We start from the raw sequence: 55,961 nt of genomic DNA on the forward strand, positions 1-55,961 counted from the left end.
GACCAGGTGATCCATGATGTGGCCATTCAGCAGCTGCCGGTGCTGTTTGCTATCGACCGCGGCGGTATTGTCGGGGCGGATGGTCAGACGCATCAGGGGGCGTTTGATATCGCCTATCTGCGCTGCGTGCCTGGCATGGTGATCATGACACCAAGCGACGAGAACGAATGTCGCCTGATGCTCTACACCGGTTATCACTATCAGGCGGGCCCGAGCGCGGTGCGCTATCCGCGCGGTACCGGTACCGGTGCCACGCTTGAGCCACTCACCAGTCTGCCGCTGGGTAAAGGGGTTGTAAAGCGTCAGGGTGAAAAACTGGCGATCCTCAACTTCGGCACACTGCTGCCGGATGCGCAGGCCGCAGCGGAGGCACTGAACGCTACGCTGGTGGATATGCGCTTTGTGAAGCCGCTGGATGAAACCCTGATCCGCGAGCTGGCACAGAGCCATGAGGCGCTGGTGACGCTGGAAGAAGGTGCCATCATGGGGGGTGCCGGCAGCGGCGTAAATGAGTTTGTGATGGCGAAACGCCTGGCAGTACCGGTGCTCAACCTTGGCCTGCCGGATGAGTTTATTCCGCAGGGTACTCAGGAAGAGGTACGTCACGACTACCAGCTGGATGCCGCTGGCATTCAGCAGCAAATCGCGGCCTGGCTCGCGCAGTAACTCTCCTCTTCGCTCCTGCTGCTATGCTTACGGAATCCTTTTCCCACGCATAAGAGCAGGAGCTCTCAATGAAAACCGTTCGTTTAGGCCAGACCGATCTCCAGGTATCCCGACTCTGCTTAGGCTGTATGACCTATGGCGATCCGATGCGCGGCAACCACGCCTGGACGCTGCCGGAAGAGAGCAGCCGTCCGCTGATCAAACAGGCGCTGGACGCGGGCATTAACTTTTTCGATACCGCCAACAGCTATTCTGACGGCAGCAGCGAAGAGATCCTCGGACGCGCGCTGAAAGATTTCGCGCGGCGCGAGGACGTGGTGGTGGCGACCAAAGTTTATTTTCCGCTCAGCAACCTGCCACAGGGCCTGTCGCGGCAGAATATTCTGCAGTCGATCGATGACAGCCTGATGCGACTCGGCATGGAGCATGTGGATCTGCTGCAGATCCACCGCTGGGATTATGCAACGCCGATTGAAGAGACGCTGCAGGCGCTGGATGAGGTGGTGAAAGCGGGCAAGGCGCGCTATATCGGTGCCTCTTCCATGCATGCGTCTCAGTTTGCTGAGGCGCTGCAGCTGCAGCAAACGCATGGCTGGGCACGCTTTGTCAGCATGCAGGATCAGTACAATCTGATCCAGCGTGAAGAGGAAAAGGAGATGCACCCGCTTTGTCAGCGTGAGGGTATCGCCGTGCTGCCGTGGAGTCCACTGGCGCGCGGCAAGCTGACGCGTCCCTGGGGTGAAACCACCGCGCGCTCGGTCTCTGATAATGTAATGGAGAAGCTTTATACCGGTACAGAAGAGAACGACGCCGCGATTGCGGAGCGGCTGGCTACCATTGCCGCTGAGAAAAAGGTCACGCGCGCGCAGGTCGCGCTGGCATGGCTGCTGCATAAACCGGCCGTGACGGCACCTATTATTGGCGCGTCACGTGAACAGCAGTTTGCCGAGCTGGTCAAAGCGGTTGACGTTGAGTTAAGCGCAGAAGATATTGCCGAGCTGGAAATGGTTTATCAGCCGCATCCGGCTGTGGGGTATGAATAAGCAATTGATATCCGCATAAACCAGGGCGGCATAAATGCCGCCCCTACGGTAATTCCGGCGTAGGGGGCGCATTTATGCGCCCCTGGCCAAATCATGCACCTGAAACCAGGGCGGCATAAATGCCGCCCCTACGGTAATAATTACGCGGCGGAATACCTGTAGGGGGCGCATTCATGCGCCCCTGGCCAAATCATGCACCTGAACCAGGGCGGCATAAATGCCGCCCCTGCGGTAATAATTACGCGGCGGGACACCTGTAGGGGGCGCATTCATGCGCCTCTGGCCGAGCCATATACCGCGGTTATACGCATTAATGCGCCCCTGGCCGAGCCCTATACCGTGGTTATACACATTCATGCGCCCCTGGCCGCCTCTACAGCAGCAGGCCGGCGCCGTACAGCACGGCGGCGGAGACCACGCCGGCGATGATATCGTCGACCATAATGCCCATTCCGCCATGTACGTTTTTATCGAACCAGCGAATAGGCCACGGTTTCCAGATATCAAAGATCCGGAAGATAACAAAGCCTGCCAGCACCCACCAGCCGTTAAGCACCGGGATGGCCATCAGCGTGATCCACATGCCGATGAACTCGTCCCAGACAATGCTACCGTGATCGTGTACGCCCATATCACGCGCGGTGCGATGACAGAGATAAACGCCCACGCTGATACCCACCAGCACCACCAGCGAATAAAGCTGCAGCGGCAGAAACGTCATCAGCCACCAGAACGGAATGGCAGCCACCGAGCCTACTGTGCCGGGCATAAATGGGCTTAACCCGCTGCCAAAACCGGTTGCCAGCAGATGCCAGGGATTACGCATCCGCAGGCGACTTTTTGCTACATCTTTATCGCGCGTCAAAATGGTCAAATCCTTTGTGATTGTAGCGGCGCGGCTTGCCGTGCTCCAGCAGCGTCAACCCTTCGGCTTCCGGGGCAATCTGTCCGATGCAGGTATAAGGTGCGCCAAGCCGGCCCAGCGCCACATCCAGCGCGCCGCGGTTTACTTCAGGTACCGTGAAGCAGAGTTCATAATCCTCGCCGCCGCTCAGCGCCCAGCGCAGCACCTGCTCCGGCGCAAAATGATCGCGCAGCGTAGCGGAGAGCGGCAGCGCGTCGAGATTCAGGCGTGCGCCAACCCGGCTGGCCGTGAGAATATGACCAAGATCGGAAATCAGACCATCAGAGATATCGATCGCCGACGTAGCGAGACTGCGCAGCGCCTGGCCCTGCAGCACGCGCGGCATCGGACGCAGATGACGCTTGATCAGCACCTCATGCACCGCCGGATCGTCGAGACGATGGTGATGCTGCAGCAGCGATAGTCCCGCCGCGCTGTCACCCAGCGTGCCGGTAACGTAGATCCAGTCACCCGGCTTTGCGCCGGAGCGCTTCAGCGCGCGCCCGGCAGGCACCAGCCCATGAATACCCAGCGTCAGGCTGAGCGGACCGCGCGTGGTGTCGCCACCAATCAGCTGCATATCGTAGTAGTCGAGCAGCTCAAACAGGCTGTCGCTGAAGCCTGCCAGCCAGGTCTCATCGACCTCAGGCAGCGTCAGCGCCAGCGTCAGCCATGCCGGATCGGCGCCCATCGCAGCTAAGTCACTGAGGTTGACCGCCAGCGCCTTATAGCCGAGATCGGCCGGATGGATATCGCGTAAGAAATGGACGCCCGCCACCAGCGTGTCGGTGCTGATAGCGAGGGTCTGTTTGTCAGGAACGTTCAGTAACGCACAGTCATCACCAATGCCCTTCTCCACGTCGCGACGGGAGCTGGTTACACGGTTGAAATAGCGTGCGATCAGTTCAAATTCACCACAGGACATAAATCAGGTCTCAATGAAAAAAGGCCGGTCACCCGGCCTTCTGCACTACTTTCTGTTTGGTCGTATTTGCGGAGCAGCTTTATCCAGCACGCCGTTGACAAACTTATGGCTGTCTTCAGCGCCGAACACTTTTGCCAGCTCAATACCTTCGTTGATGGCGACTTTATACGGCACATCCGCACGCTTGCTCAGCTCATAGAGCGAGAGGCGCAGGATCGCTTTTTCTACCTGACCCAGCTCTTCAAGCTGGCGCGACAGGTACGGTTTCATCAGGCCATCCAGGTACGCGCTGTTGGTCGCCACACCGGCCAGCAGTTCGCGGAAATAGCTAATATCGACGTCTTTGACGTCTTGTTCCGCCAGAAACTGGTATTCCACATCGGCAATGTCGTTGTTAGACAACTGCCAGGAGTAGAGCGCCTGGACAGCGCACTCACGGGCGCGACGACGAGCAGCAGGTTTCACAAAATTCCCCTTACAAAAATCAGGCTTTAATGGCTTTCAATACGTTGATCATTTCAAGTGCGGTCAGCGCGGCTTCCGCGCCTTTGTTACCCGCTTTCGTGCCGGCGCGTTCAATCGCCTGCTCGATATTTTCGGTGGTCAGAACGCCGAAGGTGACCGGGATTTCGCAGCTCATTGCCACGTTGGCAATACCGGAGCTCGCTTCGCCCGCCACATATTCGAAGTGGGCAGTGCCACCGCGGATCACCGTGCCCAGCGCAACAATCGCGTCGTGCTTACCGGTATTCGCCAGCGCACGCGCGGCCAGCGGCAGCTCATAGGCGCCCGGTACCCAGACCACGGTAATGTTTTCAGCTTTAACCTGACCGATACGCTTCAGCGCATCGACCGCGCCATCCAGCAGACTGTCATTGATAAAGTTGTTAAAACGCGCAATTACAATGGCAATTTTGGCATCAGGCGTGGCAACAGCAGCTTCGATAACGTTCATACATATCCTTTGGGTGTGTGTTTTATAGCCCCCGCAGAAGGGGGCGGATTCTATCATACTCTTTAGCCGTGCGCTCAGGCTTTTCCGTGCATGCTTAACGCAGGGTCAGGGTAAGACGCAGATCGTCACCCACTTTGCGCACATCGCGAAAATCGAGGCGCGGCGCGGCGCTCAACGCCTCCAGCCCGGGCAGCGTACAGAGCCCGCGCCCGGCGTCGCCAAGCAGCACCGGTGCCATATAAACAATCAGCTCATCCACCAGCCCGGCCTGAATCAGCGCGCCCGCCAGACCCGCCCCCGCCTCGACCCAGACGCTGTTGATCTGGCGCTGTCCGAGCAGCATCATCATCGCCACCAGATCAAGCTGTTCGCCGCGCGGCGGCACCGCAATCTGCGTCACGCTCTCCGGCCACGCTGCGTTATCGGGCGCGGTGCGCATCAGCCAGCTCTCACCCGGCTGATGAATCAACCGGTGCTGCGGCGTCACGCGCTGCTGGCTGTCAACCACCACCCGCACCGGCTGCCGCAGCGTCTGCGCATCCAGCTGCTGGCGGAGGCTATCGCTGAGTTCCTCGGGGCGCACCGTGAGTGACGGATCGTCGGCCAGCACGGTGGCGCTGCTGGTGAGAATCGCGGAACTCTGTGCGCGGAACTGCTGCACATCCCGGCGGGCGGCCGCCGAGGTGATCCACTTGCTCTCACCGCTCGCCATTGCTGTGCGACCATCCAGCGACGCGCCAAGCTTGAGCTGTATCCAGGGAAAACCGGTGCGCATACGCTTGAGGAACCCGCGATTGAGCGCTTCCGCTTCCGCCATCATCAGCCCGTGACTGACCTCGATTCCCGCCTGCTGCAGGCGCCAGAGGCCGCGCCCGGCGACCTGCGGATTAGGATCCTGCATGGCCACCACCACGCGACTGACGCCAGCGGCAATCAGCGCATCGCAGCAGGGTGGCGTCCGGCCATGATGGCTGCACGGCTCCAGCGTGACGTAGGCCGTTGCGCCGCGCGCCTGCTCCCCTGCCATGCGCAGCGCATGCACTTCAGCATGGGGTTCACCTGCACGCTGATGCCAGCCTTCGCCGACCAGTGTGCCGTCACGCACGATCACGCAGCCGACATTGGGGTTCGGCATCGTAGTAAAGCGACCGCGTCGCGCCAGTTCCAGCGCGCGCGCCATATAGCGAGCATCGGTCATGATTCAGTCCTGTAAGCGGGCGATCTCTTCGCCGAAGTCGCGGATATCTTCAAAGCTGCGGTAGACCGAGGCGAAGCGGATATAGGCGACCTTATCCAGTTTTTTTAGCTCTTCCATCACCAGATTGCCAATCAGCTTGCTGGCAATCTCACGTTCGCCGGTCGCACGCAGCTGCGTTTTGATGTGATTTACTGCGCTATCAACCGCATCAGCACTGACGGGACGCTTCTCCAGCGCTTTCATCATGCCGCTGGTCAGCTTATCTTCGTTAAAAGGCTCACGCACGTCGTTGCTTTTCACCACGCGCGGCATCACCAGCTCCGCCATCTCAAACGTGGTAAAGCGCTCATGGCACACCAGACACTGACGGCGGCGGCGCACCGAGGAACCTTCACTGACCAGGCGTGAGTCGATCACTTTGGTATCCACAGCGGAACAGAATGGGCAATGCATGACGTTTCCTGTCGCGAGATTTTGGGCCACACAGTGTAACGCGAACTCACATTTAACAAAACAGAGGCTGCCTGTCCGGCGCTTTTTTCAGCAGTCATCACCTCTTCTGCCAGCAAACCCTAAAAACGCACTACGCTTAAAAGGCCAATCCGGCACAATCACAGGAGGAACTATGGGTCTGTTTAACTTTGTCAAAGAGGCAGGAGAGAAACTGTGGGATACCGTGACGGGCAGTGATGACTCCAGCAAAAAGCTGCAGGATCACATCAACAAGCTCGGCCTGCCAGACAGCGATAAAGTCAATGTCAATGTACAGGGCGATACCGTGACCGTCAGCGGCGATGGCATTTCACAGGAGCTGAAAGAGAAGATTCTGGTGGCGGCCGGTAACGTTGCGGGCATCACTAAAGTCGATGATAAAGTCACCGTCAGCGACACCGCACGTGAAGCCAACCTCTATACAGTGAAGAAAGGCGATACCCTGAGCGCTATCTCTAAACAGGTTTACGGCGATCCTAATCAGTACAACAAGATTTTTGAAGCTAACAAACCGATGCTGAGCCATCCGGACAAAATCTATCCGGGTCAGGTACTGCGTATTCCTGAATAAGAGACCGGAGAGAGCATGAGACTCAGGAGCTTACCGGTTCCGTTGGCGCTGCTGTTGCTGCTTAGCGGTTGCAGTACCCCGCCCCCTGCCCCGCAGGTCAGAGAACTGCATCAGGAGGTGAGCCAGCTCAATCAGCAGATGCGTCACCTTACCCGCCGTGCCAGCGCGCTGGAACTACAGGGGCAGCTTAACCGCCAGTCCACTCAGGGCGCATGGCTGGTGCCGCATTCCGCGACGCCGGTAGATCTGGAGACGCAGCTGGGTACGTTGCGCCTGTCACTGCTGAACTTAAGTGCAGAGGCTAACGGAAGCCGGGCCAGCCTGGTCATCCGGTCTGCTGATAACAAGCCGGTACCGGCGCTGAGTGCGACCGTAGTCTGGGGTGAAAGCGATCCGGTCAGCGGTCAGCCGCTGACCGCTGGCAGCCTGAGTCAGCGTATCAGCGTGCCCGCCAGCCTGATGCCGCGCAGTTCTTTGACGGTGCCGCTACGCCTGAGTGGCCTGACACCGGGCCAGCTGGGCTATGTGCGCGTACATGAGGTGACGGCAGACGCCGCGCCATAAAAAAAGGCCCTTCCGGAGAAGGGCCTTTTTACATCGGTCAGCGCCGGGCTTACGGCAGAATAGAAGGCTGATCGGCGCCCTCTTTTTCCACTTTCTGCACCAGCATGTGCTCACGCTTCATCCCCAGCTTCAGCGCCAGCGCTGAAGAGACATAGATGGATGAGATCGTACCGATAGTCACACCAATCAGCATCGTGAGCGAGAAGCCTTTCAGCAGCGCGCCGCCAAAGATGAACAGGATCAGGATCATCGCCAGCGTGGTGATAGAGGTGATCAGGGTACGGCTCAGCGTCTGGGTCAGCGACACGTTGGTGATATCGTAAGAGGAACCGCGACGGATCTTACGGAAGTTCTCACGAATACGGTCAGAAACCACAATCTTATCGTTAAGCGAGTAACCAATCACCGACATCAGCGAGGCAACGATGGTCAGATCGATTTCAATGCTGAACAGCGCCAGCAGGCCGCAGGTAATGATAACGTCATGCGCCAGCGCCAGCACGGTACCCAGTGCCAGACGCCACTCAAAGCGAAACCCGATGTAGATCAGAATAGCGATTAACGCAGAGAGCAGCGCCATCGCCCCCGCCTGCGCCAGATCGCTGCCCACGCTTGGCCCGACAAACTCAATGCGTTTTACCGTCGCGTTCTGCTGCGTGGTCTGATTGATAGAGGACAACACCTTGTTGCCCAGCTCCTGACCCGCATTGCCGGTCGCAGGTGGCATCCGCACCATCACGTCGCGGCTGCTGCCGAAGTTCTGCACCAGCGGCTCGTCAAAGCCCGCTTTTACCAGCCCTTCGCGCAACGCATCCAGGTCCGCAGGTTTCTCCAGGTTAATCTCAATCACCGTACCGCCGGTGAAATCGAGTCCCCAGTTGAACCCGCGCACGCCGATAATGGCGATGGACGCCACGATCAGCAGACCCGAGATGATAAACGCCAGCGTATCCCAGCGCATAAAGTCAACGACCTTACGCCCGTGGTTCAGCTGTTCAATACTATATTCCTGTGCCACAACGCACTCCTCAGATAGACAGCTTGTTGATGCGTTTGCCGCCGTACACCAGGTTAACGATGGCACGGGTGCCGACGATAGCGGTAAACATCGAGGTTGCAATACCGATAGCCGTCGTGATTGCAAAGCCTTTGATAGAGCCGGTACCGACCGCATAAAGAATGATGACTTTAATCAGCGTAGTAACGTTGGCGTCGACGATACTGGAGAAGGCACCTTTGTAGCCTTCATGGATCGCCTGCTGGACCGAACGTCCGTTACGCAGCTCTTCTTTAATACGTTCGTTAATCAACACATTGGCATCTACGGCAACCGCCAGCGTCAGCACGATACCGGCAATGCCCGGCATGGTGAGCGTGGCACCCGGCAGCAGCGACATGATGCCGACAATCAGCACCAGGTTACACAGCAGCGCGCTGGTCGCGATCAGACCAAATTTTTTGTAGAACACCACCATAAAGATAATCGAGGCGATCAGACCCCACAGGCAGGCTTCCAGACCCTGCGTGATGTTCTGCTGACCCATGGTCGGGCCAATAGTACGCTCTTCGACAATCTGAATCGGTGCAATCAGCGCACCGGCACGCAGCAGCAGCGAGAGCTGGCGCGCTTCATTCGGGTTGCTGATACCGGTGATGCGGAAGCTGTTACCCAGACGCGACTGAATATTCGCCACGTTGATCACTTCTTCCTGTTTCGCCAGAATCGCTCTGCCGTTGGCATCTTTCTTGCCGCTGTCCTTGTACTCCACAAACAGGGTCGCCATCGGCTTGCCGATATTGTCCTTGGTGAAGTTCGACATGATGTTACCGCCCGCGCCATCCAGTGAAATATTCACCTGCGGCTGGTTGTACTCATCCATGCTGGACGTGGAATCAGTGATGTGGTCGCCAGTGAGAATGACACGCTTATAGAGCACAACCGGCTGCCCTTCACGCGTTTTCTTCACTTCTGAGTCACCCGGCACGCGTCCATTCGCCGCAGCACCCGGATCCACGCTGGTGTTAACCAGACGGAACTCCAGCGTCGCGGTGGCACCCAGAATCTCTTTCGCACGCGCGGTATCCTGGATACCTGGCAGCTCAACCACAATGCGATCGGCACCCTGACGCTGCACCAGCGGTTCGGCAACGCCCAGCTGGTTAACGCGGTTACGCAGGATAGTAATATTCTGCTGCACTGCGTATTCCCGCGCTTCACTCAGGCGCGCATCGGTCATCATCGCGCGCATTGCATCGCTGCCCGCGCTGGTGAATACCATATCGCGGTGGCGTGGCGTTAAGTAGCTGATCGCGTCATCGCGGCTTTTGCCGTCGCGGAAACGGACTTCCACACCGTAGTTAGCGAGTTTGTTAACGTTAGTGTAAGGGATATTTTTTTCACGCAGATCGCTGCGCAGGCCGTCTGCATTCTGCTCCTGCAGCTTGCCCAGCGCGGTATCCATATCCACTTCCATCAGGAAGTGCACCCCGCCCCGCAGGTCGAGACCGAGCTTCATCGGTTCCGCCGCCAGCAGAGTGAGCCAGCGCGGCGTGGCCGGCGCAAGGTTGAGGGCTACCACAAAATCGTCACCCAGCGCAGTCGTGAGCGCTTCGCGCGCGCGCAGCTGCACATCGGTGTTATCGAAACGCGCCAGAATAGCGCCATTTTCCAGTGCGAGGGATTTGCTCTGAATGTTGTCTTGTTTGAGTACGTTCTGGATCTGATCCAACGTCTGCTCACTGGCGGCGCTTCCGCGCGCACCAGTGATCTGAACGGCCGGATCCTCACCATAAAGGTTAGGAAGCGCATACAGCAGGCCGATGAGAATAACGGCGACCAGCATGATGTACTTCCACAAAGGATAACGGTTTAACACGGCAGTTCCCTTCGGGAGATAAAATTACAGCGCCTTCATCGACCCTTTCGGCAGGACGGCGGCCACGAAATCACGTTTGATTACTACTTCAGTGGTGTCGTTCAGGGCGATAGCGATATAACCGGTATCAGCAACTTTAGTGACACGACCCACCAGGCCGCCGTTGGTCAGCACTTCATCTCCTTTCGAGATAGAGTCCATCAGCTTCTTATGATCTTTAGCGCGCTTCTGCTGCGGACGCAGGATCATGAAGTAGAAAATCAGACCAAAAACCACCAGCATGATCACCAGAGAATACGGACTTCCCTGTGACGGAGCGCCCGCTGCTGCGACGGCGTCAGAAATGAAAAAGCTCATTTAATTTCCCTCATTGATAGAATAATCAGACGTTTAACGGTGGAACCGCTTTGCCCGTCCGTAGGTAGAACTCGCTAACAAAGTGCTCTAATTTACCCTCTTCGATGGCCTGGCGTAAACCCGCCATCAGACGCTGGTAGTAGCGCAGATTGTGAATCGTATTCAGGCGTGCGCCCAGTATTTCGTTACAGCGATCAAGATGATGCAAGTAGGCGCGGCTGTAATTGCGACAGGTGTAACAATCACACTCTGCATCCAGCGGTGCGGTGTCATCTTTATACTTCGCGTTGCGGATTTTCACCACGCCGTCGGTAACAAACAGATGACCGTTGCGCGCGTTGCGGGTAGGCATAACGCAGTCAAACATATCGATACCGCGACGTACGCCTTCCACCAGATCTTCCGGTTTCCCGACGCCCATCAGGTAGCGCGGTTTATCCTGCGGAATTTGCGGGCAGACATGTTCCAGAATACGGTGCATATCCTCTTTCGGCTCGCCCACCGCGAGGCCGCCCACAGCGTACCCATCAAAGCCAATCTCTACCAGACCTTTGACGGAGACATCTCGTAAATCTTCGTAAACACCGCCCTGGATAATCCCGAACAGCGCATTTTTATTGCCGAGCGAATCAAAGCGATCGCGGCTGCGCTGCGCCCAGCGCAGCGACATTTCCATTGAGCGTTTCGCGTAATCCCAGTCAGCCGGATATGGCGTGCACTCATCGAAAATCATCACGATATCGGAGCCGAGATCGTACTGGATCTCCATTGATTTCTCCGGATCGAGGAAGATCGGATCGCCGTTGATCGGGTTGCGGAAATGCACGCCCGCTTCCGTGATCTTACGGATATCACCCAGGCTGAATACCTGGAAACCGCCCGAGTCGGTAAGAATCGGCCCCTGCCAGTTCATAAAGTCATGCAGATCGCCATGCAGCTTCATGATCTCCTGACCCGGACGCAGCCAGAGGTGGAAGGTGTTGCCCAGCAGGATCTGCGCGCCGGTCTCTTTCACCTCTTCCGGCGTCATGCCTTTAACGGTGCCGTACGTGCCCACAGGCATAAATGCCGGGGTTTCGACAACGCCACGATCGAAAACCAGACGACCACGACGCGCGCGTCCGTCTGTTGTATCTAATTCAAATTTCACATTAACCTCATCAGAGAAACAGTCTGATTTACCCGACTGAACCCGCGCCACCCGCAGGCGGCACCGGGACATTAAGGGTGTGTGCTTCCGACAGGTTCGTCAGGAGCGTGCGGATTACGGGTGATGTACATCGCATCCCCGTAGCTAAAGAAACGGTACTGTTCGGCAACCGCGCTCTGGTACGCCGCCATGGTGTTTTTATACCCGGCAAACGCAGAAACCAGCATAATCAGCGTCGATTCCGGCAGATGGAAGTTGGTAATGAGCGCATCGATAATCTGATAGCGATAGCCGGGATAGATAAAGATCTGCGTGTCATCAAAGAAAGGCGCCAGCGGCGCATCCTGACTCGCCTGTGCGGCACTCTCCAGCGAACGCACCGAGGTGGTTCCCACCGCCACAACTTTATTACCGCGTGCTTTGCAGGCCAGCACCGCGTCAACCACATCCTGCGGCACCTCTGCATATTCCGAGTGCATGATGTGGTCATTGATATTCTCAACGCGCACCGGCTGGAAGGTCCCTGCCCCGACGTGCAGCGTCACAAAGGCCATCTCCACCCCTTTGGCTTTCAGCGCCTCCAGCAGCGGTTCATCGAAGTGCAGGCCTGCGGTCGGCGCAGCCACCGCACCGGGACGTGCGCTGTATACCGTCTGGTAAAGCTCACGATCGGCCTCTTCATCCGGGCGATCGATATAGGGCGGCAGCGGCATATGGCCTACGCTGTTGAGGATATCAAGCACCGCGCGTTCATCGCTAAACGCGATCTCAAACAGCGTATCATGCCGCGCTACCATGGTCGCTTTTACGCTCTCATCATCGCCCAGCAGCAGCTCAGCGCCCGGCTTTGGCGCCTTTGAAGCGCGCACGTGCGCCAGCACCCGCTTGTCATCCAGCATACGCTCTACCAGCATTTCAATCCGGCCGCCGCTGGCTTTACGTCCATAAACGCGCGCCGGGATCACGCGCGTATTATTGAACACCAGCAGATCGCCGGGATTGAGCTTTTCCAGCACATCGGTAAAGACACCGTGCGTCAGGGCACCGCTCGGGCCATCCAGCGACAGCAGACGGCATCCGCTGCGCTGCGCCTGGGGATAGTGGGCAATCAGGGATTCGGGCAACTCAAAGCTAAAATCGGCGACACGCATGTATAACTTTTCCGGACTCAAAAACAGGCGGCATAGTTTAGCGGAAAAGTGGGAAATTCTGAACAACTGGCTGCAGAGACGCGATTCTGCCTATAATAGCGCATGAATTTTCTTGCTCACCTTCATCTTGCCACGCTGGCAGACAGCTCACTGCTGGGCAACCTGCTGGCTGACTTTGTGCGCGGCAACGTTCAGGCGCAGTGGCCGGCACCGGTCGCTGCGGGGATCGCCCTGCACCGCCGTATCGACGTGCTGACGGATAATCTGCCTGAAGTGCGCACCGCCCGGCAGTGGTTTCGTCCGGAAACGCGGCGTGTTGCCCCGATCACGCTTGATGTTATCTGGGATCATTTTCTTGCGCGCCACTGGGAGCAGTTTCAGCCCGACATCTCCCTGGCCGCATTTAGTGCGGCCGCGCAGCAGCATATCGTGCCCCAGCTGGCGGGAACGCCGGAAAGCTTTATTGAGCTGAACGCGGTGATGTGGCGCGAACGCTGGTTTGAGCACTACGCTGACCCGGCACGGCTGGAGCGGGTGCTGAGCGGAATGGCGCATCGGCGTCCCCGTCTTGCGGCACTGCGCGACTCCTATCAGGATTTTGTTGACCACTATGATGCGCTGGAAGCGCTGTTTTTTGCTTTCTATCCGCGTCTGATGGCGGATGCACGCGCGCAGCGCCTCTGAATCCACTATCCGCGCCAATACCGCTTTTCCCCTCTTGCCAGCCGCATATATCTGCGGCTTAATGAAGCCTTTCTTAACTTTACCAGACCCGGCTACACCACCATTCCGCCTGTTCAGGCACGTCTGGTTACTACACCAGCCAGAAAATGATAAGAGGGAAACATGTCATCAGCTACGTTAACTGAATTAGAGGCGCGCTATCATTTTGCCTGCGAGGTCGCCAGAGCCGCCGGCAGTCGCGCCATGTCGTGGTATCAGCAGCGTAACCAGCTGGTTGCAGAATATAAGAAGGATTTACAGGATCTGGTCAGTGAAGCCGACCGCAACGTTGAAGAGCTGATCAGGCACCTTATTCTTGAACGCTTTCCTGAAGATGCGGTTATCGGCGAGGAGAGCGGCGGAGACGCCGGAGAGGCACGCTTTATCTGGGTAGTCGATCCGATTGATGGCACCAGCAACTTTCTCAGCGGGCTGCACAACTGGTGTGTAGCGCTGGCGATTGTGTGTGAGGGCGAACCCGTCATTAGTGTGGTATGCGATCCTAATCATCAGGAGACTTTTCACGCCTGCCGGGGCAAAGGCGCCTGGATGAACGAGCAGCGGATCCAGGCACACAGCGCCGGGCAGCTGAGCCAGGGCGTGTTTGGCCTGGGCTGTTCAACCAGTCAGCCTGCGGCTCCGCTGCTCGACTTTATCAGCGCGCTGCTGCAGCAGGGCGGCATGTTTATCCGCAACGGTTCCGGCGTACTGATGAGCGCGTGGGCGGCCGCTGGCCGGCTGACCGGCTACTATGAAGCGCGCATGCAGCCGTGGGATGGCCTGCCCGGCATTGTGCTGATGCGGGAAGCGGGCGGAGAGACTAACTGCTATGAACACAATAACGGCCTGACGCAGGGCAATCCGGTACTGCTGGCTAACGCCACGCTCTGGCCGCAGATCAATGCGCTGCTGGCGGAGCCGCTGACGTGAAATCGCTGCTGCTATTGCTGCTGCTGCCGCTGCTGGCCACCGCAGCCGATCCCTGGCAGCTGGAAAAGGTCGTGGAGATCAGCCGGCACGGCGTGCGTCCTCCGACCGCAGCTAACCGGGCAGAAATTGAAGCGGCCACGCAGCGTCCCTGGCCGCGCTGGAGCACGCCAGATGGCGAACTTACCGGTCACGGCTACAGCGCGGTAGTGAATAAAGGGCGCTGGCAGGGTGACTATTACCGTCAGGCGGGTCTGCTTCGTGCAGGCTGCCCTGACAGCCGGCAAATCTACGTGCGCGCCAGTCCGCTGCAGCGCACGCGGGCTACGGCCCAGGCGCTGACCGACGGTGCGTTTCCCGGCTGTGGTGTGCCGGTGCACGCTGTCGCCGATGCGCCGGATCCTCTGTTTCAGAGCGAAACGTTTCCATTTGCCCGGACCGATGCTGCCCGCGAGCAGGCGGCTATCGCCGAACGAGCCGGCGATCTTGCTGCACTGCAGCAGCGGCTGCAGCCGGTGATCCGGCAGCTGAATGCGGCGGTCTGCGATGGCGAATGCCGCTTTTTTTCGCGTCCATGGCAGCTAAAGCAGACCCGAAACGGCCACAGCTATGTTCAGGGATTAAGCGTGATGGCAAGCATGGTGGAAACGCTGCGGCTGGGCTGGAGTGAAAACCTGCCGCCAGAGGCACTGGCGCAGGGTCGCCTGACTTCAGCACAGCATATTACGGCACTGCTGCCGCTGCTCACTGCCAATTACGATCTGAGTAACGATGTCCCCTATCTGGCACAAAAACGCGGTTCTCTATTGCTGGATGCGGCGATCGCGGCGCTGGAAGATCGGCCCGGTTCGCCCGATACCCGCTGGCTGCTGCTGGTGGCCCATGACACTAATATCGCCATGGTACGCACCCTGATGCATTTCAGCTGGCAGCTGCCGGGCTACGCACGCGGGAATATTCCGCCAGGCAGCAGCCTGGTGTTTGAGCGCTGGCGCGATACGCGCGATAACAGCCGCCAGCTGCGTATTTACTTTCAGGCTCAGAGTCTGGATGCGCTGCGCCAGCTCACGCCGGTAGATCGGCTGCATCCTTTACTGCAGGCAGAGTGGCATCAGCCAGATTGTCACAACAGCGCCGTCGGCACGCTCTGTCCTTATCAATCAACGCTGGCTCAGCTCAGACAGGGAGTTGACAGCAGCGCCCTCGCCCCCGTCACGTGGGCACCCTGAGCCAGTTGCACCTTTGTTCAGCCCGCCATGGGGGCTTATTAATTTTTTACCTGCCTTTTAATTCTGCTGAAGCGTTTTTGTCGCTGAATTGCGATAATTCTATATTTGCCTGCATTGACGTAACACTATGAAAATTAGGGTATTCTGAGGGCGTCAATCATCCCTTAGTTTTGACCTATTTTTCCGTTTTTGTTCTATTTTTCGGCGACAGGATGCGCCGAATACTTTTTTTCCATAAAAAAAGTCGCCACACAGGGCGACTCTTTTCTTTTCAGCTCAGCGTAACGCTCAGCGTTTCTGTCTTTTTACCAGCGGCCACGCCAGCAGCAGCAGCACAATCCATGCAAAGCCCACATAGAGTGAAATTCGCGTATCCGGGAAGTAGCCAATCAGCGCAATGATAAAGGCAAGAAACAGCACGCCTGCCCAGGTCGTGGCACTGCCGCCTGGCACGGCAAACTGCAGCTGTGCCGCCTGCGCCTTACCAATTTTGCGCCGGAATGCAATCTGCGACAGCAGGATCATGATCCACACCCACACCGTGGCAAAGGTCGCCAGCGAGGCGATCACCAAAAAGACTTTTTCCGGCATCAGATAGTTAAGATAAACGGCGATGAGCATCGCGAACATCATCACCACCACCGTGACCCACGGGATACCGCGCGAAGAGACTTTCTGAAACACTTTAGGCGCGTGACCCTGCTGCGCCATACCGTGCAGCATACGTCCCACACCAAACACATCGCTGTTGATGGCAGACAGCGAAGCGGTCAGCACGACAAAGTTAAGAATTGACGCCGCCGCAGCAATCCCCAGATGCTGGAACGTCAGCACAAACGGGCTGCCCTCGGTACCCACCTGATTCCAGGGGTAGATGGACATGATGACAAACAGCGTGCCGACATAAAACACCAGGATACGCAGCGGCACTGAATTGATCGCGCGCGGAATGGATTTGGCGGGCTCATCCGCTTCACCGGCAGTAATACCGATGATCTCTATGCCCCCATAGGCAAACATCACCATCTGCAGAGAGAGCAGCATACCCACAATACCGTGGGCGAAGAAACCGCCGTTGCTCCAGAGATTATGGATCCCGGTTGGCTGGCCGCCGTTGCCGATGCCCCAGAAAATCATGCCAAAACCCGCCACAATCATGATGATAATGGTGGCGACCTTGAAGAAGGAGAACCAGAACTCTACCTCGCCAAATACCTTCACGCTCATCAGGTTGATGGCACCAATAATCAGCACCACTGACAGCACCCAGATCCAGTGCGGCACCTCCGGAAACCAGACACCCATATAAATGCCAAAGGCAGTGACGTCCGCAATCGCCACAATCAGGATCTCAAAGCAGTAGGTCCAGCCGGTGATGTAGCCCGCCAGCGGACCGAGATAATCCTGCGCATAGCGGGAAAAGGAGCTGGATTGCGGGTTGTTAACCGACATCTCTCCCAGCGCACGCATAATGATATAGGCCACTGCGCCGCCGATAATATAGGCCAGCAAAACGCTGGGGCCCGCCATCCTGATAGCATCCGCCGAGCCGTAAAACAGCCCGGTGCCGATTGCCGATCCCAGCGCCATAAAGCGAATATGGCGCGTGCTCAGTCCGCGTTTGAGCGTGTTGGTTTCTTGCATAACAAACAGGTCCTGTGAAAATGAAAAAACCACGGGCAAGCCCGTGGTCGGAGTGAACAGCCGTGTCGTTTACTGCCGGACCGCTACCTGCTGCGATCCTTTAACGCGATCTACAACGGCAGCAATCACCATCATTGCCAGCGAAGGCGGCAGCCAGGCGAGTCCCTGATCGGCCAGCGGCAGATGCTGACTGAACAGCGGCAGTATCTCTTTAAAGCTGGTGGTTTTGATTGCATCCACAATGCCAAACAGCAGGCTGACCAGCATGGTTGGCGCAATAATACGCGCGCTGCGGTTCCACCAGTTGAGGGTGAAGCTTAGCACTATCAGCACGATACAGGGCGGATAAATTGCTGTCAGCACCGGGATAGAGATCTGAATCAGATGGCTCAGGCCCAGATTCGACACCACCATTGAGAACAGGCCCAGAATAAACACCAGCGCTTTATACGACAGCGGCAGATATTGTGCAAAAAATTCAGCGCAGGCGCAGGTCAGGCCAACGGCCGTTACCATGCAGGCGATAAAGATCAGCGCAGCCAGGAAGAAGCTGCCCATGCTGCCAAACGTCTGCTGTACGTACGCATGCAGGATCGCGGCGCCGTTAGCATTCTGGTCAACCAGACCGGCGCTGCCGGAGCCGAGCTTAAACAGGCTCAGGTAAACCAGCGTCAGTCCGACACCGGCGATAAGGCCAGCCAGCATGGTGTAGCGCGTCAGCAGTTTCGCATCTTCAACGCCGCGTGAACGCGCCGCATTCACAATCACAATACCAAACACCAGTGCGCCCAGCGTATCCATGGTGAGATAGCCATTCACAAAACCGGTAGAGAACGCAGCGCGCTGATAGTCTGCCGTCGCAGGTGCAATACCGCCTGCCGGCCAGACCAGCGCCGCTACGCCGAGTATGGTCAGCGCCACAATTTTCAGCGGTGCCAGCACGTGCCCTACGGTATCCAGCAGTTTGCCCGGATAGAGAGAGATGCCGATCACCAGCGCAAAGTAGATCAGGCTGTAGATAAACAGCGGCAGCGCGCCGTCACCGGTCAGCGGAGCGATACCGACTTCAAACGACACTGTTGCGGTACGGGGTGTTGCGAACAGCGGGCCCACGGCCAGATAGCAGACCGTCGCCAGCAGCAGACCCGCCGCTTTACCGATTGGCGAGCTGAGCGCATCGATGCCGCCGCCAACGCGCGCCAGCGCAATCACGGTCATAACCGGCAGGCCAACCGCGGTAGCGAGGAAACCGAATGCAGCAACCCAGACGTGTTCACCAGACTGAATGCCCACCATAGGTGGAAAGATAATGTTGCCTGCGCCAACAAACAGGGCAAAGGTCATAAAGCCCAGCGCAAGGATGTCCTTCGGGGTTAAACGGTATGTCATAACGTCTGTCGTGCCTGTAGCTGATGTTGCGGTGGAAGTTGAGTTTGTGTTGTCCCCTGATTGCGCAGTAACAATGGCTTAGCTGGATTAACCAGTGCGAAATGCGGGCCGAATCGAGACAGCGCAGGTGATTTAATCTGCTTTTCTTCTGTTCACAGAGGGATGAATCGACAACGGCGCAAATTAAAACGTTTATAGCGGAGAAAGACAATACAGGATCGAAAAACCAGAAGGATATCGCGCATAAGCGCATGCAGGCAGTGATTATGGGCGAAATAGCCGCTAAACGCCCCAGATGATTTGTTTAAAATTCAGACAAACCAAAAGTTGTTCTTGCATAAGTGCGGTTCCGGATGCACAAAAGGCGCGATTTACGCGCCTGTCTGCACAACTTTACACTCTCACCACACCTGTTTAGCAATATCCACGACCAGGCGGATCTTCTGCCACTGTTCCGCTTCGCTCAGGCTGTTGCCCTCTTCGGTAGAGGCAAAACCGCACTGCGGACTGAGGCAGATCTGATCGAGGCTGATATACTGCGCCGCTTCCTGCAGCCGCGCTTTGACCTGTTCAGGATCTTCCAGCGCGCCGGTTTTCGTCGTGATAAGACCGAGTACCGCTTTCTGATGGCCTGGCTTAATGAAGCGCAGCGGCTCAAATCCGCCGGAGCGCTCATTGTCATACTCCAGGAAAAAGGCGTCGATATTCACGCTGCCGAACAGGATTTCCGCTACCGGCTCATAGCCGCCTTCCGATATCCAGGTAGAACGGAAGTTGCCGCGGCACACGTGCAGCCCGACGGTGAGATCGGCCGGTTTATCTGCCAGCGCCGCATTCAGCACCTGGGCATAAGTGCGGGCCAGCGCCTGCGGATCGTCGCCGCGTGCGCGGATCTGTTCCTGCTGCTCCCCGGAGCAGAGATAGGCCCAGACGGTGTCGTCCAGCTGCAGATAGCGGCAGCCGGCAGCATAAAACGCGGCAATAGCGTCTTTATAGGTCTGCGCCAGATCGGCAAAGTAGGCGTCCAGATCGGGATAAACCGTGGCGTCGATAACCTTGCGGCCGCCGCGGAAATGCAGCACGCTCGGGCTGGGAATCGTCATTTTAGCGACCGCGTCGCCGGCGATACTCTTCAGAAAGCGGAAGTGATCCAGCATCGGATGCGCCGGATTAAACGAGACTTTACCGGTGACTTTTACACCGTGCGCTTTGGTCTGCACGCCGTTGAACTGGATACCCTGCTCCGCTTCGAACAGCTCCACGCCGTTCAGATCGCCAAAGAAATCAAAATGCCACCACGCGCGACGGAACTCGCCGTCGGTGACAACCTGCAGGCCATTGGCACGCTGCTGCTCTACCACATGACGGATAGACTGATCTTCCACTTCGCGCAGCTGCTCAGCGCTAATTTCACCACGGGCGTGCTGCTCGCGTGCCTGTTTGATCGCAGCAGGACGCAGAAAACTGCCGACGGTATCGGCGCGGAACGGGGCATGCAGAGCGGACATAGATTCTCCTTGCAGACCGGTAGTTGCGGTCAGGTATAATTTCTCATGGTTATTTTAGCCGTCTGGATGGCTATATGTCCAAAGAGTGCCACGCTTCAGCGCGCAGGGCAACGGAAGAATTTTCAGCAGACATGAGGAAAATTCACTTTCCTGTGTCCGTTCTTCATATTTATTCAATGGCCGCCCGCGCAGCGGAGATTTGCGTGTCTGAGAGAGGTAAATAGCCCGCTTCCGCCACCCGGCGCTGCCCCTGCGACGACAGCACCTGATGCAGAAATGCAGCCACCAGCGGTGGCAGCGGCTTGCCGGGCGGTTTGTTCACATAAATATAGAGTGGCCGCGACCAGGGATAGCGGCCACTGCGGATCGACCCGGCATCAGGCATGATGCTTTCACCGGTTCGGGTCACTATCGGCAGCATCCTGACGCCGCTGAGATGAAAGCCAAAGCTGGCGTAGCCGATACTCTCTGGCGTGGCCGCTACCGCCTGCACCACGGCAGCCGAGCCGGGGAACTCCGCCACGTCAGCGCGAAAATCGCCGCGACAGAGCGCCTGCTGTTTGAAGAAGCCCCAGGTGCCGGAGGCGGAGTTGCGGCCAAAGCGCTGGATACGCCGCTGCGCCCATTTACCGTCTGCAACGCCTGTATCGCCCCAGCGCTGCGGCACCTGCGTGCCGCCGCAGAGGCGGGTGACGGAATAGATCGCATCAAGCTGCGGCTGACTGATACTCCGTAACGGATTAGCCTGATTCACCACCACCACCAGCGCATCCATCGCGACCGGGACAGCGAGCGGTGCGTAGCCGTAACGGGCAATGAAGAGCTGACGTTCATCATTTTGCATCGGCCGGCTCATTGCGCCCAGCTGTGCGGCACCTGCCGCCAGCGCCGTTGGCGCGGTCGAAGAGCCCGCAGCCTGAACCTGAACGTTAACGCCGGGCGCCTGCAGGCTGAAATCTTCTCCCCACAGCGTCATCAGGTAGCCCAGCGTGTCGGACCCCACGCTACTGAGATTGCCGGTCAGCATCGCTTTTTGCGCCTGCGCCAGAACCGGGGAGAGCAGCAACAACGTGAAGAGCAGAGATTTCAGCATGGTGCCGCCGTCAGAGAAAAGAGAAATGCTATTGTGGCGCGCCGGCGAAAGCGGCGCAATGCTGATTACCCTGCCCGTTCCTGCGCGGCCTCTTCCACAATCAGACGCGACGGCAGCAGAAAGCGAAAGCAGGTCTCCTGATGCGGCTGGCTGGTGATCTCCAGCCGGGCGTTGTGATGGCTCAGCGCATGCTTGACGATCGCCAGCCCCAGTCCGCTGCCCCCTGTTGCCCGGGAACGCGCTTTATCAACGCGGTAAAAGCGCTCCGTCAGGCGCGGCAGATGCTCTTCGCTGATGCCGGGGCCGTTATCGCAAACTTTAAACTCTGCCCCCTGTCGCGTGCGCAGCCAGCTGACAGTGATATGGGTGCCTTCCGGCGTGTGATTAACCGCGTTATAGACCAGGTTAGAGATAGCGCTGCGCAGCTGCTCGTCGTTACCCAGTACGCGCAGATGAGGATCGGTTTGAAAGTGAATAACGTGACGCCCCTGGCTCAGCGTTTCCGCTTCGCGCTGCAGCAGATGCAGCATGGCCGGCACGTCGACCCGCTCTTTGAGATCGAGCGCCGGCGCCGCCTCAATGCGTGACAGCGTCAGCAGCTGCCTGACCAGACTGTCCATGCGCCGGGTCTGCTCCTGCATCGTACCCAGCGCTTTGCTGCGCGTGCGCGCATTCATCGCCTCATCGTCCATCATCTCCAGATAGCCCTGCAGCACCGTGAGCGGCGTGCGCAGTTCATGACTGACGTTGGCAAAAAAGTTGCGGCGGGCGCCCTCCAGCTGATGCATCTGGGTCACGTCGCGCGCCACCATCAGCCACTGCCCTTCACTGTAAGGCATCACGCGGAACTCCATGTGCCGCTGATTGTTCAGCACCACCGTCAGCGGCCGGTCAAAATCGCGCTGGCGGATATAGCGGGAGAATTCCGGATAGCGCAGCAGGTTGAGAATATTCTGGCCGTTATCCTCCGGCCAGCGCAGCCCCAGATGCTGCTGAGCGAGGCCGTTACACCAGAAAATGGTTCCCTCTTCGGTGGTCAGCACCACGGCATCCGGCAGCGACTCCGCGCCGCTGCGAAAGCGTTTGATCAGGTTTCCCAGTTCGCGACGGCGGCGGCGGTTACGCAGCTGCATCTGATAAAGGCCATAAAACAGCGGCTCCCAGCTGCCGCGCCCGGTGGGTGGTGTCATTGAGCGGTCGACCCACAGCCAGTGGGAGAGACGCATCAGGTTAGCGAAATGCCAGAGCAGAACGCCTGAAACAGCAGCCAGCAGCCACCACGGCAGATAGCCAGACAGCAGGCCGAGCAGCAGCGCAGGCAGACAGGCCAGCGCCAGCTCGGTCAGTAATCGCTTCCAGGAGAGGCGTTCCAGCACGGTAGCAGGCTCCGTTTAGTAGCGGGCAGAGAAACGGTACCCTGTTCCGCGTACGGTTTGTACCATGCGGTCATGGCCGGAGGTTTCCAGTGCTTTACGCAGGCGACGGATATGGACATCCACGGTGCGATCTTCGACATACACATTGGTGCCCCAGACGTGGTTCAGCAGCTGTTCACGACTGTAGACCCGCTCAGGATGCGTCATAAAAAAATGCAGCAGTTTATATTCAGTCGGCCCCATCTCCAGCGGCGTGGTTTCCGACATCACGCGATGTGAGGAGGGATCGAGACTCAGTCCCTGCATCTCAATCACCTCTTCGACCGCCATCGGGGAGATACGCCGCATCACGGCTTTGATGCGCGCCATCAGCTCTTTTGGTGAGAACGGCTTGGTGATGTAATCGTCGGCACCCACTTCCAGCCCGCGCACGCGATCTTCTTCTTCACCGCGCGCGGTCAGCATCATGACCGGGATATCGCGCGTCATGGCTTCACGCTTCAGATGCTTAATAAACTGAATGCCGCTGCCGCCGGGTAACATCCAGTCCAGCAGGATCAGATCGGGCCAGGGCTCAATCAGCCGGCTAATCGCGCTGTCATAATCGTCCGCTTCGATTGGCTGGTAGTCATTCTGTTCCAGCACAAAACATAACATCTCCCGGATGGGTGCTTCATCTTCCACAACCAAAATGCGCTTGGCCATTATTGCTCCTGCGAGTGTGACGGGATGTCACTGGGATATGCGGCGTCATTATGCGTCAGTTTTATGACACTTTTATGAAAAACCCTGCCCGTAAGCAAGAGATAAAAACGGCAGCATCACCGGCAAAAACGTGTTTTTTCCTTTACGGCCGAAGCCGTTATACTGGCCGCCAGCTTTCAGGCAGGACACCCCATGCGCATTATTCACACCGCAGACTGGCATCTCGGTCAGTTTTTTTACAGCAAGAGTCGCGCCGCAGAACATCAGGCTTTTCTCGACTGGCTGCTCCGGCAAATTGCTGAGCATCAGGTTGATGCACTGATCGTGGCAGGCGATCTGTTTGATACCGGCTCGCCCCCCAGTTATGCCCGTGAAATGTTTAACCGGTTCGTCGTCGCGCTACAGCCCAGCGGCTGTCAGCTGATTGTGCTGGCGGGCAATCACGATTCGGTTGCCACGCTGAATGAGTCGCGTGAACTGCTGGCCTGCCTCAATACCCGGGTGATCACCAGCGCCACGCCCGGCGGCGAACAGCAGGTGCTGGCGCTGATGCGCCGTGACGGATCGCCGGGCGCACTGCTGTGCGCCATACCCTATCTGCGCCCGCGCGATATTCTGCGCAGCCGGGCCGGTCAGTCCGGTCGCGACAAACAGCTGTCGCTGCTGCAGGCGATTGAACAGCACTATCAGCACTGCTACAACGCTGCCGTGGCAGAACGAGACCGGCTGGATCAGCCGCTGCCGATCATCGCCACCGGCCACCTCACTACCGTGGGCGTGACCAAAAGCGACGCGGTACGCGATATCTATATCGGCACGCTGGATGCGTTTCCGGCGCAGGCGTTTCCGCCCGCAGACTATATTGCGCTCGGCCATATTCACCGCGCGCAGCGGATTGGCGGCACGGATCATATTCGCTACAGCGGCTCCCCTATCCCGCTCAGCTTTGATGAAACCGGACGAGATAAAAGCGTCTTTCTGCTCGATTTTAGCAGCACGCTGGAGCGCGTCACTGCGCTGCCTGTACCCGCCTTTCAGCCTATGCAGATGCTAAAAGGATCGATGGCAGACATTGAGGCACAGCTGGCACAGTTTGCGCGCTATGACGAGCCGCTGCCGGTATGGCTGGATATTGAGATCACCACGCAGGAGTATCTCACCGATCTGCAGCGGCGTATTGAACAGCTCACAGCCACCCTGCCGGTAGAGGTGCTGCTGGTGCGCCGCAGTCGTACGCTGCGTCAGCGCAGCCTGGAGCAGCTCACTAATGAAACACTGAGCGAGTTAAAGGTAGAAGAGGTGTTTGCCCGTCGTCTGGCGCAGGAGTCAGAGCTGGACGCGCAGCAGAGTGACGGGCTGACCCGCCTGTTTCGCACCGCGCTGGCTGCGCTGGAGGATCCATCCGCATGAAAATTCTGACGTTACGTTTTAAAAATCTCAACGCGCTGCGCGGCGAATGGCTGATCGACTTCCGTCAGGAGCCGTTTGCCAGCAACGGCCTGTTTGCCATCACGGGTGCCACCGGCGCCGGGAAAACCACGCTGCTCGATGCCATCTGTCTGGCGCTCTATCACCAGACGCCGCGCCTTGGCGGACTGTCGCAGAGTGAAAATCAGCTGATGACGCGCGACACCGCCGAGTGTCTGGCCGAAGTGGAGTTTGAAGTTAAAGGTGAGGCCTGGCGCGCTTTCTGGAGCCAGAACCGCGCACGCGGTCAGGCTGACGGCAAGCTGCAGGCGCCACGCGTTGAGCTGGCGCGGGTCGCCGATAACCAGATCGTGGCGGATAAAGTCGGCGATAAGCTGAAAGCCATAGAGTCGCTCTCCGGGCTTGATTTTGCCCGCTTCACCCGTTCAATGATGCTGTCGCAGGGTCAGTTTGCGGCATTTCTGAACGCCCGGCCCGGCGAGCGCGCCGAACTGCTGGAGGAGCTGACCGGGACCGAAATTTATGGCGATATCTCCATCCATATCTTTGAACGCTGGCGCGCGGCGCGCGCGGCGCTTGAAACGCTGCGCGCCCGTGCCGGCGGCATGACGCTACTGGATGAGGCGCAGCGTGCGGCGCTCACACAGCAGCTGAACACATTAAGCGCTGAAGAAGTCGCGCTGAATACCCAGCTCACGCAGGCGCAGGAACAGCAGCAGTGGCTGACGCAGGCGCAGCAGCTGACGCAGGAGCAGCAGATCGCTGCCGCAGCGCGTCAGGCTGCCGAACAGGCGTGGCAGCAGGCGCATACAGATCGCCAGCGACTGGCGCGCGCCGAACCGGCAGAGAAGCTGCGTGCCGGGCTGCAGCTGCGCGGGCAGCTGCAGCAGGACAGCGATGCACAGCAGCAGCTGATCCGCCAGCTGCAGCAGCAGCAACAGCAGGCTGAAGCGACGCTGCAGCAGGCAGAACACGGCTATCAGCAGGCGCTGCAGATGCGCGATGATGCGGCCGGGGCGGGACAGCAGCTTGAAACGCTGCTGACGGAGCAGGTGCTGCCGCTCGATCAGCAGATAGCGCGCACCGCACAACAGCTGAGTGAACAGCAGCAGCTGCTGACACAGCAACAGCAGGCGGTCGTGCAGAGCGAACAGGCGCTGCAGCAGCAGCAGCAGGCGAGTGAACGCTTACAGCAACAGCTGGCGGAACAGCAGGCGTGGCGCACGCGCGAAGCGGCTACCGCGGGCTGGGGGCCAGAGCTGGCGCGCTGGCAGGCGGATATCGATCATCTTGAGGGGCGTGAACAGGCGGCGACGCAGCTTGCCGGACAGCGGCAGCGGCAGCGACAGCAGCTGGCGCAGCAGCAGCAGGCGCTGGCGGCGCGCGAACAGGCGGCTCAGCCATTAGCGCAGGCGGAAGCGGAGAGCCGCCAGCAGCGCGAACAGGCTGAGCAGGCGCTAACCTCTCTGGAAAATCAGCAGCGCAGCGCCGATCTGCGTGACGCCCTCGCCCGCTATCAGCAGCAGCGTGCCCCGCGTCAGCAGCTGACGCTGCTGGCCGCGCAGTGGCAATCGCTGCAGCCGCAGCGCATACAGCGCGCTACCCGGCTGAAGCAGCTGCAGCAGAGTTACCGGGAGGATGAAGCGACGCTGCAGACGCTGCGCGACAGCTGGAAGCGCGAGCAGCAGGCGCTGCTCGATCTGCGTCGCCTGTGTGAACTGGAACGGACCATCGCCCGGCTGGCTGATGAGCGCGCCAGGTTACAGCCTGACACCCCCTGCCCGCTGTGTGGTTCCTGTCAGCATCCGGCGATAGCGGAATATCAGCAGGTCAGACCGGATGACAATCAGCAGCGACTTGCCGCGCTGGAGACGGCCGTCGCACAGCTAAAAGAGTCAGGTACGGCACAGGGCGAACAGCAAAAACTCTCCCTGCAGCAGCAGCAGGCGCTTGAAGAGGAGCTGGCTGAACTGGATCGCCAGCTGGCGGCACTGGATAGCGAGTGGCAGGCGCTGTGCGCTACTCTGGGGCTGCACTATACGCCTGCACAGCATGCGGAATTCACCGCCTGGCAGCAGCTGCTGGAGGCGCAGGCGCTGACGGAGCAACAGCAGCTGCAGGCGCGCGAGCAGGCGGCGGCAGCGCTGCAGCAGGCCAAAGATGCGCATCTGCAGCAGCAGCAGCAGTGGCAGCAGCACCAGCAGCAGCAGCAGCTTGCGCAGCAGCAGCTGGAGAGCGCACAGCAGCAGCTGGCCGATCTGGAACAGCGCCTCCGGGATGAGCAGCAGGCGCTGCAGCAGTATACGACGCGGCTGACAGAGCAGCTCAGTGCCCATCAGCTTATTCTGCCGGACGCCGCCGGACGCGCCAGTTGGCTCGCTGCACAGCAGCAGCGCTGGCAGCGCTGGCAGGAAAGTGAGCAGTTACTGACTTCTCTGCAGCCGCAGCTCGCCAGAGCCGGAAGCGAGCAGCACAGCCTGCAGCAGACGCTGCAGCGTGAACAGCAGCAGCAGGAGAGCCTGCAGCGCGCTCTGACGCTGATGCAGCAGCAGCAGCAGGAGCAACAGCAGCAGCGCAACCAGCTGTTTGGGTCGCGCAGCGTGACGGAGGCGCGCCAGCAGCAGCACGCGCGACTGCAGCAGCAGGAACAGGCGCTGGCACAGGCGCTGCAGCAGCGGCAGCAGGCGCACAGCGGGCTGCACAGCCTGCAGGGGCAGCTGGCGCAAACGCACAGCCAGCAGAAAGCTCTGACAGAGCGTCTGCAGCAGGCTGAGCAGCAGTTCTGCCAGGCGCTGCAGCAGAGCGCGTTTGCGGATGAAGCGGCGCTACGCGCGGCGCTGCTGCCGGAGGAGACGCTGCAGCAGTTGCGCACACAGCTGCAGCAGCTGGAGCAGCAGCGTTTGCAACAGATCGCCCGCGATGAGCAGCTGGAGCAGCGACTGACGCAGCATCAGCAGCAGCGTCCGGCTGGCCTCAGCGATGAGCAGGCTGCCACGCTCAGCCAGCAGCTTGAGACGTTACGTCTGACGCTGCGTGATAACGCGCGCCAGCAGGGAGAAGCGCAGCAGCAGCTGCAGAGTGATGCGGCCCTGCGTCAGCAGCAGCAGACGCTGCTGGCAGAGATCGCTGCCGATGAAGCTGAGCTGGTGCAGCTAAGCCGCCTCAACGATCTGATTGGTTCAGCCAAAGGGGATAAGTTCCGGCGTTTTGCTCAGGGGTTAACGCTGGATCATCTGGTATGGCTGGCAAATCGTCAGCTCGATCGCCTGCATGGCCGCTATCTGCTGCAGCGACGCCTCAGCGATGAGCTGGAGCTGGAGGTGGTGGATACCTGGCAGGCGGACGCCACCCGCGATACCCGGACGCTTTCGGGTGGTGAAAGTTTTCTGGTGAGTCTGGCGCTGGCGCTGGCGCTTTCCGACCTGGTCAGCCATAAAACCCGCATTGAATCCCTGTTTCTCGATGAAGGGTTTGGCACGCTTGATGCGGAAACGCTGGATACCGCGCTCGACGCGCTGGATGCGCTTAACGCCAGCGGGAAAACCATTGGCGTGATCAGCCACGTTGAGGCGATGAAAGAGCGTATTCCGGTTCAGATCCGGGTACGAAAAATGAATGGTCTGGGATACAGCAAGCTGCTGCTGCCGGGTGAGTAACCTGCGACTGATTCTGGTTCTGCAGAGAGTCAGAGGAATGCCATAGCTTTCCGCCCGGCGCGCGGTAGACTCAGCGGCTGACTTCCGTTTATCAGGCTCTGTTATGAAAATACCGTTTATTGCCGCCGCAGCGGGCCTGCTGCTGACAACGCTGATGCTGAATGGCTGCGCCCGTTCGCCTGCCGTTCAGCCCGTCGCATCAGCCAACCTGTGTGAGCCGGATGCGGCGCTGGAAAGCTCTTCCTGCCACTGGACGCGCAGCGTTCAGCATCAGCTTAACCAGCAGTTCCGCGATGCGGCACGCTATGCCGGACAGCAGTGCTGGCTGCGACTGGAGTGGCAGGCCAGCGGGCGCTTTGCCGTCACCCAGACGCAGGGTGACGAGGCGCTGTGCCTGCGCGCCTGGCAGCTGGTTGCCCGGTCCGGCGCGCTGCCCCCGCCGCCCGATCGCACGCAGCCGGCGTGGTTTGGTTTTGCGCCGCATACGTCATAACGTTGCCTGCCCTTCCAGCGGCCAGAGCCAGGCTGCACCGCGCACGCCGCTGGAATCGCCGTGCAGCGCTTTACGTACCGGCGTTTCACACTCGCGGCCAAACACCCAGGGTTTCATCAGGACGGGCAGCGTCTGATACAGGCGATCCACATTACTCATACCGCCGCCCAGCACAATCACGTCGGGATCGAGCAGATTCACTACCTGCGCCAGCGCTTTCGCCAGCCGCTGTTCGTAGCGGCGCATCGCCTGCTCCGCCAGCGGATCCTGCTGCGCGATCAGCTGCATAATCTCCGCGCCTTTCAGCGCCTGTCCGCTCAGCCGCTGGTAGTCAGTGGCAAAACCGGTGCCGGAGACAAAGGTTTCAATACATCCCCGTAAGCCGCAGTAGCACGGTACTTCCTGCTGAAAGCGCTGCTCGTCGGCATCCATCCACGGCAGCGGATTGTGCCCCCACTCGCCGGCGTTGCCATTTAGCCCGATGCGCGACACGCCGTTCATGGCGATCCCCGCGCCGGATCCGGTGCCGATGATCACCGCAAACACCAGCGGCTGACCGGCGCCGGCGCCGTCCGTGGCTTCAGAGACCGCCAGACAGTTTGCATCATTGGCAATACGCACCTCCCGGCTCAGCGCCTGCGCCAGATCTTTGTCCAGCGGCTGACCGTTCAGCCAGGTGGAGTTGGCATTTTTAACCCGCTGCGCATAAGGCGAAATCGAGCCGGGAATACCGACCCCGACGCTGCCCCGTTCTCCGGTCTGCGCCTCGGCCAGACGGACCAAATCCGCCATCGCCCCGACCGTGGCAGCGTAGTCGTTGCGCGGGGTATTCACGCGATGGCGGAACAGCTGCAGGCCGTCATCAGATAAAGCAATAACCTCTGTCTTGGTGCCGCCTAAATCGATACCGATACGCACGGGTTATTCCTCATTATTCACATGGGGTGGAGATACAGTAGAGGGGCCATTCGGGAAAGGCAATGAAACCCGGCGCAGGTTTCGCTATCATGCGCGCTCCCTGTTTGAGACTTGTGCGCCCGATCGCACCCACGGTAAGGAATCCCGATGTTGTGGTTTAAAAATATGATGGTTTATCGTCTGAATCGTGACCTTCCGCTGTCCGCAGACGATCTGGAAAAACAGCTTGATGCATTTACGTTCTCACCGTGCGGAAGTCAGGATATGGCCCAGACTGGCTGGGTATCGCCGATGGGTAACCGCGGGGAAGCGCTGGCCCACGAGGTTAACGGACAGATAGTGATCTGCGCCCGCACCGAGCAGAAAATTCTGCCGTCACCGGTCGTGAAGCAGGCGCTGGATGCCAAAATTGAGAAGCTGGAGGCAGAGCAGAGCCGCAAGCTGAAAAAAACCGAAAAAGATTCGCTCAAAGATGAAGTACTGCATAGCCTGCTGCCGCGCGCTTTCAGTCGTTTCAGTCAGACCTTTATGTGGATCGATACGGTTAATAATCTGATCGCTGTCGACTGCGCCAGCGCTAAAAAAGCGGAAGATACGCTGGCGCTGCTGCGCAAGAGCCTCGGCTCGCTGCCGGTCGTGCCGCTGACCATGGAGAAGCCAATTGAGCTGACGCTGACGGAGTGGGTGCGCGGCGGCGAACTGCCTGCAGGCTACGATCTGATGGATGAAGCGGAGCTGAAAGCGCTGCTGGAAGATGGTGGCGTGATCCGCTGCAAGAAGCAGGATCTGATCTCCGATGAGATTGCCAACCACATTGAAGCGGGCAAAGTGGTGACCAGACTGGCGCTCGACTGGCAGGAACGAATTCAGTTTGTGATCGCTGATGATGGTTCAGTAAAACGCCTGAAATTCAGCGATACGCTGCGTGAACAGAATGATGATATCGATCGCGATGATTTCGCTCAGCGCTTTGACGCTGACTTTACGCTGATGACCGGCGAACTCGCCGCGCTGATTGCCAGCCTGACCGATGCGCTCGGCGGCGAAGCCCCGCGTTAATAAGGCATAAAAAAAGCTGCAGCCTGAAGGTTGCAGCTCTGTCTCTCTTTTACCGTTTACAGGTAGCGGCAGAGATAGGAGGTAGGCTCAGCTACCTGCAGGTGAAACTCACTGTGGCCCGGGACATTAAATGTGCTGCCCGCCTCATACCATTTCCACTCCGCCTCGCCTGGCAGCAGCACTTTCAGTGCGCCGCTCACCACCGTCATCTCTTCCGGCTGGCCGGTGCCAAAAGTGTACTCGCCTTCAGCCATAACGCCTACGCTGGCGCGGCCAATGGTCACGCTGTCGAACCCGATCGATTTCACTTTTCCGTCGAAATAATCACTGACATTGAGCATGCTTTTTCCTCGCAGCACATGAAGGTTATCAGCAGATTACAAGGGAAACCGTCAGAGTGTCACGTAAATAAATTGCTGCTGACGCAGCAGCAGCGCAATTCAGGAGAGTCCGGAGAATTCACTGGCGTCCCTGCCAGAGAGGTTTATTCTTTTTCCACGTCTTCGTAGCGATCTTTCGCATCCTGCGCTTCCTGCTCTGATTCATGCTCGCTGATCAGGGAGTTCTCTTTGGGATGATCGGCACGCAATTCATACCAGGTAACTTTGTTACCTTCAGGCCCTTTTTCGACGGCGACGACACGGGCTTCACGCGGATAGGGTGGTCTGGATGGCATCGTTTTCCCTCTCTTATCAGTGTTCCACACGGCAGGGGCAATCCGCTGCCTGTTACTGAGTATAGACCAGCATACATTGATGCCAGTAAAGCGGGAGTTTTCTGATGACGATCAGCTGGCGCGGGCCAGAGCGAGTGAACGTATAATCTCTTCTGCAACCTGCTCAGGCGGCTGCATGGCATCGACCCGATAGTGCGCTGCCTGCTGATAAAGCGGCGCGCGCAGGCGCAGAACTTCATCCATCTCTTCTGCAATCGGCTGGCCGGTCAGGGTGGGCCGCTGCGCGGTTTCAGGCTGCTGCTGCAGCCGGTTCGCCAGCGCTTCCGCCGGCGCGCTGAGCCAGATGACATGTCCCCGCTCACGCATAAAGTGGCGATTTACCTCTGCCAGAACCATTCCGCCGCCGGTGGCAATCACCGTTGCCGGTGCGGTGACGGCGCGCAGCGCCTCAGTTTCACGCGTGCGAAAGCTCTCCCAGCCTTCACGGGCAACAATCTCAGCTACGCTGCACTCTGCTGTCTGCTGCAGATAGTGGTCGGTATCACAGAAGGTATATCCCAGCGTGCGCGCCAGCACCTGGCCGATAGTCGTTTTGCCGCATCCGCGTGCGCCAATCAGATAGATGGGTAATGACATCCGGGCTCATTCTCCGCCGTGCTCTGCCACGCCGGCAGGCCATCAGGTCAATAATGCGTCGCATAATATCCGGATTTTATTTTAGCAGCCAGTTTCAGAGCACAAATTACGCGCATTTTAGCGCGTACTATAATTAGCACACTGAATTGATTGAGAAAAAGCATGCGCGTTTCGTGCATGCTCTGACTTATGAACGCGGGCAACATTTGCTTACCACGTCAGCGATTTACTTTCGCCGCCCCTGCCCGCATATAGATAACCTTAACGCCAACGGAGGTTCACCCATGCAAAATCAGGAACAGCAGCTCATTGAAAATCTCTTCAGCCGGTTAAAGCAGGCCGGTGAGCAGAGTGGTCCGCGCGATGCGGGTGCTGAACAGCTTATCCGTCAGCATCTGCAGAGCCAGCCTGACGCGCCTTACTATATGGCCCAGGCGATTCTGATTCAGGAAGCTGCGCTGAAAAAGCTGAATGCCCGGATTACCGAACTGGAAAAAAACATGCAGGCACAGCAGCAGGCTCCGCAGCAGAGCGGCGGCTTTCTGTCCGGTTTGTTTGGCAGCGGGTCGCGTCCGCAGCCACAGCAGCAGCAGCAGCAGTCAGGCTGGAACAATGCGGCCCCGCAGCAGCCAGCCGTGCCGGCCCGCGGCACCGGCTTTCTCGGCGGCGCGCTGCAGACGGCAGTGGGCGTGGCGGGCGGCGTGGTGATGGCAGATATGCTCACCAGCCTGTTTCATCATTCGCAGCCGGAAGAGATCGTCAATATCATCAACGAACCGGCGCTGCCGCAGGTGGACGATAACCTGGATACGTTTAACGGCAACGACAGCAGCAATGCATTTCTCAATGACAACAGCAGCTGGAATGACAATAGTTTTGCCGACAACAGCGATCTGAATGATTTTGATAGCGGCGGCTTTGATGATGATGACAGTTTTGTCTGATCAGCGCTGACGCAGCCACTTGTCCAGCTCGTTGGCAAACAGCTGGCGGTCGCGCGGACTCAGCGCCGCCGGACCGCCGCTCTGAATGCCACTGGCACGCATTGTCTCCATAAAATCGCGCATGGTGAGGCGCTGCCGGATGGTATCAGGCGAGTAGCGCTCACCGCGCGGATTCAGCGCGGCGGCCCCTTTTTCCAGTACTTCCGCCGCCAGCGGAATGTCGCCGGTGATCACCAGCTCTCCTGGCTGTACGCGCTTCACAATTTCATTGTCTGCCACATCAAAGCCGGCCGCGACCTGCAGCGTCTTCAGCCAGGGCGAAGGCGGCACGCGCAGCGGCTGGTTAGCGACAAAGGTCACCGTCACGTTTGTGCGTTCAGCCGCGCGATAAAGCACCTCTTTAATGACGACCGGACAGGCGTCAGCATCGACCCAGATTGACATAATGGTTTCCTGATAACGAATAACAGGCGCGATCTTGCCGTGCTCGCCAGGAAAGGCAAACGATATTTTGCCGGTACTTGTTATTCACCGCCGCTGACGTAAGCTAACCCGCAGCGAAATCAACACGATTAAGGAGAGAGCGATGCTGGAGAAAAAAATCGGCTTCATCGGCTGCGGTAACATGGCGCAGGCGATCATCAGCGGCCTGACCGGCAGCGGGCTTATCGCCCCGGCCAATATTCTGGTATGGGACCGTAAAGCGGAGACCAACCAGCAGATGGCACAGCAGCACGGGATCAGCGCAGCAGAGAGCGCAGAAGCCCTGGCGCGCGAGGCGGATATCCTGTTTGGCGCGGTCAAACCTAATGTGATCCTGAAAGTGCTCAGCGATCTGGCGGGGGTGATGAAAAAGGATGCGCTGGTGGTCTCGATTGCCGCGGGCGTAACGCTGGATTCACTGGCCGGCGTACTGGGCCACGATCGTAAAATTGTGCGGGTGATGCCCAATACGCCGGCACTGGTCAATCAGGGCATGACCTCGGTGACCCCCAACGTGCTGGTGGAGCCGCAGGAAGTGGACGAGATCGTGGCTATCTTTGAAAGCTTCGGGAAAGCCGCGGTGGTCAATGAGTATCTGATCCATGCGGTCGTGGGCGTCAGCGGCTCTGCTCCGGCATATGTGTTTATGTTTATTGAAGCCATGGCCGACGCCGCCGTGCTGGGCGGCATGCCGCGCGCGCAGGCGTATGAGTTTGCTGCGCAGGCGGTAAAAGGCGCCGCACAAATGGTCATTGAGACGGGCAAACATCCCGCTGAGCTGAAAGATCAGGTCTGCTCGCCCGGCGGTACGACGATTGAGGCCGTAAAAGCACTGGAAGAGAATGGCTTTCGCGCGGCGGTAATGAACGCCATGCAGCGCTGCATGGCTAAGTCAGAAGCGCTGAGTAAAGGCTAACCCCTGCCCGCGCCTGCCGGCAATCCGGTCCTCTTTTCTGCACAGAGGACCGGCATCAGGCAGGGTATTACGCTGTATACTGCTCATACAGCGCCATGCCCTGCGCCAGCGTCAGCGGCTGCTGCATCGCGTCGATCAGCGCGGCAGTGAGCGTGTACAATCCTGCTGAACAGACCGCCGCAATATGGCCCTGCTGGCAGTAGAACGCGATAAACGTCTGTTCATCCAGCGAACCAAGCAGACGATAGTCATCCCACTCCTCCGCATGCCCGAGATATTCGTAACGGGTGCCGTAGTGCGCCGTCCAGAAAAAAGGCACGCGATCGTACTCAATCTGCTTATCCAGCATATTCAGCGCGGCAATCCGCCCCTGCTGGTGAGCCACGCGATAGTGCTCAATACGCTGCGTGCCGTCAGCGGTGGGATAGGTGGCGATATCACCGGCAACCCAGACGGTATCCGTCACCCGCAGCTGGCGATCGGTCAGCAGGCTGCCATCCTCCTGCAGCGTTAAGTCATGCACAAACCCGGTCGCAGGCGTGACGCCGGTGCCGAACAGCACCCGTCGTGCGGGCAGCCTTTTTCCCCCTTTGAGACGAACTGCGGCGATCTCACTCTCCCCCTCCAGCGCCTCCGGCTCACCCTGCTCAAACGTGACACCGTTGCTGCGGTGCAGCGCATAAAAGTGTTCAGCTATCTCTTCGCCAAACTGTTTGACAAACGGCAGACGCTGGCGGGCAACCACGGTGACCTTTACGCCGCGACTGCGCAGCGCTCCGGCCACTTCCATGCCGATAAAGCTGTTACCGACGATCACCAGCTCCTGCGTTTCATCGACCTCTTTCAGCAGCGCCGCAGCCTGATCGCGCGAACGCAGCAGGTGAACGCCGGCCAAATCTCTGCCAGGCATATCCGGCGCCTGTGGTACGCCACCGGTGGCTACCAGCAGCCGGTCAAACCTCACCTGCTGCCCGCTTTTCAGCGTTAACGTTTGTGCACGCGCCTGCAGCTGTACCACCTCATCCTGCAGCAGCGTGACCGGTTCCAGCACATCCTCCTGCAGCAGCGTGGGCACGTCATCAATAGCCATTTTGCCCGCCGGCACAAACTTGCTCAGCGCGGTACGGTCGTATGGGGCCGCAGCCTCCCGATCAATACGAATGATGTGTCCCTTAAATCCCTCATCGCGCAGCGTCCAGATCGCCGCGGCACCCGCCGCTCCGCTGCCAAGAATGACATAGACCGGCGCGTTATCTGTCGTAGCGGGTGCGGATGCTTCAGAGAGTGGCTGCTCACTGACAAACACGTTGCCCTGCTCAATCCGCACCGGATAACGCGTCAGGTTGGCAAGCGCCAGCGGTTCACACATTTTGCCATCCTGCAGCTGAAATACCGCTTTGTGCCACGGGCAAATCAGCCTGCCATCACAGACGGCCCCTTCAGCCAGCGGCGCGCCAGCGTGCGGGCATTTGGCCTGAAATGCCTGCACCTGCGCGCCATCACGGATCAAAATTATTTCGGTCTCGCCCACGCTAAACGGGACCGGCTTCTGCTGCGCCAGCGCGTCAAGCTCTGTGACAAATTGATAGCTCACACTTTGCTCCTTTATTATTGTCGGATGCGGGATGACAAACCCCTGCAAAGAGTAAGTGTGGCAAAGCCTGGGAAACTGGCAGGAAAAATAAAGCAAGCGGCAGCTAAGGCGTTAATCAGCCACCGCTTTTATCATCAGGCGCTTTTTTTCAGGCAGGTACTCATGAAGGTTTTGCGCGCGTCACCCGAGAGATCTTTTTCTCCGGCTGCACTGTTACAGCTTTTCATTTTCAGCTGCTGCGGCGTCATATTGCCGAGCTTGCTCTCTTTTTTCAGGCAATCGCTCATAAAGGTTTTACGCTCATCGCCTTTCAGATTTTGCGTGGCGGCCAGCTGATTACAGCGCGTCATCTTTTCCTGCTGCGGCGTTTTTTCAGCGGCGCCTGCACTGCCGACGGTAAACAGCAGGGCAGCGCCAGTCAGAGCCAGTAAAGAACGTTTCATTGCCAGGATCTCCGTGTAGGGGGGCTTTATCAGCCTGGCACGAAAATCGGTAAAACAGCGGTAAATCACTCAGGCACGCTCAGTAACGCGGGTGCTTGAGCAATTTTTCGATATAGTTGCGTAATAGCGCAGCATCCGCGCTCTCTGCAATCGGTGCGGCGGGCGGCATCGCATTTTCAATCGCGCTGGCGATTTGATGATGCTGTTCTGCATTCAGCTGGCGCAGCATGGCAGTCAGCACTATCTCCAGCGCCTCGATCTGCACCACCAGATCTTTGGATGCCTCTTCTTTCTCCGCCAGCCTGAGCAGGAGTTCTGCAATCAGATTTTTCATGCAATGAACTCGATAAGGAAAGGAGTGCTGACGGTAGCACTGAGCCGAAGAAAACAACAAGCGCTTTTCCTCACTTTTGTGAATAAATAGCCCTTAAAAAAGCGTAACAATTCAACGCCTAATGGCGAAACGTTTTGCTGACGCAGACAGCCTGCTGCACATCCGGCTTTTTTGTCACGATTTCAGCAACGAATGCTTTACAGCTGATGCTATTTGCATCAATGTGAGCGCATTACAATTACAGAGATATCATCATGACTTCTGCACTCTCCTTAGCGGCTATTCTGGCCCGTCGCGACTGGGAAAACCCGGTGATTACCAGCCTGCAACGTCTGAACAGCCATCCGCCGTTTGCCAGCTGGCGCGACGAACAGGCTGCCCGCGACGATCGCCCGTCACCTTCAGTGCAGTCACTGAATGGCGAGTGGCAGTTTAGCTACTTTACTCACCCCGAAGCGGTGCCGGAGAGCTGGCTGTGGCAGGATCTGCCGGATGCTGCGACTCTGCCGGTGCCATCTAACTGGCAGCTGCACGGCTACGATGCGCCAGTTTATACCAACGTACAGTACCCTATTCCGGTTAATCCGCCGTTTGTGCCGCAGGCTAACCCAACAGGATGCTATTCGCTCACATTCAGCGTTGATGAGCAGTGGCTGCAGCAGGGCCAGACGCGCGTTATTTTTGACGGTGTAAATTCAGCCTGCTTTGTATGGTGCAACGGACTGTGGCTGGGCTACTCCCAGGACAGCCGTCTGCCGGCAGAGTTTGATCTCAGCGCCACCCTGCAGCCGGGCGAAAATCGCCTGGCCGTAATGGTGCTGCGCTGGTGCGACGGCAGCTATCTGGAGGATCAGGATATGTGGCGCATGAGCGGCATTTTCCGCGATGTGACGCTGCTGCATAAACCTGACACCCGCTTTGCAGATATCCAGCTTGAAACCGCGCTCAGCCCGGAGTATTCGCAGGGCGATTTACGCGTCAGCGTCAAGCTTGATGCCAGTGAAACCGCCCTGGCAGGCTGCCACATTCGCGTCAGCCTGTGGCTGGGTGAGACCTGCGTCGGCACGCAGGAGCAGATGTCCGGCAGCGCCATTATTGATGAGCGCGGACGCTATCCGGAACGGGCCACGCTGCGGCTGCCGGTAAACCAGCCACGGCTCTGGAGTGCGGAGACGCCTCACCTTTACCGCGCAGTGGTCACACTGCTGGATGCGCAGCATCAGGTGCTGGAAGCGGAAGCGTATGACGTCGGGTTCCGGCGCGTCAGCATTGAGCAGGGACAGCTCTGCCTGAACGGCAAGCCGCTGCTGATCCGCGGCGTTAACCGCCATGAACACCATCCGGAACGCGGTCAGGTGGTGGATGAGGCCAGCATGCGCCGTGATATTGAGCTGATGAAGCGCCATAACTTCAACGCGGTGCGTTGCGCCCACTACCCTAATCATCCGCTCTGGTATCGGCTTTGCGATCGTTACGGTCTGTATGTAGTGGATGAGGCGAATATTGAAACGCACGGTATGCAGCCGATGAACCGGCTCTCTGACGATCCGCGCTGGTTTGCCGCCTTCAGCGAGCGGGTTACGCGCATGGTACAGCGCGACCGCAATCACGCCTGTATCATTATCTGGTCGCTGGGCAATGAGTCCGGGCACGGCAGCACGCATGATGCGCTTTACCGCTGGGTCAAAAGCAGCGACACAACGCGCCCGGTGCAGTATGAGGGAGGCGGCGCAGACAGCGCCGCAACCGATATTATCTGCCCGATGTACGCGCGGGTCGATCAGGATCAGCCCTTCCCTGCCGTACCCAAGTGGTCGCTGAAAAAGTGGATTGGTTTGCCGGGCGAACAGCGTCCGCTGATCCTGTGTGAATACGCGCACGCCATGGGGAACAGCTTTGGCGGTTTTGCGAAGTACTGGCAGGCGTTTCGTGCGTTTCCGCGTCTGCAGGGCGGCTTTGTCTGGGACTGGGCCGATCAGAGCCTGACGCGCTATGACAGCAACGGAAACGCCTGGCAGGCGTACGGCGGCGATTTTGGCGATACCCCTAACGACCGCCAGTTCTGCATGAATGGCCTGGTCTATGCTGACCGCTCGCCGCATCCGGCCCTGTATGAAGCGCAGCGCGCGCAGCAGTTTTTCCGCTTTGAGCATGACGCCACGCAGCCAGGGCGCATCACGGTCACCAGCGAATATCTGTTCCGGCACAGCGATAACGAGCAGCTGCGCTGGGGTATTGAGCAGGACGGAGTGCCGGTGGCGACCGGCACGGTACCGCTCGATATTGCGCCACAGGGCAGCCAGCAGATTGAGATTGCGCTGCCATCAGGCCTGCAGGGTGCCGCATGGCTGAATGTCGCAGTGCATCAGCCGGAAGCCACCGCCTGGTCCGAAGCTGATGCGCGCGTCGCGTGGGATCAGTGGCAGCTGCCTGCCGCGCTGCCGCTGCGTCTGCCGGTATCCGGCAACAGTGCGCCGCAGCTGCTCATGCAGCCGGAGGAGATTGACGTGGCGATCGCGCAGCAGCGCTGGCGCTTCTCACGCCTGAGCGGTGAGCTGGTACAGTGGCAGGTGGATGAGCGGCAGACCCTGCTGACGCCGCTGCAGCCCTGCTTTATCCGCGCCCCCATCGACAACGACATTGGCACCAGTGAAGCGGCCAGCGTAGATCCCAATGCCTGGATTGAGCGCTGGCGGCGCGCCGGCTACGGGCAGCTCGAACCGGTGCTGCTGGCGATGCAGGCTGACAGCCTGGCGCACGGGGTACAGATTGAAACCTGGCATCAGTGGCGCACGCAGGAGCAGGTCTGTTTTACCACGCACCAGCGCTACTTTATCAACGCCCGGGGTGAGGTTACGCTGTCCCTGACGGTTGAGCAGGCTGCCGGGTTACCGCCGCCGGCACGTATCGGCTGGCGCTGCCAGCTGGCACACTCACCGGAGCAGGTGAGCTGGCTGGGTCTGGGCCCTCACGAAAATTATCCGGATCGCCAGCTGGCAGCGCAGTTCTCCCGCTGGCAGCTGCCGCTTGCCGATCTCTCCACCGACTATGTTTTCCCCGGTGAAAACGGCTTGCGCTGCGGTACCCGGCAGCTCGACAGCGGCAGCTGGCAAATCAGCGGTGATTTCGCCTTTTCACTCAGTCGCTACAGTCTTGAGCAGCTGCGCGATACGTCACATCGTCATCTGCTGCAACCGGAAACAGGCTGCTGGCTGCATCTCGATGGTTTTCATATGGGAGTTGGCGGCGATGACTCCTGGAGCCCGAGCGTCAGCCCGGAATTTCTGCTGACGCAGCAGCGCTGGCAGATGACGCTGACGCTGCATCAGGACGATCGGCAAATGTGAAAAAATATGACGAAACGTTGCTGACAAGCTTACGGCGCGCAACTATGTTTAAAAAATAACCAGACGCGCAGCCCTTTTGCGGGCACGCCGTTCGGGTTCTGTTGCTGCCGCCTGCTGGCGGCACGCCGTGTTGTCTCTGCGGAGGTCAGCCATGAGAACCTATCCTGACAGCGCCAGTCGGGCGATTACCGACTACTTCAACACGCCTGCCTGGCACGTGCCGCATGAGAGCGATCTGCTGGCGGCTATTATGCGGGAACTGATGGCCGAGGGGCAGCCTGCGACCAGTAAAGCGGTTATTGCGCGGGTCATTGAAAAGCTGGAGTTTGAGGGCGATGAGCAGCGTCTGCAGAGCTACCGGACGCTGCTGGCACAATTACTGGGCAGCGAGCCGGGAGCCTGAGGGATGATTTATTTTGCGACCCGCAGCTGATCGGCTTCGCTGACGACGGCTTTGCCGCTCTGACGATGGTAGAGGCAGAGTTCACGTCCGGTGCGGTTTTTCATGTGCTTTTGCGGATAGCGTCCCTGCAGCAGCAGCGCATCATAACCGGTGCGGTCGTCAAACTGCACCGGCTTACCCACAATTTTCGCCTGCGCCAGCGTACTGGCCAGCAGGCACGCCTGACGGCTCTGCTGCTCATTTTCCTGCCAGGCAGCTTCGCCGGATGCATGCGCCAGCGGGGCCAGCAGCGTTAACAGCAGAAAGCCTGAAAATCTTTTCATCATTACCTCTTGTTGCAGTAGCGCGTTCGCCGGTTAAAAAAATTCCCGCCGCAGCGGGAAGAAACAAGACGAACAGTGCATGTCTGAGATGACGAGGCGATCTCTGTTTGTCAGAGTATCCTCACCGCCGGGCATGACAACCCGATGACAGTCGTGTGTCCGTCTGGTGTCAGCCGCAGTAGACGCGGGTGATGTTGCCCTCTTTATCGCCCATGAAATTCAGCCGGTGCAGATTAAAGTCCATGGTGACGGCACCGTTCCAGGGGATCGCGCGTACCGGACCGGCAAATTTCTGACTGCCGATCGCTGTCAGTGGCTGGCCAATAACGTTCTGATACTGCGATGCGCGACACTGGTCGGTTTCCGGATCCACGCTGGCCGTAGCCTGGGTACTGGTTTTGCCGGCAGACTGACAGGCGCTTAAGGCCATGGCAGCGGTTAGCAACAGGACTTTTCCACAATGCGTCACAACTCTCTCCTTCTGAACAGATAACTACGTCGCCTCTGAGAGTAGCAAAGCCCGGCGCGTAAACGAACTTCGCTGGCCGAAAAATGCCGGTTTCCGCTCCGGAAACTGCGCGGTTACGCGGAAAATTTAAGATTAATCGCACTAAGTGACTCACTGACTCGCCAGAAAAAAACTATTCTTTCTAAGAATCATCCGAGGAGGCTTACTATGGAACTCATGATTTTTATCGGCTGCGTCATACTGATGACGTTCGTGGCCGTACGCGTTCGCTAACGCGCCGGCCGGTGACTGCCAGGCACATCTGCCGGGCACCTGCCCGCCGTGCCTGGCTTTTTACTGTAACGCTGAAGTGGTACTGAAATCTGAGATCGCGCACCTCGACAGCACTCTGCGCCATTGCTACTATGCCCTTCCCCCTGCCCGCTGAGTCGCCTATGGATACTCAATCCGACAAAGTTACCTTAACCCTGTTTTACGCGGGCTGCTTTGTTGTCTATTACCTCATAACGATGCTGATTACGCTCTTTCCTAACTACAGCGCGTTACGTAATGATGGGTTGCTGGTACCGGTTCTCTGCCTGTTTGAGTTCGCCGTGATCTATCCGCTCTACCGCTTTTATTGTCAGCGTCGCAGCGATATCCCGCTGGGTGCACTGCGCCCTCTGCAGACGCTGCTGTTTATCGGTGCGCTGTTTCTGCTGATGATGGCTCAGACCCGGTTTTTGCAGCCGGAAGGCTGGCTGATTGAGCAGAGCCAGCAGGGGCGCAACTCGATGCTGATCCTGCTGCTGACGGCGGTACTGCTGGCGCCGGTATTTGAGGAAGTGCTGTTTCGCGGTTTTCTGCTGCAGGCGTTTCTGCTCTGGGCACCCCGCAGCCGCTTCGCCTGCATGCTGCTGACTTCCCTGCTGTTTGCGGCGCTGCACACGCAATATGTGCACTGGGAAACGCTGGTGGCGCTGACGCTCTTTTCACTGCTGCTCTGCTATGCGCGCCTGCGCAGTAATAACCTGGCCCTGCCTATCTTTCTGCATACGCTGAATAATCTGATTGCAATACTGCCCGCCTGGTTCTTTGCCTGATCGGCTTCACTGTTTACCTGTGCTCTCCTCTGTCGCCGCGCATTTTCAGTTACTATCACGCTTACACATGAAGGGATGACGGGACGGAAAAATGATTACAATGCTGGATGTGGCCCGGAAGGCTGGCGTCTCCAAAGCCACCGTATCGCGCGTGCTGGCGGGTACGCGCTACGTCAGTAAAGCGACGCAGCAGAAAGTGTTTCAGGCGATTGAAGAGACCGGTTATCGTCCTAACCTGCTGGCACGCAGTCTGGCAACCCAAAAGTCACAGAATATTGGTCTGATTGTCACCCACTCCCTGTTCAACGGCCCCTATTTCAGCGAACTGCTTTATCAGACTGCCACCCTGACCAATAACTACGGGCGCCAGCTGATCCTGGCTGACGGCAAAACCAGTGCCGACGATGAACGGGCGGCGATTGAATTTCTGCTCGATCTGCGCTGTGACGCCATCATTATCTATCCGCGCTTTCTGGATACGGCCGCGCTGGAAGCGCTGATTGAGCAGCACGCCATTCCGATTATGGTGGTCAACCGGCAGCTGACGCAGCATGCAGAACACTGCGTCTGGGCGACCCATCAGCAAAACACCTTTGATGCCGTGTGTTATCTGATCCAGCGCGGACATCAGGATATCGCGTTCATTACTGGCCTGCCGGGCTCGCCCACCGCTGCCGCGCGGCTGGCTGGCTATCAGCAGGCGCTGGCTGCTCATCAGCTGCCCTTTGAGCCTGCCCGGGTCGTCCAGGGCGCCTGGACCTCGCTCAGCGGCCAGCTGGCCACGCAGCAGCTGCTGGCATCAAAGGTCACGTTCAGCGCACTGATGGCGAGCAATGACGATATGGTAATGGGCGCGGCGCTGGCGCTGCATGCGGCCGGCAGACGACTGCCGCAGGATGTCTCACTGATGGGTTTTGATGACATTAATATGGCCGCTTTTTTTCTGCCGCCGCTGACCACGGTACATGTCCCGGTCGCCGAAATGATCCAGCACACGCTGGCGCAGCTGGTCGCAATGCTGGAGGGGAAGCCGGTGACGGTGTTGCCGCCCTTTAGCGGGCGGCTGATTGAGCGCGCGTCGGTCGCTGACGGACCGGCGCGGCGTAACGCGATCAGTAGCTGACCGCGTCGTCGAGCGTGGCGCCGTTGCTGGCAATCAGCTGCTGATACCAGAAAAAGCTCTTTTTACGATAGCGCGCCAGATCTTTCAGGTCATGCTCATCGCGGTTCACATAGATAAACCCGTAGCGTTTACTGATCCCCTGATGCGTACTGACCAGATCGATCGCTGACCACGGACAGTAGCCAAACAGCGCCACGCCGTCCGCAATTGCCAGCCGCAGCTGCCGCAGATGATCGCGCAGGTAGGCGATACGGTAATCATCGTGTACTTTGTTGCCCGCCTCCAGCGTATCAAAAGCACCCAGACCATTCTCCGTTACAATCAGCGGCAGCGCATAGCGCGCGTAGATCTCACGGGCGGTAATGCGAAAGCCAACCGGATCGATATACCAGCCAAACTGATTCTGCGGCAGATGCGGATTATTGCAGCCGACATACACCGTGCTGTCGATCCCCGCCATCTGCTGATCCGCTTTTTGCTTACTGTTCAGTTCACCACGGGCGGCATCCGGCAGGTCAGCGCTGACGGTAGCGGAGGCATAATAGTTGAAGGCGATAAAATCAGGTTTGCCCGCTGCGATGGTCTCCATATCGCCCGCTTCAATCTCCGGCAGCCAGCCACGCTGCTGCAAGAACGCCCAGACCACCGCGTTGTAGCGTCCGTGTACCGCCAGATCGAGATAGAGCCAGTTGCGGATCGCTGAAAAGTTGTCGGCGGCCAGCACATCTTCCGGCCGTGAGCTGGCGGCGTAGACGCAGGAGATATTGGGCGCCGGACCAATTTTTGCGTCCGGCAAACGCTGATGGCAGGCGATCATCGCCCGCGCCTGTGCCAGCATCATATGGTGATTCTGCTGATAAAGGCTGCGCTGCACATCTTCTGTGCCTTCTGCCAGCGTGCCGATGACCTCCCCCTTGAGGATCATCATGTTCTGTTCATTGATGGTCAGCCAGTATTTTACCTGTTTGCCATAGTGTTCAAAGCAGGTCACGGCAAAGCGCTCGAAGGCCGCTACGGTGCGCCGGTTGGACCAGCCGCCTGTCTGCTGCAGCGCCCACGGCAGGTCAAAATGATAGAGCGTGACCAGCGGTTCAATGCCGTGCCGGCAGATTTCATCAATCAGCTGCTGATAAAACGCCACGCCCGCCGGATTCAGCTCGCCGTCGCCGTCGGGGTAGAGGCGGCTCCATGCGATGGAGAACCGGTAGGTTTTCAGCCCCATTTCGGCCAGCAGCGCAATATCCTCTTTAAAGCGGTGATAGTGATCGCTGCAAACGGTAAAGTCAGTGACGTTATCACTGAAACGCGCATGGTCAATGACTGACGGTCCTTTGCCATCCGCATTCCATGCGCCCTCAACCTGATACGCTGAGGTTGATGCGCCCCAGAGAAACCCCTCCGGAAACGCACCGGGATTGTGATGCTGCATAGCTGCTCCTTACTGTTGTGCCGCCAGTTCACGACGTAGCTGAATGATCTCTTCTGCCAGTTCGCGGCAGAGCATGGCGTTCATCAGGTGATCCTGGGCATGCACCATAATCAGGTTAACCGGAATTTTCCCGCAGCCTTCATCAGCCCCAATCAGTTCCGTCTGGATACGATGCGCCGCTTTCGCTGCCTGCGTGGCGGCCGTGAGCTGTGCGTCTGCGTCACTCCACGCCTGATTACGCGCCGCGCGCAGCGCCTGCATGGCGCAGGAGCGCGCCTCGCCCGCCTGAATAATCAGTTCCATTACCGTGCTTTCATCAATTTCCATCATGACTCCTTAGCCAGTTGTGCCGCTGCGGCCTGCTCCTGCTCCTGTTGCAGCAGCTGTCGCTCATACATTTTGAAAAACGGGTAGTAGATAAGCGTGGCAATCGCCACCAGCACGGCGATCAGCACAATCACGCGCCAGTCCCAGCCGGTTGACCAGGCTGCGCCAATCGGGGCGGGCGTGGTCCACGGCGCCAGCGACACCACGTGATTGATCAGGTTAGTTTTGGTGGCGGTCCAGGCGATCACGGCGTTAACCAGCGGCGCAAGCAGAAACGGAATAAACAGAATGGGGTTCATCACCACCGGTGAGCCAAAAATTACCGGCTCGTTGATGTTAAACATGCTGGGCACAATACTCAGCTTGCCAATTGAACGCAGATGCGCTGACCGGCTGCGCAGATAAAGCAGCACCAGTCCCATGGTGGAACCGGAGCCGCCTATCACGATAAAAAACTGCCAGAAGGGTTCAATAAACACGTGCATGACCGGCTCTCCGGCGTTCAGCGCCTGCTGATTTAGCCCGAGATTGGTCAGCCAGAACGCCTGCAGGATCCCTCCTACGATCACCGCACCATGAATGCCGGCAAACCACAGCATATGGCACAAAAGCACTGCAATCAGTACCGCAGGCAGTGAGTCCGACGCGGAGATGACCGGCGCGAAGATGGCCATAATCGCCTGAGGCAGCAGCATGCCAAACTGCGCCTGCACCCACAGGCTGAGCGGAAACAGCGTCAGGAAAATGGCGACAATCGGGATCAGCAGATCAAACGACTGACGAATTTTCGGCGGAACCTGCTCGGGCAGCTTAAAGCCGATATGGTGTTTCTGCAGGAAATGCATCATTTCCGTGGCGAACAGCGCGACCAGAATCGCCGTGAAGATCCCTTCACCACCCAGCGAGCCCACCGGCAGCGTCTTATCGCTCTGGGGAGCGGCCACCACCAGGAAAGCCATCAGCGACAGGCTGGCCGCCATAAAACCATTCATTTTGTAGCTGCTGGCAAGGTTATAGGCGATAGCACTGGCGATATAGAGCGCCATAATGCCCATCGTCATGTTGTAGGGCATCATGATCTGGGCTTCGTGCGCCCGCACCATACCCAGCCACCACTGTGCGAAGGCCCATGAACTGTCGGCAGAAAACGGCGGATGGGCAAACAACAGCATAAAGGAGCCGACAATCAGAAACGGCATAGAGGCGATGAAACCATCGCGAATTGCGATCACGTGACGCTGGCTGGAGAGGCGTCCGGCAAATGGACTGATCCGGTTTTCAATGACGCCAAATAAAGATTCGCTGATGCTGCTCATGGGCAAGCTCCTTGCAACAGGCAACAAGAGAATTAACCTGCACAGCGGCTGTGCAGGCGGAAGAATTATTTGAGTGCAGGCGTTATTTTCAGGCGTGAATCAGCTTTAAGGAATCCGCTAATATTTTCTCGCCATTCATCATGCCGTAATCCATGCTATTTATCACGGCAATAGGCTTATTAAGCTGCTGAGCTATCGGAGCAAAATCAGCCAGTTTATATTTGATTTGCGGCCCAAGCAGACAGCAATCAACATCCTGAATTTCATCGTTAAACTCTTCTATTCCCACCGCTTTTATCTCGACATCAACACCCTGCTCTTTTGCCGCTTTTTCCATTTTCTGCACCACCATGCTGGTGGACATTCCGGCGGCACAGCACAGTAAAATTTTTGGCATGATCGTTTCCTCTGAATGGCGTTTAATTAACGAATACACAGCCAGCAGATTTTCTGCAACCGGTTTCAGATCTGGATACAGAAAGTGTGAGAAATATCAAAACTCAATCCGGATAAATTAAGTGGCAAAGAAATAATGCAGGATGGTGATTATATAATGGCAGGTGCGTAATCGCATGAGAAAGCCGTCTGGCAGACGCCGCAGTTCAGTTAACGGCTGCGGCGCTTACCGGACGGCTGACGCTATCAGGAGATAGCAGACTCTTTGTGTTTATCTGCTTCGAAGTGACTCTTGAACTGCTCGTAAATGGAAATCATATTTGACGCATCGCCATGCAGGGGGCTCAGTTTTCCGGCACGGACCAGCTCAATAACCAGCTGCAGGGCAGCCTGTTTTGGACTGCTGGCAGGATGGGCAATATCAGACATGCTTTTCTCACTCATTTAAAGGGGTCAGCTGCACAGTTTAGCCTGGATTATGCCGGGTTTGGATGCGCAGCGCGCTGCTATCAGACCGTTCGGATAAAAAAGCCGCTCAGGGTGTTCATTGACCTGTGAGGCAATTGTCTATACTGGATCAAAAAAGGGAACACACAGCCACACATTCCGTACCAGCGCGAAGGTGTTAAAGGAGCCGGTTATGCTGATTGGTTTTGTTTTATTAGTGAGTGCCTGCGGGCATGATGCCTGTGACGCGTTACCGGTGTCAGAGCGTATTTATCCGACGAAAACGGCCTGTGAAACCATGGCCAATCGTATCTATAAAGTGCGCCCTAATGTGGTCTTACTGTGTGGCGAAGTACATCGCTGAATTGAGACCAGGATTTGCTGCATTGCGCACATTTTAGCCAGCTGCCATTGCAAGCACTGGCAATAAGGTTCAAAATATAAGCTGTTTTACACTATCATCGTTGTGAATCCCATGAAGAAATCGCGCCCCCGCCGTCCTGCCGGACGCTGGGTTTATTACATTTTGTATGACGGTATCCTCTGGCCCTGCCCGGTACGCTGGGAGTGGGAAAATGGCTTTGATGGCTGGCTACCCTTCTACTATTCACCCACGTTTGAGTTTGTGGCGGGCGATCCGCGCAAGGCGTATCGTATTGCGCGCAGCAGCCTGCGCAACGTGCGCGAAGCACTGCATGATGCAGAGTATGCCTGAGGGCAGAAACAACGATGCGCCCGCAGGCGCATCGTTAAAGCATTGACCGTTACGCGTTGCGCAATCAGTTATTCAGCGTGTAATCCAGCGTAATTTCCGCATTCAGCAGCTGCGATACCGGGCAGCCTGCTTTCGCTTTCTGAATAATCTCGTCAAACGCGTCTTTATCCACACCTGGCAGCGAAATCGTGCTGGTGAGTGCCACTTTGGTAATAGCAAAGCCTTCGCCTTTTTTATCCAGCGAGACATCAGCGGTGGTGTCGATACTTTCCGCTTTGTGGCCGGCATTGCCCAGCATCAGCGACAGCGCCATAGAGAAACAGGCAGCGTGTGCAGCACCAATCAGCTCTTCCGGGTTCGTGCCTTTCTGGCCTTCAAAGCGCGTATTAAAACCATACGGCTGCTGATTCAGTACGCCACTCTCTGTGCTGACGGTACCTTTACCTTTGATATCACCTTCCCAGTGGGCCGATCCTTTCTTGTGAATGGTCATGTCATTCCTCCTGTTAGTGGACAGCACTCAGTATAGACAATCCACTCTGTTTTGCCTGGCTCAGCGTACCGCGCGCGGACGTGCGGGCTGTAAACCCGCTTCGCTCAGCAGTGCATTAGCCTGCACCAGCGACTCCTGCGTAATATCGGCGATCGATTTTGCACCGGTCAGCGTCATCGCTACCCGCATCTCTTTTTCAATCAGCGTCAGCAGATTCTCCACGCCGCGCTGGCCGTGTGTGGCGAGCGCATAGATAAAGGCGCGCCCCAGCAGTACGCTGTCGGCACCCAGCGCCAGCATGCGCACCACATCCAGACCGCTGCGAATGCCGCTGTCTGCCAGAATGGTGATATCGCCTTTAACCGCATCGGCGATGGCCGGCAGCGCCCGCGCGGAGGAGAGTACGCCATCCAGCTGCCGTCCGCCGTGGTTAGAGACCACGATGCCGTCAGCGCCGAAACGCACCGCGTCGCGCGCATCTTCCGCATCCAGGATCCCTTTAATCACCATCGGCCCCTCCCAGAAGTCGCGGATCCACTCCAGATCCTGCCAGGAGATCGAGGGATCGAAGTTGTTTGCCAGCCAGCCAATATAGTCCTCCAGCCCGGTGGGCTTGCCGAGATAGGCCGAAATATTGCCCAGATCGTGAGGCCTTCCGTGTAGCCCGACGTCCCATGCCCACTGCGGATGCGTTGCCGCCTGCCAGTAACGACGCAGCGCGGCGTGCGGCCCGCTCATGCCGGAGTGCGCATCACGGTAGCGTGCGCCCGGCGTGGGCATATCGACCGTAAACACCAGCGTTGAACAGCCGGCGGCTTTGGCGCGCTCCAGCGCGTTACGCATAAATCCGCGATCGCGCAGCACATAGAGCTGAAACCACATCGGCCGGTTAATGGCCGGCGCCACCTCTTCAATTGGACAGAGCGAGACGGTAGAGAGCGTAAAGGGGATCCCCTTCTGCGCGGCTGCCCGCGCCGCCTGCACCTCTCCCCGGCGCGCATACATTCCGCATAACCCCACCGGCGCCAGCGCTACCGGCATCGCCAGCGTCTCGTTAAACAACCGGGTTTCCAGACTCAGCGCAGACATATTTTTCAGCACCCGCTGACGGAGCGCGACGTCAGAGAGGTCAGCCACGTTTCGCCGCAGGGTATGTTCGGCATAGGCACCGCCGTCAAGATAGTGAAACAGGAACGGGGGCAATATGCGTTGCGCTGCGGCGCGATAGTCACTGGCAGCAGAAATAATCATCAGGTGTTCTCCTTACGGGTCGCTGCCGTTTCACCCGGCAGGCGGGTAATGCGCGCCTGCCGCGCTTCATCTTCATGCAGCGTTTTCATCGTGGTATGGACAAAGCCGAGGTGATCCATCGCCGCCTGACGCGCGGCGGCGGCGTCCCCCGCCATCACCGCATCAAACATCGCCTGATGCTGCTCATTAAGGCGGTTAAATATTACCGGCTGGGTATACATGCGCTGACGGCTGTGCAGGACCGAGGACTGCAGCAAATCGAAAAAGCCGCGCATGGTCTGCAGTAAGACCAGGTTGTGCGACGCCTCTGCGATAGCGAGATGAAAACGCAGATCGGCCTGCGCCGCGAGATCGGGATCGCCGCAGTCGTTCAGTCGCAGCAGCGCATCAAAGGCGTAGCGCAGTTTTTCTTTATCCGCTTCCGTTGCGCGCAGCGCGGCGTGCCACGCGGTGCTGGCCTCAATGGCGTGGCGCGCCTCCAGAATATCCCAGCGGTAGTCGGGATCGGCCGCCAGCAGCTGACGCATCGGTTCAACGATACGCTGTTCTGACCAGGGCTCCGGCGGCTGGCACAGCCATGTGCCGCCGCCGCGTTTGCTGATCAGGACGCCGCTGTTGATCAGCTGCTGAATCGCCTCGCGCAGGGAAGAGCGCGAGACGCCCAGCAGCGCCGCCAGCTGGCGTTCGCCCGGCAGCCGCATACCGGGCGTCAGCTGCTGCGCGCTGATCCAGGCGCTGAGACGCTCGCGCAGCGGCGTGCTCACGGGATCATCCACGTCAGCACGTAGGCCTGCAGCGTGGTGATCACCCCGACCATGCAGGTAAAAATCAGGCTGTGTTTTACAGTGAAGCGGAACAGATCGGACTCTTTCCCCACCAGCCCGACCGCCGCACAGGCGATGGCAATCGACTGCGGCGATATCATCTTGCCGGTCACGCCGCCGGTGGTATTGGCGGCCACCAGCAGAATATCGGACACGCCGATTTGCTGAGCCGTGGTGGCCTGCAGCGCAGCAAACAGCGCGTTGGAGGAGGTGTCCGATCCGGTCAGGAACACGCCCAGCCAGCCGAGAAACGGCGAGAAAAAGGTAAACGCCTGCCCGGTGTGCGCCAGCGCCAGCGCCAGCGTGGCGGAAAGCCCGGAGTAGTTAGAGATAAAGGCAAACGCCAGCACCATGCCGATAGAGTAGATCGGCAGCGCCAGCTCTTTCAGCGTCTCTGCGAACGTCTGCAGCGCCGCGCGCGGTTTCATCCGCAGCCAGAGGATCGACAGCAGCGCCGCAACCAGAATCGCCGTGCCGGTGGCGGAAACCACATCGAATTTAAACAGTGCAGCGTACGGCGTGGCCTGACTCACTACCGGCGGCATCCGCGCCACCAGTTCATGCAGCAGCGGTACCGGCACGGTAAAGACCCAGTCATAGAGCACGCCGCCTTTGGCGAACAGCGCCTTGAACGGGGGGATGCTCCACAGCGTCACCGTTGCCGTCAGAAACAGAAACGGCATCCATGCGCGCACAATTTGCGCCAGCGTGTAGCGCTGCGCGTCCGGCGCGGCGTCAGCGGTATCGCGCTCTTCAAAACGGAAAATGCGTACCGGCTGCCAGCGACGTAAAAACAGCGTCAGACAGATCAATGAGGCGAGCGAGGAGATAATATCCGGCAGCTCCGGCCCGAGAAAGTTGGAACTCAGGAACTGGGCAATGGCAAACGATCCTCCCGCCACGATCACCGCCGGCCAGGTCTCTTTCACCCCGCGCCAGCCATCCATAATCGCCATGATCCAGAACAGCACAATCAGCGTCAGAAACGGCAGCTGCCGCCCGGCCATCTGGCCAATCTGAAAGCTGTCCAGCCCGGTGACCTGCCCGGCCACAATAATCGGAATACCCATCGCGCCGAACGCTACCGGGGCCGTATTGACAATTAAACAGAGGCCCGCCGCATAAAGCGGTTTAAAGCCCAGCCCGACCAGCAGCGCAGCGGTAATGGCCACCGGCGCACCAAAGCCTGCAGCGCCCTCCAGAAAGGCACCGAACGCAAACCCGACGATCAGCATCTGCAGGCGCTGATCCGGCGTGATCGACAGGATCGACGCACGGATAATGTCAAACTGCCCGGTTTTAACTGAGATTTTATACACAAACACGGCGGCAATGATGATCCAGGCGATCGGCCACAGACCATAGAAAAACCCGTACACCGCCGATGCCAGCGCCTGCCCCACTGGCATGCCATACAGCAGCAGCGCCACCAGCAGCGCCAGCACAACGGTAGCCGTGCCCGCCTGATAGCCTTTAAGCTTGAGTTTAATCAGCGCGAAAAAGAAAAAAACAATCGGGATCACTGCGACTAAGCTGGAAAGCCACAGATTATTAAGCGGATCATAATTTTGCTGCCATACCTGCATGCCATTATCTCCGGAGGAGTCAGACCGGCACGGTGCAGCAGAACATACACCGTGCAACAGTGCCCGTAACGCGCTGAAAGTGGTCGGACCGCTTTCAGAAAACCGGGCTTATGGCGTCAGATAGTTAATGCGTTGTTAACTGAAAGCAACGCATTGCGGGAGAATTTTGCAGCAGTGTGACCAGACAAAAAGGTTTTACCGGCTTTGGTAGGACCAATCAGCGCGACGGGTGAGTAAATGCCCTCGCATAGCTGTGTGGATGAAAGCGCAGGTTCAGCACAATCAGGCCCAGCGTGATCGCGCCCTGCATCAGCCAGATGCCGGAGAAGCTGCCGCTGAACGCCTGCAGCTGGCCAGCGATAAACGGCATGCAGCCGGCAATGATAAAACCGGCCCCCTGCATAAATGCCACCAGCCGTGCGCCCGCCTGCGGGTGCGGCAGATGATCGAGTGCCAGCACCATCGCCAGCGGAAACGCAGCGCCAAGACCAAACCCGGCCACCGCAGCCCAGCACCACGGGGCGAACAGCGGCGCAATCAGCAGGCCTGCCATACCGGCCAGCTGACAGAGCAGGCTGAAAATCAGCTGCGGGCGCCGGTCAGCACGGCGTGCCAGCAGCGGCATCAGCAGCGCCCCGATAACCTGACACAGAATCATTACGCCAAGCAGTGAACCGCCCGCCTGCTCACTCCAGCCGGACTGCCGGTACGCGTCCGGAAGCCACGCCACGCAGGTGGCGTAGCCGCCGTTAACCAGTCCAAAGCTCAGCGCCAGCGACCAGGCGCGCGGCGTGCGCCACAGCGGGGGCAGCGCCGGTGCCGGCTGCGCCGCCGTCGCCGGCAGCCTGACCCGCAGCCAGAGCAGCAGTGCCAGCAGCGCAGGTAATGCCCAGCTGCCCAGCGCCAGCGACCAGCCAGTTCTGGCGCTGATCCAGGGCGTCAGCGCTGCTGCCACCCCGCCACCGCCCATCAGCGCGCCCGCCCACAGCCCGGTTACGGCTGCGCTGCGCTGTGCAAAACGCTGGCGAATGATGCCCGGCATCGCCATCTGCACCACGCCGGCACCAAGACCCGCAACCAGTGCGCTGGCAACCAGCACGCTGCCGCTGCCGGTAACCGTCCGCGCCAGCAGCGCCAGCAGCAGCAGCAGCAACCCCGCCTGCAGCAGACGCTGCAGCGCGATACGTTGCAAAAAAGACACACTCAGCAGCGCCACCACGCCCATCATGATCATTGGCACCGCCGGCAACAGCGATGCCACCAGCGGGGACAGGCTTATCTCCTGACGCAGCTGACCGAGCAGCGGACTGACTGACGTCAGCAGCGGACGCATATTCAGTCCGGCCAGGATCAGAGCGGCCAGCGTCAGCGAAACGGAATGTCTGTTCATAAACACTCTCACAGTGAAAAGGTTGCCAGCATCGCAGCAGCGTTTACTATTGGGAAATAAAATAATGTCATAGCCAGCAGTGGAAAAATGAATCGTCAGCCTATGTTCACGCCTCAGCAGCTGCTGAGCTTTGTTGCCGTCTGCGAAACCGCCAGCTTTACCCGCGCCGCCGGGCGGGTGCACCTCTCGCAGTCCACCGTCAGCCAGCAGGTGCGCCGGCTGGAGGAGATGATCGGCAGAGCGCTGCTGGTGCGTACCTCACATCAGGTCATGCTGACCGAAGAGGGTGAAAAGATGCTGGCCTATGCGCGTCGCATCATTGCACTTAACAGCGAAGCGTGGGATGTCATGGGCGATACCTGGCGTGACGGCATTCTGCGGCTTGGCGTACCGGAAGATTTTGCGGCGCCTACCGCCGATCTGCTGGCGGATTTCAGCCGGACGCATCCGCAGCTGCGCCTCGATGTCATGAGCGGCATGTATGTTGATCTGCACCGTGCATGGCAGCGCGAAGAGCTGGATATCATGCTCATTAAGCAACCCGGCGGCGAGCGCCCCCTCGCCTCGCGTCCTGAGCCGCTGCTCTGGCTCGACAGCCAGGCTCACCCCTGCTTTACCCGCTCGCCGGTGCCGCTGGTGGTATTTCCGCAGCAGGGACTCTACCGGGAGGAGATGTGCCAGGCGCTGGACCAGCTGGCACGCAGCTGGCGCATCAGCTACAGCAGCGCCAGCCTGGCAGCGCTCGCCAGCGCCAGCGCCGCCGGACTGGGCCTGACGCTGCTGCCCGCCAGCTGCCGTCTCCCCGGCCACCGCGTACTGGGCATCGCCGACGGCCTGCCGCCGGTTACACACTTTGAGCTGGCGCTGTTCTGTCGTCTGCCGCAGGATACGCTGCAGCAGACGCTGGCGCAGGCGCTGGCTGATTTCTGCCATCTGCAGTGGCAGTGATTTTTCCACTGCCGGGCAGTGGCAAATATCGCAGCGGCGGGGCGACAGATTTGTCAGATTAAGGTTTTCCCTGCTATCCGGAGCCCGCTATGCCCGTTACCTCTGCCAGCCGTCGTTCTTTTCTCAGCCAGGGCGTACGTCTGACCGCCGCCGGCAGCCTGCTGGCGGCCGGTATCAGCCGTGCCGCGCCATTGTCCGCTATTTCAGCCTGTGAGACCGCGGTGCCACCGCCTGACGCCGCCCACTATCAGCTCTGCAACGTGCGCCTTGAAGAGGCGTTTGAACGTGAGGGCGGCGAAGTGATCGCCACCCATACCGCACGCTATGACCTCACGATCAAAGAGGGGCTTTTTGTCGCGATTGAGCCCGCCGGCACGTCGCGCAACGCCGCGCTGCCGCAGTGGGATGCACAGGATGCGCTGCTGCTGCCCCGCACCCGCGATATGCATATCCACCTTGATAAGACGTTTTACGGCGGCCCGTGGCAGGCTCCGCGCCCTCGTCAGGGCAAAACCATTATGGATATGATCGCCCGGGAAGAAGTGCTGATCCCGCAGCTGCTGCCTGCTTCACAGGCGCGCGCCGAAGCGCTGATTGGCCTGCTGCAGAGTAAAGGCACCACTGAAGCACGCAGCCACTGCAACATCGATCCGGTCAGCGGCCTGCAGAGCCTGGCGCACCTGCAGCAGGCGCTGGCAAAGCATCCCGATTTTCGCTGCGGCATTGTCGCCTTTCCGCAACACGGCCTGCTGCACTCACAGGTTGACGGGCTCATGCGCGAGGCGATGCAGTCCGGCGTCACGCATGTGGGCGGCCTCGATCCGACCAGCGTTGATGGCGCAATGGAAGCGTCGCTTGATGCGATGTTTCAGATAGCGCTCGACTATCAGCGCGGCGTGGATATTCATCTCCATGAGACCAGCCCGGCAGGCGTGGCGGCTATTCAGTACATGATTGATACCGTTGCCCGTCATCCGCAGCTTAAAGGTCGGGTCACGCTGAGCCACGGCTTTGCGCTGGCCACGCTGGAGGGACGCGCGCTGGATCGAATGATTGCCGGCCTGGC

General features: G+C 58.6%; 58 protein-coding genes (2 of these 58 only partly in view). 21 read left to right on the forward strand and 37 right to left on the reverse strand.

Annotation, left to right across the window (positions count from 1 at the left end):
• Positions 1–666, forward strand: partial view of a 1-deoxy-D-xylulose-5-phosphate synthase gene (dxs, locus tag BBA90_RS15735; protein ID WP_065649961.1) — the 3' portion only. It extends 1,200 nt beyond the left edge of the window; only the last 666 of its 1,866 coding nucleotides appear in the window; the start codon falls outside the window, past its left edge; its stop codon occupies positions 664–666.
• 68 nt (positions 667–734) lie between these two features.
• Positions 735–1,709: an aldo/keto reductase gene (locus tag BBA90_RS15740; protein WP_065649962.1), complete on the forward strand. Its 975-nt coding sequence runs from the start codon at positions 735–737 to the stop codon at positions 1,707–1,709.
• A 373-nt stretch (positions 1,710–2,082) separates the two neighbouring features.
• Here the strand turns inward: BBA90_RS15740 and pgpA are convergent, their stop codons facing one another.
• From pgpA to nrdR, 6 genes are all read right to left on the reverse strand, one after another.
• On the reverse strand, positions 2,083–2,574 hold the full coding sequence (pgpA, locus tag BBA90_RS15745; RefSeq protein WP_065649963.1) for a phosphatidylglycerophosphatase A: 492 nt from the start codon (positions 2,572–2,574) through the stop codon (positions 2,083–2,085).
• Positions 2,561–3,538, reverse strand: a complete 978-nt coding sequence (gene thiL / locus BBA90_RS15750; RefSeq protein WP_065649964.1) for a thiamine-phosphate kinase — start codon at positions 3,536–3,538, stop codon at positions 2,561–2,563. The genes pgpA and thiL overlap by 14 nt, the downstream gene beginning before the upstream one ends.
• A 45-nt stretch (positions 3,539–3,583) precedes the next feature.
• On the reverse strand, positions 3,584–4,003 hold the full coding sequence (gene nusB, locus BBA90_RS15755) for a transcription antitermination factor NusB (RefSeq protein WP_065649965.1): 420 nt from the start codon (positions 4,001–4,003) through the stop codon (positions 3,584–3,586).
• Between the two features lie 19 nt (positions 4,004–4,022).
• Positions 4,023–4,493: a 6,7-dimethyl-8-ribityllumazine synthase gene (gene ribH / locus BBA90_RS15760; RefSeq protein ID WP_039382965.1), complete on the reverse strand. Its 471-nt coding sequence runs from the start codon at positions 4,491–4,493 to the stop codon at positions 4,023–4,025.
• Positions 4,494–4,587: 94 nt separating this feature from the next.
• Positions 4,588–5,691 (reverse strand): bifunctional diaminohydroxyphosphoribosylaminopyrimidine deaminase/5-amino-6-(5-phosphoribosylamino)uracil reductase RibD, encoded by a 1,104-nt coding sequence (ribD, locus tag BBA90_RS15765; protein WP_065649966.1) that lies wholly within the window; start codon positions 5,689–5,691, stop codon positions 4,588–4,590.
• 3 nt (positions 5,692–5,694) lie between these two features.
• Positions 5,695–6,144: a transcriptional regulator NrdR gene (gene nrdR, locus BBA90_RS15770; RefSeq protein ID WP_039382963.1), complete on the reverse strand. Its 450-nt coding sequence runs from the start codon at positions 6,142–6,144 to the stop codon at positions 5,695–5,697.
• A 172-nt stretch (positions 6,145–6,316) separates the two neighbouring features.
• Between nrdR and lysM the strand changes: the two genes are divergently transcribed.
• A complete protein-coding gene (lysM, locus tag BBA90_RS15775; protein WP_065649967.1) occupies positions 6,317–6,754 on the forward strand; it encodes a peptidoglycan-binding protein LysM in 438 nt (145 codons plus the stop codon).
• A 15-nt stretch (positions 6,755–6,769) separates the two neighbouring features.
• Positions 6,770–7,318, forward strand: a complete 549-nt coding sequence (locus BBA90_RS15780; RefSeq protein ID WP_065649968.1) for a DUF3251 domain-containing protein — start codon at positions 6,770–6,772, stop codon at positions 7,316–7,318.
• A gap of 49 nt (positions 7,319–7,367) precedes the next feature.
• Here the strand turns inward: BBA90_RS15780 and secF are convergent, their stop codons facing one another.
• From secF to queA, 5 genes are all read right to left on the reverse strand, one after another.
• Complete coding sequence (gene secF, locus BBA90_RS15785) at positions 7,368–8,336, reverse strand: protein translocase subunit SecF (protein WP_065649969.1); 969 nt, start codon at positions 8,334–8,336, stop codon at positions 7,368–7,370.
• Positions 8,337–8,346: 10 nt separating this feature from the next.
• Entirely contained in the window at positions 8,347–10,194 is a 1,848-nt protein-coding gene (gene secD / locus BBA90_RS15790) for a protein translocase subunit SecD (protein ID WP_075050751.1), read from the reverse strand.
• Positions 10,195–10,218: 24 nt separating this feature from the next.
• Complete coding sequence (gene yajC / locus BBA90_RS15795; RefSeq protein WP_039382958.1) at positions 10,219–10,551, reverse strand: preprotein translocase subunit YajC; 333 nt, start codon at positions 10,549–10,551, stop codon at positions 10,219–10,221.
• 25 nt (positions 10,552–10,576) lie between these two features.
• Positions 10,577–11,701 carry a tRNA guanosine(34) transglycosylase Tgt gene (gene tgt / locus BBA90_RS15800; RefSeq protein ID WP_039385736.1) on the reverse strand — a complete coding sequence of 375 codons (1,125 nt, stop codon included), beginning with the start codon at positions 11,699–11,701 and terminating at the stop codon, positions 10,577–10,579.
• A gap of 71 nt (positions 11,702–11,772) precedes the next feature.
• Positions 11,773–12,852 carry a tRNA preQ1(34) S-adenosylmethionine ribosyltransferase-isomerase QueA gene (gene queA, locus BBA90_RS15805; protein WP_065649971.1) on the reverse strand — a complete coding sequence of 360 codons (1,080 nt, stop codon included), beginning with the start codon at positions 12,850–12,852 and terminating at the stop codon, positions 11,773–11,775.
• 102 nt (positions 12,853–12,954) lie between these two features.
• Between queA and BBA90_RS15810 the strand changes: the two genes are divergently transcribed.
• The 3 genes from BBA90_RS15810 to BBA90_RS15820 all read left to right on the forward strand — a co-directional run bounded on the left by BBA90_RS15810 (position 12,955) and on the right by BBA90_RS15820 (position 15,731).
• Positions 12,955–13,536: an ACP phosphodiesterase gene (locus tag BBA90_RS15810; protein WP_065649972.1), complete on the forward strand. Its 582-nt coding sequence runs from the start codon at positions 12,955–12,957 to the stop codon at positions 13,534–13,536.
• Between the two features lie 162 nt (positions 13,537–13,698).
• Positions 13,699–14,505 (forward strand): inositol monophosphatase family protein, encoded by an 807-nt coding sequence (locus BBA90_RS15815; protein ID WP_065649973.1) that lies wholly within the window; start codon positions 13,699–13,701, stop codon positions 14,503–14,505.
• Positions 14,502–15,731 (forward strand): histidine-type phosphatase, encoded by a 1,230-nt coding sequence (locus BBA90_RS15820; protein ID WP_065649974.1) that lies wholly within the window; start codon positions 14,502–14,504, stop codon positions 15,729–15,731. The genes BBA90_RS15815 and BBA90_RS15820 overlap by 4 nt, the downstream gene beginning before the upstream one ends.
• Positions 15,732–16,019: 288 nt before the next feature.
• On the opposite strand, the gene proY is transcribed toward BBA90_RS15820, so the two are convergent.
• The 6 genes from proY to phoB all read right to left on the reverse strand — a co-directional run bounded on the left by proY (position 16,020) and on the right by phoB (position 23,446).
• A complete protein-coding gene (gene proY, locus BBA90_RS15825; protein ID WP_065649975.1) occupies positions 16,020–17,375 on the reverse strand; it encodes a proline-specific permease ProY in 1,356 nt (451 codons plus the stop codon).
• A gap of 69 nt (positions 17,376–17,444) precedes the next feature.
• Positions 17,445–18,764 (reverse strand): branched-chain amino acid transport system II carrier protein, encoded by a 1,320-nt coding sequence (gene brnQ / locus BBA90_RS15830; RefSeq protein ID WP_065649976.1) that lies wholly within the window; start codon positions 18,762–18,764, stop codon positions 17,445–17,447.
• A 401-nt stretch (positions 18,765–19,165) separates the two neighbouring features.
• Complete coding sequence (locus BBA90_RS15835) at positions 19,166–20,272, reverse strand: cobalamin-independent methionine synthase II family protein (RefSeq protein WP_065649977.1); 1,107 nt, start codon at positions 20,270–20,272, stop codon at positions 19,166–19,168.
• 169 nt (positions 20,273–20,441) lie between these two features.
• Positions 20,442–21,365: a PstS family phosphate ABC transporter substrate-binding protein gene (locus BBA90_RS15840; RefSeq protein ID WP_430914192.1), complete on the reverse strand. Its 924-nt coding sequence runs from the start codon at positions 21,363–21,365 to the stop codon at positions 20,442–20,444.
• 65 nt (positions 21,366–21,430) lie between these two features.
• Positions 21,431–22,741 carry a phosphate regulon sensor histidine kinase PhoR gene (phoR, locus tag BBA90_RS15845; RefSeq protein ID WP_065649978.1) on the reverse strand — a complete coding sequence of 437 codons (1,311 nt, stop codon included), beginning with the start codon at positions 22,739–22,741 and terminating at the stop codon, positions 21,431–21,433.
• A 15-nt stretch (positions 22,742–22,756) separates the two neighbouring features.
• Positions 22,757–23,446, reverse strand: coding sequence for a phosphate response regulator transcription factor PhoB (gene phoB, locus BBA90_RS15850; RefSeq protein WP_065649979.1), 690 nt, complete (start codon positions 23,444–23,446; stop codon positions 22,757–22,759).
• A gap of 192 nt (positions 23,447–23,638) precedes the next feature.
• On the opposite strand from phoB, the gene sbcD reads away from it, so the two are divergent.
• From sbcD to BBA90_RS15865, 3 genes are all read left to right on the forward strand, one after another.
• On the forward strand, positions 23,639–24,856 hold the full coding sequence (sbcD, locus tag BBA90_RS15855) for an exonuclease subunit SbcD (RefSeq protein WP_065649980.1): 1,218 nt from the start codon (positions 23,639–23,641) through the stop codon (positions 24,854–24,856).
• Complete coding sequence (locus BBA90_RS15860; protein WP_065649981.1) at positions 24,853–28,530, forward strand: SbcC/MukB-like Walker B domain-containing protein; 3,678 nt, start codon at positions 24,853–24,855, stop codon at positions 28,528–28,530. Before sbcD ends, BBA90_RS15860 begins: the two co-directional genes overlap by 4 nt.
• A gap of 103 nt (positions 28,531–28,633) precedes the next feature.
• A complete protein-coding gene (locus BBA90_RS15865; RefSeq protein ID WP_065649982.1) occupies positions 28,634–29,023 on the forward strand; it encodes a cell envelope integrity TolA C-terminal domain-containing protein in 390 nt (129 codons plus the stop codon).
• On the opposite strand, the gene mak is transcribed toward BBA90_RS15865, so the two are convergent.
• On the reverse strand, positions 29,018–29,941 hold the full coding sequence (gene mak / locus BBA90_RS15870; protein WP_065649983.1) for a fructokinase: 924 nt from the start codon (positions 29,939–29,941) through the stop codon (positions 29,018–29,020). The genes BBA90_RS15865 and mak overlap by 6 nt on opposite strands.
• Before the next feature lie 147 nt (positions 29,942–30,088).
• On the opposite strand from mak, the gene rdgC reads away from it, so the two are divergent.
• Positions 30,089–31,000, forward strand: a complete 912-nt coding sequence (rdgC, locus tag BBA90_RS15875; protein ID WP_065649984.1) for a recombination-associated protein RdgC — start codon at positions 30,089–30,091, stop codon at positions 30,998–31,000.
• A 56-nt stretch (positions 31,001–31,056) separates the two neighbouring features.
• Here rdgC and ppnP read toward each other — a convergent pair whose 3' ends face one another.
• The 3 genes from ppnP to aroL all read right to left on the reverse strand — a co-directional run bounded on the left by ppnP (position 31,057) and on the right by aroL (position 32,312).
• On the reverse strand, positions 31,057–31,341 hold the full coding sequence (ppnP, locus tag BBA90_RS15880) for a pyrimidine/purine nucleoside phosphorylase (protein WP_039382944.1): 285 nt from the start codon (positions 31,339–31,341) through the stop codon (positions 31,057–31,059).
• A 143-nt stretch (positions 31,342–31,484) separates the two neighbouring features.
• Positions 31,485–31,676, reverse strand: a complete 192-nt coding sequence (locus tag BBA90_RS15885; RefSeq protein WP_065649985.1) for a YaiA family protein — start codon at positions 31,674–31,676, stop codon at positions 31,485–31,487.
• Positions 31,677–31,787: 111 nt separating this feature from the next.
• Positions 31,788–32,312 carry a shikimate kinase AroL gene (aroL, locus tag BBA90_RS15890; protein ID WP_065649986.1) on the reverse strand — a complete coding sequence of 175 codons (525 nt, stop codon included), beginning with the start codon at positions 32,310–32,312 and terminating at the stop codon, positions 31,788–31,790.
• Between the two features lie 284 nt (positions 32,313–32,596).
• Between aroL and BBA90_RS15895 the strand changes: the two genes are divergently transcribed.
• Entirely contained in the window at positions 32,597–33,256 is a 660-nt protein-coding gene (locus tag BBA90_RS15895) for a DUF2076 domain-containing protein (protein WP_065649987.1), read from the forward strand.
• Here the strand turns inward: BBA90_RS15895 and BBA90_RS15900 are convergent, their stop codons facing one another.
• Complete coding sequence (locus tag BBA90_RS15900; protein WP_065649988.1) at positions 33,257–33,700, reverse strand: YaiI/YqxD family protein; 444 nt, start codon at positions 33,698–33,700, stop codon at positions 33,257–33,259.
• A gap of 142 nt (positions 33,701–33,842) precedes the next feature.
• Here BBA90_RS15900 and proC point away from each other — a divergent pair, with 142 nt between their 5' ends.
• Entirely contained in the window at positions 33,843–34,655 is an 813-nt protein-coding gene (gene proC, locus BBA90_RS15905; RefSeq protein ID WP_065649989.1) for a pyrroline-5-carboxylate reductase, read from the forward strand.
• A gap of 67 nt (positions 34,656–34,722) precedes the next feature.
• Here the strand turns inward: proC and BBA90_RS15910 are convergent, their stop codons facing one another.
• The 3 genes from BBA90_RS15910 to iraP all read right to left on the reverse strand — a co-directional run bounded on the left by BBA90_RS15910 (position 34,723) and on the right by iraP (position 37,026).
• On the reverse strand, positions 34,723–36,249 hold the full coding sequence (locus tag BBA90_RS15910; protein WP_065649990.1) for an FAD-dependent oxidoreductase: 1,527 nt from the start codon (positions 36,247–36,249) through the stop codon (positions 34,723–34,725).
• A 134-nt stretch (positions 36,250–36,383) separates the two neighbouring features.
• Positions 36,384–36,692, reverse strand: coding sequence for a PsiF family protein (locus tag BBA90_RS15915; RefSeq protein WP_065649991.1), 309 nt, complete (start codon positions 36,690–36,692; stop codon positions 36,384–36,386).
• 79 nt (positions 36,693–36,771) lie between these two features.
• The gene (gene iraP / locus BBA90_RS15920) at positions 36,772–37,026 is read right to left on the reverse strand and encodes an anti-adapter protein IraP (protein WP_065649992.1); all 255 of its coding nucleotides are present in this window, start codon (positions 37,024–37,026) and stop codon (positions 36,772–36,774) included.
• 254 nt (positions 37,027–37,280) lie between these two features.
• Between iraP and BBA90_RS15925 the strand changes: the two genes are divergently transcribed.
• Together BBA90_RS15925 and BBA90_RS15930 are read left to right on the forward strand one after the other, a co-directional pair.
• On the forward strand, positions 37,281–40,373 hold the full coding sequence (locus tag BBA90_RS15925; RefSeq protein ID WP_065649993.1) for a beta-galactosidase: 3,093 nt from the start codon (positions 37,281–37,283) through the stop codon (positions 40,371–40,373).
• Positions 40,374–40,524: 151 nt separating this feature from the next.
• Positions 40,525–40,776 (forward strand): biofilm development regulator YmgB/AriR family protein, encoded by a 252-nt coding sequence (locus BBA90_RS15930; RefSeq protein WP_039382934.1) that lies wholly within the window; start codon positions 40,525–40,527, stop codon positions 40,774–40,776.
• Positions 40,777–40,784: 8 nt separating this feature from the next.
• Here the strand turns inward: BBA90_RS15930 and BBA90_RS15935 are convergent, their stop codons facing one another.
• Entirely contained in the window at positions 40,785–41,099 is a 315-nt protein-coding gene (locus BBA90_RS15935; protein WP_039385730.1) for a hypothetical protein, read from the reverse strand.
• A gap of 169 nt (positions 41,100–41,268) precedes the next feature.
• The gene (locus BBA90_RS15940; protein WP_065649994.1) at positions 41,269–41,568 is read right to left on the reverse strand and encodes an I78 family peptidase inhibitor; all 300 of its coding nucleotides are present in this window, start codon (positions 41,566–41,568) and stop codon (positions 41,269–41,271) included.
• A gap of 434 nt (positions 41,569–42,002) precedes the next feature.
• Here BBA90_RS15940 and BBA90_RS15945 point away from each other — a divergent pair, with 434 nt between their 5' ends.
• Positions 42,003–42,650: a CPBP family intramembrane glutamic endopeptidase gene (locus tag BBA90_RS15945; protein ID WP_065649995.1), complete on the forward strand. Its 648-nt coding sequence runs from the start codon at positions 42,003–42,005 to the stop codon at positions 42,648–42,650.
• 91 nt (positions 42,651–42,741) lie between these two features.
• Positions 42,742–43,773, forward strand: a complete 1,032-nt coding sequence (locus BBA90_RS15950) for a LacI family DNA-binding transcriptional regulator (RefSeq protein ID WP_065649996.1) — start codon at positions 42,742–42,744, stop codon at positions 43,771–43,773.
• Here the strand turns inward: BBA90_RS15950 and BBA90_RS15955 are convergent.
• From BBA90_RS15955 to BBA90_RS15975, 5 genes are all read right to left on the reverse strand, one after another.
• Positions 43,763–45,202 (reverse strand): glycoside hydrolase family 1 protein, encoded by a 1,440-nt coding sequence (locus tag BBA90_RS15955; RefSeq protein WP_065649997.1) that lies wholly within the window; start codon positions 45,200–45,202, stop codon positions 43,763–43,765. The two genes, BBA90_RS15950 and BBA90_RS15955, sit on opposite strands and share 11 nt — an antisense overlap.
• A 9-nt stretch (positions 45,203–45,211) precedes the next feature.
• Positions 45,212–45,529 carry a PTS lactose/cellobiose transporter subunit IIA gene (locus BBA90_RS15960; protein WP_065649998.1) on the reverse strand — a complete coding sequence of 106 codons (318 nt, stop codon included), beginning with the start codon at positions 45,527–45,529 and terminating at the stop codon, positions 45,212–45,214.
• Positions 45,529–46,845 (reverse strand): PTS sugar transporter subunit IIC, encoded by a 1,317-nt coding sequence (locus BBA90_RS15965; protein WP_065649999.1) that lies wholly within the window; start codon positions 46,843–46,845, stop codon positions 45,529–45,531. The genes BBA90_RS15960 and BBA90_RS15965 overlap by 1 nt, the downstream gene beginning before the upstream one ends.
• Before the next feature lie 88 nt (positions 46,846–46,933).
• Positions 46,934–47,242 carry a PTS sugar transporter subunit IIB gene (locus tag BBA90_RS15970; RefSeq protein ID WP_065650000.1) on the reverse strand — a complete coding sequence of 103 codons (309 nt, stop codon included), beginning with the start codon at positions 47,240–47,242 and terminating at the stop codon, positions 46,934–46,936.
• A 245-nt stretch (positions 47,243–47,487) separates the two neighbouring features.
• Positions 47,488–47,670: a hypothetical protein gene (locus BBA90_RS15975; RefSeq protein ID WP_065650502.1), complete on the reverse strand. Its 183-nt coding sequence runs from the start codon at positions 47,668–47,670 to the stop codon at positions 47,488–47,490.
• Between the two features lie 211 nt (positions 47,671–47,881).
• On the opposite strand from BBA90_RS15975, the gene BBA90_RS19385 reads away from it, so the two are divergent.
• Positions 47,882–48,052, forward strand: coding sequence for a hypothetical protein (locus BBA90_RS19385; RefSeq protein ID WP_166713742.1), 171 nt, complete (start codon positions 47,882–47,884; stop codon positions 48,050–48,052).
• A gap of 111 nt (positions 48,053–48,163) precedes the next feature.
• Complete coding sequence (locus BBA90_RS15980) at positions 48,164–48,403, forward strand: hypothetical protein (protein WP_039382924.1); 240 nt, start codon at positions 48,164–48,166, stop codon at positions 48,401–48,403.
• 64 nt (positions 48,404–48,467) lie between these two features.
• Here BBA90_RS15980 and BBA90_RS15985 read toward each other — a convergent pair whose 3' ends face one another.
• From BBA90_RS15985 to BBA90_RS16005, 5 genes are all read right to left on the reverse strand, one after another.
• Positions 48,468–48,896, reverse strand: a complete 429-nt coding sequence (locus BBA90_RS15985; protein WP_065650001.1) for an OsmC family protein — start codon at positions 48,894–48,896, stop codon at positions 48,468–48,470.
• 60 nt (positions 48,897–48,956) lie between these two features.
• Positions 48,957–50,147: an FMN-dependent L-lactate dehydrogenase LldD gene (lldD, locus tag BBA90_RS15990; RefSeq protein WP_065650002.1), complete on the reverse strand. Its 1,191-nt coding sequence runs from the start codon at positions 50,145–50,147 to the stop codon at positions 48,957–48,959.
• The gene (lldR, locus tag BBA90_RS15995) at positions 50,147–50,911 is read right to left on the reverse strand and encodes a transcriptional regulator LldR (RefSeq protein ID WP_240484894.1); all 765 of its coding nucleotides are present in this window, start codon (positions 50,909–50,911) and stop codon (positions 50,147–50,149) included. The genes lldD and lldR overlap by 1 nt, the downstream gene beginning before the upstream one ends.
• On the reverse strand, positions 50,908–52,557 hold the full coding sequence (lldP, locus tag BBA90_RS16000; protein ID WP_065650004.1) for an L-lactate permease: 1,650 nt from the start codon (positions 52,555–52,557) through the stop codon (positions 50,908–50,910). The genes lldR and lldP overlap by 4 nt, the downstream gene beginning before the upstream one ends.
• Positions 52,558–52,774: 217 nt before the next feature.
• Positions 52,775–53,947: a cyanate transporter gene (locus tag BBA90_RS16005; protein WP_065650005.1), complete on the reverse strand. Its 1,173-nt coding sequence runs from the start codon at positions 53,945–53,947 to the stop codon at positions 52,775–52,777.
• Positions 53,948–54,034: 87 nt separating this feature from the next.
• Here BBA90_RS16005 and BBA90_RS16010 point away from each other — a divergent pair, with 87 nt between their 5' ends.
• On the forward strand, positions 54,035–54,895 hold the full coding sequence (locus BBA90_RS16010; RefSeq protein ID WP_065650006.1) for a LysR substrate-binding domain-containing protein: 861 nt from the start codon (positions 54,035–54,037) through the stop codon (positions 54,893–54,895).
• A gap of 89 nt (positions 54,896–54,984) precedes the next feature.
• Positions 54,985–55,961, forward strand: the 5' portion of a protein-coding gene (locus BBA90_RS16015) for an amidohydrolase (protein WP_065650007.1). The gene runs 394 nt beyond the window's last position; the window shows 977 of its 1,371 coding nt (coding positions 1–977); it begins with the start codon at positions 54,985–54,987; the stop codon falls past the right edge of the window.

The organism is Pantoea eucrina (genome assembly GCF_001691555.1).
In the GTDB taxonomy this organism is placed as follows: Bacteria; Pseudomonadota; Gammaproteobacteria; order Enterobacterales; family Enterobacteriaceae; genus Pantoea; species Pantoea borealis.

Excerpts from the sequence above, each read along its gene's own strand:
- BBA90_RS15740 (WP_065649962.1), top strand. The coding sequence starts at position 735 with ATGAAAACCGTTCGTTTAGGCCAGACCGATCTCCAGGTATCCCGACTC.
- thiL (WP_065649964.1), bottom strand. The coding sequence starts at position 3,538 with ATGTCCTGTGGTGAATTTGAACTGATCGCACGCTATTTCAACCGTGTA.
- ribH (WP_039382965.1), bottom strand. The coding sequence starts at position 4,493 with ATGAACGTTATCGAAGCTGCTGTTGCCACGCCTGATGCCAAAATTGCC.
- ribD (WP_065649966.1), bottom strand. The coding sequence starts at position 5,691 with ATGACCGATGCTCGCTATATGGCGCGCGCGCTGGAACTGGCGCGACGC.
- nrdR (WP_039382963.1), bottom strand. The coding sequence starts at position 6,144 with ATGCATTGCCCATTCTGTTCCGCTGTGGATACCAAAGTGATCGACTCA.
- lysM (WP_065649967.1), top strand. The coding sequence starts at position 6,317 with ATGGGTCTGTTTAACTTTGTCAAAGAGGCAGGAGAGAAACTGTGGGAT.
- BBA90_RS15780 (WP_065649968.1), top strand. The coding sequence starts at position 6,770 with ATGAGACTCAGGAGCTTACCGGTTCCGTTGGCGCTGCTGTTGCTGCTT.
- yajC (WP_039382958.1), bottom strand. The coding sequence starts at position 10,551 with ATGAGCTTTTTCATTTCTGACGCCGTCGCAGCAGCGGGCGCTCCGTCA.
- queA (WP_065649971.1), bottom strand. The coding sequence starts at position 12,852 with ATGCGTGTCGCCGATTTTAGCTTTGAGTTGCCCGAATCCCTGATTGCC.
- BBA90_RS15810 (WP_065649972.1), top strand. The coding sequence starts at position 12,955 with ATGAATTTTCTTGCTCACCTTCATCTTGCCACGCTGGCAGACAGCTCA.
- BBA90_RS15815 (WP_065649973.1), top strand. The coding sequence starts at position 13,699 with ATGTCATCAGCTACGTTAACTGAATTAGAGGCGCGCTATCATTTTGCC.
- proY (WP_065649975.1), bottom strand. The coding sequence starts at position 17,375 with ATGCAAGAAACCAACACGCTCAAACGCGGACTGAGCACGCGCCATATT.
- brnQ (WP_065649976.1), bottom strand. The coding sequence starts at position 18,764 with ATGACATACCGTTTAACCCCGAAGGACATCCTTGCGCTGGGCTTTATG.
- BBA90_RS15835 (WP_065649977.1), bottom strand. The coding sequence starts at position 20,272 with ATGTCCGCTCTGCATGCCCCGTTCCGCGCCGATACCGTCGGCAGTTTT.
- BBA90_RS15840 (WP_430914192.1), bottom strand. The coding sequence starts at position 21,365 with ATGCTGAAATCTCTGCTCTTCACGTTGTTGCTGCTCTCCCCGGTTCTG.
- phoB (WP_065649979.1), bottom strand. The coding sequence starts at position 23,446 with ATGGCCAAGCGCATTTTGGTTGTGGAAGATGAAGCACCCATCCGGGAG.
- sbcD (WP_065649980.1), top strand. The coding sequence starts at position 23,639 with ATGCGCATTATTCACACCGCAGACTGGCATCTCGGTCAGTTTTTTTAC.
- BBA90_RS15860 (WP_065649981.1), top strand. The coding sequence starts at position 24,853 with ATGAAAATTCTGACGTTACGTTTTAAAAATCTCAACGCGCTGCGCGGC.
- BBA90_RS15865 (WP_065649982.1), top strand. The coding sequence starts at position 28,634 with ATGAAAATACCGTTTATTGCCGCCGCAGCGGGCCTGCTGCTGACAACG.
- rdgC (WP_065649984.1), top strand. The coding sequence starts at position 30,089 with ATGTTGTGGTTTAAAAATATGATGGTTTATCGTCTGAATCGTGACCTT.
- ppnP (WP_039382944.1), bottom strand. The coding sequence starts at position 31,341 with ATGCTCAATGTCAGTGATTATTTCGACGGAAAAGTGAAATCGATCGGG.
- BBA90_RS15885 (WP_065649985.1), bottom strand. The coding sequence starts at position 31,676 with ATGCCATCCAGACCACCCTATCCGCGTGAAGCCCGTGTCGTCGCCGTC.
- aroL (WP_065649986.1), bottom strand. The coding sequence starts at position 32,312 with ATGTCATTACCCATCTATCTGATTGGCGCACGCGGATGCGGCAAAACG.
- BBA90_RS15895 (WP_065649987.1), top strand. The coding sequence starts at position 32,597 with ATGCAAAATCAGGAACAGCAGCTCATTGAAAATCTCTTCAGCCGGTTA.
- BBA90_RS15900 (WP_065649988.1), bottom strand. The coding sequence starts at position 33,700 with ATGTCAATCTGGGTCGATGCTGACGCCTGTCCGGTCGTCATTAAAGAG.
- proC (WP_065649989.1), top strand. The coding sequence starts at position 33,843 with ATGCTGGAGAAAAAAATCGGCTTCATCGGCTGCGGTAACATGGCGCAG.
- BBA90_RS15915 (WP_065649991.1), bottom strand. The coding sequence starts at position 36,692 with ATGAAACGTTCTTTACTGGCTCTGACTGGCGCTGCCCTGCTGTTTACC.
- iraP (WP_065649992.1), bottom strand. The coding sequence starts at position 37,026 with ATGAAAAATCTGATTGCAGAACTCCTGCTCAGGCTGGCGGAGAAAGAA.
- BBA90_RS15925 (WP_065649993.1), top strand. The coding sequence starts at position 37,281 with ATGACTTCTGCACTCTCCTTAGCGGCTATTCTGGCCCGTCGCGACTGG.
- BBA90_RS15930 (WP_039382934.1), top strand. The coding sequence starts at position 40,525 with ATGAGAACCTATCCTGACAGCGCCAGTCGGGCGATTACCGACTACTTC.
- BBA90_RS15935 (WP_039385730.1), bottom strand. The coding sequence starts at position 41,099 with ATGAAAAGATTTTCAGGCTTTCTGCTGTTAACGCTGCTGGCCCCGCTG.
- BBA90_RS15945 (WP_065649995.1), top strand. The coding sequence starts at position 42,003 with ATGGATACTCAATCCGACAAAGTTACCTTAACCCTGTTTTACGCGGGC.
- BBA90_RS15950 (WP_065649996.1), top strand. The coding sequence starts at position 42,742 with ATGATTACAATGCTGGATGTGGCCCGGAAGGCTGGCGTCTCCAAAGCC.
- BBA90_RS15955 (WP_065649997.1), bottom strand. The coding sequence starts at position 45,202 with ATGCAGCATCACAATCCCGGTGCGTTTCCGGAGGGGTTTCTCTGGGGC.
- BBA90_RS15960 (WP_065649998.1), bottom strand. The coding sequence starts at position 45,529 with ATGGAAATTGATGAAAGCACGGTAATGGAACTGATTATTCAGGCGGGC.
- BBA90_RS15965 (WP_065649999.1), bottom strand. The coding sequence starts at position 46,845 with ATGAGCAGCATCAGCGAATCTTTATTTGGCGTCATTGAAAACCGGATC.
- BBA90_RS15970 (WP_065650000.1), bottom strand. The coding sequence starts at position 47,242 with ATGCCAAAAATTTTACTGTGCTGTGCCGCCGGAATGTCCACCAGCATG.
- BBA90_RS15975 (WP_065650502.1), bottom strand. The coding sequence starts at position 47,670 with ATGTCTGATATTGCCCATCCTGCCAGCAGTCCAAAACAGGCTGCCCTG.
- BBA90_RS19385 (WP_166713742.1), top strand. The coding sequence starts at position 47,882 with ATGCTGATTGGTTTTGTTTTATTAGTGAGTGCCTGCGGGCATGATGCC.
- BBA90_RS15980 (WP_039382924.1), top strand. The coding sequence starts at position 48,164 with ATGAAGAAATCGCGCCCCCGCCGTCCTGCCGGACGCTGGGTTTATTAC.
- BBA90_RS15985 (WP_065650001.1), bottom strand. The coding sequence starts at position 48,896 with ATGACCATTCACAAGAAAGGATCGGCCCACTGGGAAGGTGATATCAAA.
- lldD (WP_065650002.1), bottom strand. The coding sequence starts at position 50,147 with ATGATTATTTCTGCTGCCAGTGACTATCGCGCCGCAGCGCAACGCATA.
- lldP (WP_065650004.1), bottom strand. The coding sequence starts at position 52,557 with ATGCAGGTATGGCAGCAAAATTATGATCCGCTTAATAATCTGTGGCTT.
- BBA90_RS16005 (WP_065650005.1), bottom strand. The coding sequence starts at position 53,947 with ATGAACAGACATTCCGTTTCGCTGACGCTGGCCGCTCTGATCCTGGCC.
- BBA90_RS16010 (WP_065650006.1), top strand. The coding sequence starts at position 54,035 with ATGAATCGTCAGCCTATGTTCACGCCTCAGCAGCTGCTGAGCTTTGTT.